Origin of the sequence: Sphingobium sp. CFD-1, assembly GCF_024611115.1 — a bacterium.
Taxonomy (GTDB): Bacteria; Pseudomonadota; Alphaproteobacteria; order Sphingomonadales; family Sphingomonadaceae; genus Sphingobium; species Sphingobium baderi_A.
This window is the reverse complement of record NZ_CP084398.1, coordinates 2,685,132-2,741,948: the sequence shown is the minus strand read 5'-3', so window position 1 is coordinate 2,741,948 and position 56,817 is coordinate 2,685,132. Positions and strand designations below refer to the sequence as shown.

At 61.1% G+C, this 56,817-nt stretch carries 54 protein-coding genes and 1 tRNA gene (2 of these 55 running past the window's edge); 33 read left to right on the top strand and 22 right to left on the bottom strand.

Features of this window, described 5'->3' with window-relative positions; genetic code table 11:
- A protein-coding gene (locus LDB26_RS13810; RefSeq protein ID WP_062067879.1) for an ABC transporter substrate-binding protein crosses the window boundary here: on the bottom strand, positions 1 to 253 show its start. The gene continues 1,253 nt to the left of window position 1, outside the view; the window shows 253 of its 1,506 coding nt (coding positions 1–253); its start codon is at positions 251 to 253; the stop codon falls past the left edge of the window.
- 161 nt (positions 254 to 414) lie between these two features.
- Between LDB26_RS13810 and LDB26_RS13805 the strand changes: the two genes are divergently transcribed.
- Both LDB26_RS13805 and LDB26_RS13800 read left to right on the top strand, forming a co-directional pair.
- Positions 415 to 1,833 carry an OprO/OprP family phosphate-selective porin gene (locus LDB26_RS13805; protein ID WP_257538817.1) on the top strand — a complete coding sequence of 473 codons (1,419 nt, stop codon included), beginning with the start codon at positions 415 to 417 and terminating at the stop codon, positions 1,831 to 1,833.
- A gap of 101 nt (positions 1,834 to 1,934) precedes the next feature.
- Entirely contained in the window at positions 1,935 to 2,177 is a 243-nt protein-coding gene (locus LDB26_RS13800; protein ID WP_257538816.1) for a hypothetical protein, read from the top strand.
- A 419-nt stretch (positions 2,178 to 2,596) separates the two neighbouring features.
- Here the strand turns inward: LDB26_RS13800 and LDB26_RS13795 are convergent, their stop codons facing one another.
- From LDB26_RS13795 to LDB26_RS13780, 4 genes are all read right to left on the bottom strand, one after another.
- Complete coding sequence (locus LDB26_RS13795; protein WP_062067870.1) at positions 2,597 to 3,124, bottom strand: CarD family transcriptional regulator; 528 nt, start codon at positions 3,122 to 3,124, stop codon at positions 2,597 to 2,599.
- Positions 3,125 to 3,358: 234 nt separating this feature from the next.
- Complete coding sequence (gene fdxA / locus LDB26_RS13790; protein ID WP_062067867.1) at positions 3,359 to 3,697, bottom strand: ferredoxin FdxA; 339 nt, start codon at positions 3,695 to 3,697, stop codon at positions 3,359 to 3,361.
- A gap of 83 nt (positions 3,698 to 3,780) precedes the next feature.
- Positions 3,781 to 4,077: an RNA-binding S4 domain-containing protein gene (locus LDB26_RS13785; RefSeq protein WP_257538815.1), complete on the bottom strand. Its 297-nt coding sequence runs from the start codon at positions 4,075 to 4,077 to the stop codon at positions 3,781 to 3,783.
- Positions 4,070 to 6,754 carry a helicase-related protein gene (locus LDB26_RS13780; protein ID WP_257538814.1) on the bottom strand — a complete coding sequence of 895 codons (2,685 nt, stop codon included), beginning with the start codon at positions 6,752 to 6,754 and terminating at the stop codon, positions 4,070 to 4,072. Before LDB26_RS13780 ends, LDB26_RS13785 begins: the two co-directional genes overlap by 8 nt.
- Positions 6,755 to 6,992: 238 nt before the next feature.
- Here LDB26_RS13780 and LDB26_RS13775 point away from each other — a divergent pair, with 238 nt between their 5' ends.
- Together LDB26_RS13775 and LDB26_RS13770 are read left to right on the top strand one after the other, a co-directional pair.
- Complete coding sequence (locus tag LDB26_RS13775; RefSeq protein ID WP_257538813.1) at positions 6,993 to 8,528, top strand: M23 family metallopeptidase; 1,536 nt, start codon at positions 6,993 to 6,995, stop codon at positions 8,526 to 8,528.
- Between the two features lie 41 nt (positions 8,529 to 8,569).
- Positions 8,570 to 9,367 carry a nucleotidyltransferase family protein gene (locus tag LDB26_RS13770; protein ID WP_257538812.1) on the top strand — a complete coding sequence of 266 codons (798 nt, stop codon included), beginning with the start codon at positions 8,570 to 8,572 and terminating at the stop codon, positions 9,365 to 9,367.
- 5 nt (positions 9,368 to 9,372) lie between these two features.
- Here LDB26_RS13770 and LDB26_RS13765 read toward each other — a convergent pair whose 3' ends face one another.
- Together LDB26_RS13765 and LDB26_RS13760 are read right to left on the bottom strand one after the other, a co-directional pair.
- Positions 9,373 to 10,713 carry a lipopolysaccharide biosynthesis protein gene (locus LDB26_RS13765; RefSeq protein WP_373886207.1) on the bottom strand — a complete coding sequence of 447 codons (1,341 nt, stop codon included), beginning with the start codon at positions 10,711 to 10,713 and terminating at the stop codon, positions 9,373 to 9,375.
- A gap of 126 nt (positions 10,714 to 10,839) precedes the next feature.
- Positions 10,840 to 11,235 carry a helix-turn-helix domain-containing protein gene (locus LDB26_RS13760; RefSeq protein ID WP_062067851.1) on the bottom strand — a complete coding sequence of 132 codons (396 nt, stop codon included), beginning with the start codon at positions 11,233 to 11,235 and terminating at the stop codon, positions 10,840 to 10,842.
- Positions 11,236 to 11,315: 80 nt separating this feature from the next.
- On the opposite strand from LDB26_RS13760, the gene LDB26_RS13755 reads away from it, so the two are divergent.
- Positions 11,316 to 12,464, top strand: a complete 1,149-nt coding sequence (locus LDB26_RS13755) for a 12-oxophytodienoate reductase (protein ID WP_257538811.1) — start codon at positions 11,316 to 11,318, stop codon at positions 12,462 to 12,464.
- A 138-nt stretch (positions 12,465 to 12,602) separates the two neighbouring features.
- Positions 12,603 to 13,367 carry a sugar phosphate nucleotidyltransferase gene (locus tag LDB26_RS13750; protein ID WP_062067845.1) on the top strand — a complete coding sequence of 255 codons (765 nt, stop codon included), beginning with the start codon at positions 12,603 to 12,605 and terminating at the stop codon, positions 13,365 to 13,367.
- Positions 13,368 to 13,544: 177 nt separating this feature from the next.
- Here LDB26_RS13750 and LDB26_RS13745 read toward each other — a convergent pair whose 3' ends face one another.
- Both LDB26_RS13745 and LDB26_RS13740 read right to left on the bottom strand, forming a co-directional pair.
- Positions 13,545 to 13,973, bottom strand: coding sequence for an HIT family protein (locus tag LDB26_RS13745; protein WP_257538810.1), 429 nt, complete (start codon positions 13,971 to 13,973; stop codon positions 13,545 to 13,547).
- Positions 13,970 to 15,085, bottom strand: a complete 1,116-nt coding sequence (locus LDB26_RS13740) for a CDP-alcohol phosphatidyltransferase family protein (protein WP_257538809.1) — start codon at positions 15,083 to 15,085, stop codon at positions 13,970 to 13,972. The genes LDB26_RS13745 and LDB26_RS13740 overlap by 4 nt, the downstream gene beginning before the upstream one ends.
- Positions 15,086 to 15,201: 116 nt before the next feature.
- Here LDB26_RS13740 and LDB26_RS13735 point away from each other — a divergent pair, with 116 nt between their 5' ends.
- The 9 genes from LDB26_RS13735 to lpdA all read left to right on the top strand — a co-directional run bounded on the left by LDB26_RS13735 (position 15,202) and on the right by lpdA (position 26,562).
- Complete coding sequence (locus tag LDB26_RS13735; RefSeq protein ID WP_257538808.1) at positions 15,202 to 16,329, top strand: glycosyltransferase; 1,128 nt, start codon at positions 15,202 to 15,204, stop codon at positions 16,327 to 16,329.
- Between the two features lie 82 nt (positions 16,330 to 16,411).
- Positions 16,412 to 17,200: a succinate dehydrogenase iron-sulfur subunit gene (locus tag LDB26_RS13730; protein ID WP_257538806.1), complete on the top strand. Its 789-nt coding sequence runs from the start codon at positions 16,412 to 16,414 to the stop codon at positions 17,198 to 17,200.
- A gap of 4 nt (positions 17,201 to 17,204) precedes the next feature.
- Positions 17,205 to 17,669: a PaaI family thioesterase gene (locus tag LDB26_RS13725; protein ID WP_062067831.1), complete on the top strand. Its 465-nt coding sequence runs from the start codon at positions 17,205 to 17,207 to the stop codon at positions 17,667 to 17,669.
- On the top strand, positions 17,666 to 18,778 hold the full coding sequence (zapE, locus tag LDB26_RS13720; RefSeq protein WP_257538804.1) for a cell division protein ZapE: 1,113 nt from the start codon (positions 17,666 to 17,668) through the stop codon (positions 18,776 to 18,778). Before LDB26_RS13725 ends, zapE begins: the two co-directional genes overlap by 4 nt.
- A 276-nt stretch (positions 18,779 to 19,054) precedes the next feature.
- Positions 19,055 to 20,017, top strand: coding sequence for a malate dehydrogenase (mdh, locus tag LDB26_RS13715; RefSeq protein WP_021244329.1), 963 nt, complete (start codon positions 19,055 to 19,057; stop codon positions 20,015 to 20,017).
- Between the two features lie 99 nt (positions 20,018 to 20,116).
- Positions 20,117 to 21,001, top strand: a complete 885-nt coding sequence (sucD, locus tag LDB26_RS13710) for a succinate--CoA ligase subunit alpha (protein ID WP_062067822.1) — start codon at positions 20,117 to 20,119, stop codon at positions 20,999 to 21,001.
- Between the two features lie 79 nt (positions 21,002 to 21,080).
- Positions 21,081 to 23,876: a 2-oxoglutarate dehydrogenase E1 component gene (locus LDB26_RS13705; protein ID WP_257538802.1), complete on the top strand. Its 2,796-nt coding sequence runs from the start codon at positions 21,081 to 21,083 to the stop codon at positions 23,874 to 23,876.
- Positions 23,877 to 23,884: 8 nt separating this feature from the next.
- Positions 23,885 to 25,135, top strand: coding sequence for a 2-oxoglutarate dehydrogenase complex dihydrolipoyllysine-residue succinyltransferase (gene odhB, locus LDB26_RS13700; protein WP_062067816.1), 1,251 nt, complete (start codon positions 23,885 to 23,887; stop codon positions 25,133 to 25,135).
- A gap of 26 nt (positions 25,136 to 25,161) precedes the next feature.
- Positions 25,162 to 26,562 (top strand): dihydrolipoyl dehydrogenase, encoded by a 1,401-nt coding sequence (lpdA, locus tag LDB26_RS13695; RefSeq protein ID WP_257538800.1) that lies wholly within the window; start codon positions 25,162 to 25,164, stop codon positions 26,560 to 26,562.
- Positions 26,563 to 26,646: 84 nt separating this feature from the next.
- On the opposite strand, the gene LDB26_RS13690 is transcribed toward lpdA, so the two are convergent.
- Entirely contained in the window at positions 26,647 to 27,315 is a 669-nt protein-coding gene (locus LDB26_RS13690) for an HAD family hydrolase (RefSeq protein ID WP_257538798.1), read from the bottom strand.
- Between the two features lie 149 nt (positions 27,316 to 27,464).
- Here LDB26_RS13690 and glmU point away from each other — a divergent pair, with 149 nt between their 5' ends.
- Positions 27,465 to 28,772 (top strand): bifunctional UDP-N-acetylglucosamine diphosphorylase/glucosamine-1-phosphate N-acetyltransferase GlmU, encoded by a 1,308-nt coding sequence (gene glmU, locus LDB26_RS13685; protein WP_257542119.1) that lies wholly within the window; start codon positions 27,465 to 27,467, stop codon positions 28,770 to 28,772.
- A gap of 286 nt (positions 28,773 to 29,058) precedes the next feature.
- Here glmU and LDB26_RS13680 read toward each other — a convergent pair whose 3' ends face one another.
- Complete coding sequence (locus tag LDB26_RS13680) at positions 29,059 to 29,955, bottom strand: diacylglycerol kinase family protein (RefSeq protein WP_062067804.1); 897 nt, start codon at positions 29,953 to 29,955, stop codon at positions 29,059 to 29,061.
- Positions 29,956 to 30,025: 70 nt separating this feature from the next.
- Between LDB26_RS13680 and LDB26_RS13675 the strand changes: the two genes are divergently transcribed.
- Positions 30,026 to 30,904, top strand: a complete 879-nt coding sequence (locus LDB26_RS13675; RefSeq protein WP_062067801.1) for a metallophosphoesterase — start codon at positions 30,026 to 30,028, stop codon at positions 30,902 to 30,904.
- 7 nt (positions 30,905 to 30,911) lie between these two features.
- On the opposite strand, the gene LDB26_RS13670 is transcribed toward LDB26_RS13675, so the two are convergent.
- Entirely contained in the window at positions 30,912 to 31,763 is an 852-nt protein-coding gene (locus LDB26_RS13670) for a class I SAM-dependent methyltransferase (RefSeq protein WP_257538797.1), read from the bottom strand.
- 41 nt (positions 31,764 to 31,804) lie between these two features.
- On the opposite strand from LDB26_RS13670, the gene LDB26_RS13665 reads away from it, so the two are divergent.
- The 6 genes from LDB26_RS13665 (at position 31,805) to LDB26_RS13640 (ending at position 34,716) form a co-directional block, all read left to right on the top strand.
- Positions 31,805 to 32,551, top strand: a complete 747-nt coding sequence (locus LDB26_RS13665; protein WP_062067796.1) for a ComF family protein — start codon at positions 31,805 to 31,807, stop codon at positions 32,549 to 32,551.
- Between the two features lie 52 nt (positions 32,552 to 32,603).
- Positions 32,604 to 32,861 (top strand): glutaredoxin 3, encoded by a 258-nt coding sequence (gene grxC / locus LDB26_RS13660; protein ID WP_062067793.1) that lies wholly within the window; start codon positions 32,604 to 32,606, stop codon positions 32,859 to 32,861.
- Between the two features lie 5 nt (positions 32,862 to 32,866).
- Positions 32,867 to 33,697, top strand: a complete 831-nt coding sequence (locus tag LDB26_RS13655) for a carbon-nitrogen hydrolase family protein (RefSeq protein WP_257538796.1) — start codon at positions 32,867 to 32,869, stop codon at positions 33,695 to 33,697.
- Positions 33,694 to 34,170 (top strand): DUF1178 family protein, encoded by a 477-nt coding sequence (locus tag LDB26_RS13650; RefSeq protein WP_257538795.1) that lies wholly within the window; start codon positions 33,694 to 33,696, stop codon positions 34,168 to 34,170. Before LDB26_RS13655 ends, LDB26_RS13650 begins: the two co-directional genes overlap by 4 nt.
- 169 nt (positions 34,171 to 34,339) lie before the next feature.
- Positions 34,340 to 34,416: transfer RNA gene (locus LDB26_RS13645), tRNA-Arg, on the top strand.
- 162 nt (positions 34,417 to 34,578) lie between these two features.
- On the top strand, positions 34,579 to 34,716 hold the full coding sequence (locus tag LDB26_RS13640; protein ID WP_257538794.1) for a hypothetical protein: 138 nt from the start codon (positions 34,579 to 34,581) through the stop codon (positions 34,714 to 34,716).
- Positions 34,717 to 34,796: 80 nt separating this feature from the next.
- Here the strand turns inward: LDB26_RS13640 and LDB26_RS13635 are convergent, their stop codons facing one another.
- The 4 genes from LDB26_RS13635 to LDB26_RS13620 form a co-directional block, all read right to left on the bottom strand.
- A complete protein-coding gene (locus tag LDB26_RS13635) occupies positions 34,797 to 35,228 on the bottom strand; it encodes a hypothetical protein (protein WP_257538793.1) in 432 nt (143 codons plus the stop codon).
- Between the two features lie 58 nt (positions 35,229 to 35,286).
- Positions 35,287 to 37,662, bottom strand: coding sequence for a TonB-dependent receptor (locus LDB26_RS13630; protein WP_257538792.1), 2,376 nt, complete (start codon positions 37,660 to 37,662; stop codon positions 35,287 to 35,289).
- 570 nt (positions 37,663 to 38,232) lie between these two features.
- Positions 38,233 to 39,003 (bottom strand): enoyl-CoA hydratase-related protein, encoded by a 771-nt coding sequence (locus LDB26_RS13625; RefSeq protein ID WP_062067725.1) that lies wholly within the window; start codon positions 39,001 to 39,003, stop codon positions 38,233 to 38,235.
- A gap of 21 nt (positions 39,004 to 39,024) precedes the next feature.
- Positions 39,025 to 39,771, bottom strand: coding sequence for an SDR family NAD(P)-dependent oxidoreductase (locus LDB26_RS13620; protein ID WP_062067722.1), 747 nt, complete (start codon positions 39,769 to 39,771; stop codon positions 39,025 to 39,027).
- A 335-nt stretch (positions 39,772 to 40,106) separates the two neighbouring features.
- Between LDB26_RS13620 and LDB26_RS13615 the strand changes: the two genes are divergently transcribed.
- From LDB26_RS13615 to LDB26_RS13605, 3 genes are read left to right on the top strand one after another with little or no spacing between them, the layout of a single operon-like run.
- Positions 40,107 to 41,189, top strand: a complete 1,083-nt coding sequence (locus LDB26_RS13615; protein ID WP_062067719.1) for a zinc-binding dehydrogenase — start codon at positions 40,107 to 40,109, stop codon at positions 41,187 to 41,189.
- A 14-nt stretch (positions 41,190 to 41,203) separates the two neighbouring features.
- Positions 41,204 to 42,457 carry a cytochrome P450 gene (locus LDB26_RS13610; protein WP_257538791.1) on the top strand — a complete coding sequence of 418 codons (1,254 nt, stop codon included), beginning with the start codon at positions 41,204 to 41,206 and terminating at the stop codon, positions 42,455 to 42,457.
- A 7-nt stretch (positions 42,458 to 42,464) separates the two neighbouring features.
- The gene (locus LDB26_RS13605) at positions 42,465 to 42,956 is read left to right on the top strand and encodes a flavin reductase family protein (protein WP_062067713.1); all 492 of its coding nucleotides are present in this window, start codon (positions 42,465 to 42,467) and stop codon (positions 42,954 to 42,956) included.
- A gap of 44 nt (positions 42,957 to 43,000) precedes the next feature.
- Here LDB26_RS13605 and ribB read toward each other — a convergent pair whose 3' ends face one another.
- Positions 43,001 to 44,137, bottom strand: coding sequence for a 3,4-dihydroxy-2-butanone-4-phosphate synthase (gene ribB, locus LDB26_RS13600; RefSeq protein ID WP_062069008.1), 1,137 nt, complete (start codon positions 44,135 to 44,137; stop codon positions 43,001 to 43,003).
- 35 nt (positions 44,138 to 44,172) lie between these two features.
- Entirely contained in the window at positions 44,173 to 45,858 is a 1,686-nt protein-coding gene (locus LDB26_RS13595; protein WP_082635262.1) for a class I adenylate-forming enzyme family protein, read from the bottom strand.
- Positions 45,859 to 46,150: 292 nt separating this feature from the next.
- Between LDB26_RS13595 and LDB26_RS13590 the strand changes: the two genes are divergently transcribed.
- From LDB26_RS13590 to LDB26_RS13575, 4 genes are read left to right on the top strand one after another with little or no spacing between them, the layout of a single operon-like run.
- Positions 46,151 to 47,260, top strand: a complete 1,110-nt coding sequence (locus LDB26_RS13590; protein WP_062067707.1) for an LLM class flavin-dependent oxidoreductase — start codon at positions 46,151 to 46,153, stop codon at positions 47,258 to 47,260.
- 59 nt (positions 47,261 to 47,319) lie between these two features.
- A complete protein-coding gene (locus LDB26_RS13585) occupies positions 47,320 to 48,162 on the top strand; it encodes a crotonase/enoyl-CoA hydratase family protein (protein WP_257538790.1) in 843 nt (280 codons plus the stop codon).
- Between the two features lie 25 nt (positions 48,163 to 48,187).
- Positions 48,188 to 49,123 (top strand): SMP-30/gluconolactonase/LRE family protein, encoded by a 936-nt coding sequence (locus LDB26_RS13580; protein WP_062067701.1) that lies wholly within the window; start codon positions 48,188 to 48,190, stop codon positions 49,121 to 49,123.
- Between the two features lie 53 nt (positions 49,124 to 49,176).
- Positions 49,177 to 49,770 (top strand): TetR/AcrR family transcriptional regulator, encoded by a 594-nt coding sequence (locus LDB26_RS13575; RefSeq protein WP_062067698.1) that lies wholly within the window; start codon positions 49,177 to 49,179, stop codon positions 49,768 to 49,770.
- Between the two features lie 82 nt (positions 49,771 to 49,852).
- On the opposite strand, the gene LDB26_RS13570 is transcribed toward LDB26_RS13575, so the two are convergent.
- Positions 49,853 to 50,992: an LLM class flavin-dependent oxidoreductase gene (locus LDB26_RS13570; RefSeq protein WP_062067695.1), complete on the bottom strand. Its 1,140-nt coding sequence runs from the start codon at positions 50,990 to 50,992 to the stop codon at positions 49,853 to 49,855.
- A 322-nt stretch (positions 50,993 to 51,314) separates the two neighbouring features.
- Between LDB26_RS13570 and LDB26_RS13565 the strand changes: the two genes are divergently transcribed.
- A complete protein-coding gene (locus LDB26_RS13565) occupies positions 51,315 to 52,001 on the top strand; it encodes a TetR/AcrR family transcriptional regulator (protein WP_257538788.1) in 687 nt (228 codons plus the stop codon).
- A 119-nt stretch (positions 52,002 to 52,120) separates the two neighbouring features.
- On the opposite strand, the gene LDB26_RS13560 is transcribed toward LDB26_RS13565, so the two are convergent.
- Positions 52,121 to 52,378 (bottom strand): hypothetical protein, encoded by a 258-nt coding sequence (locus LDB26_RS13560; RefSeq protein WP_156415311.1) that lies wholly within the window; start codon positions 52,376 to 52,378, stop codon positions 52,121 to 52,123.
- 368 nt (positions 52,379 to 52,746) lie between these two features.
- Between LDB26_RS13560 and LDB26_RS13555 the strand changes: the two genes are divergently transcribed.
- Complete coding sequence (locus tag LDB26_RS13555) at positions 52,747 to 53,607, top strand: TonB-dependent receptor domain-containing protein (RefSeq protein ID WP_257538786.1); 861 nt, start codon at positions 52,747 to 52,749, stop codon at positions 53,605 to 53,607.
- Between the two features lie 4 nt (positions 53,608 to 53,611).
- Entirely contained in the window at positions 53,612 to 54,949 is a 1,338-nt protein-coding gene (locus LDB26_RS13550; protein WP_257538784.1) for a phosphotransferase, read from the top strand.
- Between the two features lie 22 nt (positions 54,950 to 54,971).
- Here the strand turns inward: LDB26_RS13550 and LDB26_RS13545 are convergent, their stop codons facing one another.
- Together LDB26_RS13545 and LDB26_RS13540 are read right to left on the bottom strand one after the other, a co-directional pair.
- Positions 54,972 to 55,196, bottom strand: coding sequence for a hypothetical protein (locus tag LDB26_RS13545; RefSeq protein ID WP_257538783.1), 225 nt, complete (start codon positions 55,194 to 55,196; stop codon positions 54,972 to 54,974).
- 456 nt (positions 55,197 to 55,652) lie between these two features.
- A protein-coding gene (locus LDB26_RS13540) for an efflux RND transporter permease subunit (protein WP_257538782.1) crosses the window boundary here: on the bottom strand, positions 55,653 to 56,817 show its end. 1,925 nt of this gene lie beyond the right edge of the window; 1,165 of the gene's 3,090 nt are visible here — the last part of the coding sequence; its start codon lies beyond the right edge, outside the window — the gene reads right to left on this strand; it ends in the stop codon at positions 55,653 to 55,655.

Here is a 56,817-nt window from a genome sequence, read left to right as displayed (position 1 = left end):
GTATCTCTCCCCCCCCATCGAAGGCCACCAACCCTTGCGCGGTCGCTTCCAGCATCAGTTTCGCGCCCGGATCGGGCAATCGCTCCAGCGGTTTCGCGAAATCGTCCCGAACGCCGATTACGCTCACCGCCACAGGGCCGCTGCTATGGTCCGAACAGCTGGTGACCAGAATGGCCGCGCAAATGGTCGCGCACAGGACGCTAGCGATCCGGGCGGATCGGGCATGGCGGGAAAGAGGCGGAAGGAAATGCATGAGCGGAGAAACTGTAGCCGCCCCTCGTGCAGGCGCAACCATGATGGTGAGGAGAAATGCAAAAGCATTCCAGCCGCAATCGTCACATAACTGACACATATAGTGCACGAAGATGAAACAAAAACTTCATATCCGCATCGGCGATCCACAAAGGGACTGAGATGAACGGCAGGATTTCACTTCGCATCGGGACGGCTTTGGCATTGGTCGCCGCGCCATATCCACTGGCGGCGCAGACCATCAGCGCGACAGAGGCGCAGGAATTGCGGGCGCAGATCGCTGCGCTCAAGGCGCAGGTGCAGCAACTGGAATCGCGGCTCGACAGCGCCGTGCCCGCCGCGGCGCAGCAAGGGCAGGCCGCGCCGACGCCGGCGGGGCAGACCCCCGCGCAAATGGCGCAGGCCGCGCCCGCCCAAACCGATTCCGATACGACGGTCGGCTGGAAAGGCAGCCCGGTTTTCAGCAAAGGCGGCGCCAGTTTCAAGGTCAAGGGCCGCATTCAATATGATGCCGGTCTGCTCCGCGCGCCCGACAGCGTCATGGACCGGGCGACAGGCTATTCCAACGAGCTGCGCCGCCTGCGTCTGGGCGGGGAAGGGCAGTTGGGTGGCGGTTTCGGCTACAAGCTGGAGGTGGAGCTTTCCGATAACAAGGTCGATGCCGTCGACACCTATATCAGCTATGAGCGTGGCAAATGGCTGGTCACGCTGGGCAATCAGAACCAGTTCCAGTCGCTTGACGAACTGGTGGGCGACACCACCGGATCGGTCATGGAGCGCGCCGCCTTCACCGATGCTTTCGGGTTTGAACGGCGGCTGGGCCTCGCCGTCCAATATCGCTCCGGCATCGTCCTGGCGCAGGCCGGCATTTTCTCCGACAATATCGACGCGCTTGCCAATTCGTCCGACGGGCCCAATGGCGGGGATGAAAATAACAGCTATGGGATTGACGGGCGCATCGTGCTCGCGCCCAAATTCGGCGATACTCAGCTGCATTTCGGTCTGTCGGGCCACTGGCGCGACCTGCAGCGCCTCGCCGAAAATCCGCAGCGATACCGCCAGCGACCCTTCCTCCACGCGGTTAACAGCTATTTCCTCAATAGCGGGGACATCGCCGCGACGGGCGAGAATCACTATGGTGTGGAACTGGCGGGAAGCCACGGTCCGCTCTGGTGGGCGGGCGAAGGGCATTGGCTGCGCGTCCGGCGGCCGGGTCTTGCCGACCCGACTTTCTTCGGCGGCTATGGGGAAATCGGCTATGTTCTGACCGGCGAAACCCGCAGCTATAAGAACGGCATATTCGGCGGCGTGAAGCCCGCCAATCCGGTCGGGAACGGCAATGGCGGGTTGGGCGCGTGGCAGGTGACGCTGCGTTACGATTATCTCGACATGAATGATCGCGACATCGTGGGCGGGACGCAAAAAGCCTATATCGCCGCGCTGGTATGGACCCCCATCGAATATCTGCGCTTCAACCTCAACTACGCGCATATCAATTATACCGACGCCGCGATCCTGGCGGGCAGCCGGTCGAACTATGGCGTCAATGTTCTGGGCTGGCGTGCGGAACTGGATTTCTAGAGCGAACCGCGGCCATTGAGGCCGCGGACCGACACGAATAGAGGAACAAGTCTCCTTCTTCGCGCATTGATCGGCGAATATCGGAAGAAGGAGGATGACCGATGGCCGAAGGACAGGAAGAAGCGCCCCGCGTGACGATAGTGGAAAAGCGGGGCGGTGGCACAGCAATGTTGGCCGTTCTGCTTCTCGTCGTGGTGGTCGTGGTCGCCGCCTTGTTCCTCATGAACGGTGAAGCGCGCAAGGACAGCGCGGTCGAGGATGCCGCGCAGAAAGTCGGACAGGCCGCGTCCGATGTCGGCGCCGCCGCCAAGGACGCGGCGCAATCCGTGCAGGATCAGCATTGAGGCGGAATATGGGGCGCCGACCTGCTCCGCCCGCCACAGTGACGGAATAAAATACGGTTTTATCTAAACAGCCCGCACCTCATGGCGGGTTACGGCCGGTGGCAGATATTTGCCGCAACATAGATATTCGTTCGCCCTGAGCAGGGCTAAGTGAAGCCGAAGGCCCGGATCGAAGGGGGGGCAGGTGCACTCTGTCTTTCGATACGCCCTTTCGACAGGCTCAGGGGCTACTCGGGACGGATGGGGATGAAGAAAGCGGGCCGTTCGCCCCCCACCCAAATCGGCTATCCCGTCGGAGCATTTGCAACCGATATGATCGCCACAAAAATGCAAAGGATATGATCGCCAAAAAAAAGGGCGTCCCGCGGGACGCCCTTTCCTGAATCCGGCCTGCCGTTGTCGGCTCGGCCGAAAATTCGTCAGCCTTCGGCTTTTACATGCCGCGGCGCTGCTTCGTTGAGGATTCGCAGGATCTTCTTGAGCGCGCTCGGCTCGTCGGTTTCCTCCATCGCCGCCAGTTCGCGGGCGAGGCGGCTGGAAGCGGCCTCGAAGATCTGGCGCTCGGAATAGCTTTGTTCGGGCTGGTCGTCGGCGCGGAACAGGTCGCGGGTCACTTCGGCGATCGACACCAGGTCGCCCGAATTGATCTTGGCTTCATATTCCTGCGCGCGGCGCGACCACATGGTGCGCTTCACCTTGGGCTTGCCCTTCAGCGTTTCCATCGCTTCCTCCAGCGTCTTGTTGGAGGAAAGCTTACGCATTCCGACGCCTTCGGCCTTGTTGGTGGGCACGCGGAGCGTCATGCGCTCCTTTTCGAAACGCAGCACATAGAGTTCCAGCTCCATGCCGGCGATCTGCTCTTTTTGCAGTTCGACCACACGGCCAACGCCATGCTTGGGGTAGACGACATAATCACCGACGTCAAAGGACAGCGCCTTGGCAGCCATTTGAAACCTTTCCAATTCAACCGGGGGAGACGGGCCGTCGCGAAGCACATGCAAGTCGAAACATGCCGGGAAGACCGCGGCGCCGCCATTAGAACATGAGACTATTTCTCCTGAACGGGCGCGACCAAGCCCGCCGTCAGAAAGCTATTTAGCAGATTCGTAATAAAATTGCCACCCCCGGACACAATATCCGGTAGCCATGGCACAAATCGCTTGCCGGACGGCGCTGTGCGATCAGTCGCCCGAGCCGGGTTCGGGCGAGAAAAACTGCTCCAGCTTGTTTTCCACGCCGCGCATGTCGTCCGCATCGGCGGGCGCTTCGCCCTTTACCGTGATGTTGGGCCATTCGGCGGAGAATTTCGTGTTCAGCTCCAGCCATTTTTCAAGGCCGTTTTCCGTATCCGGCAGGATCGCTTCGGCCGGGCATTCCGGTTCGCACACGCCGCAGTCGATGCACTCATTGGGATTGATGACCAGCATGTTCTCCCCCTCGTAGAAACAGTCCACGGGGCAGACCTCGACGCAATCCATATATTTGCAGCGGATGCAGTTGTCGGTCACGACATAGGTCATTGGCAGGGCACTCTTGAGTGGCGGAAATCGTGCCCCTGCTATGCGCGGCTTTCGCGAAGGTCAATGAGGATATTGTTGTGGCGTCAATGCCCCAGCTTCAGTTCTTCATAGCAGCACTGCGCTTCGGACGCGGGACCGCGCCGTCCGGGAAGCTGGATCACCCGCACCACGCGCACGCCGCCGGGATGCGGAAAGGTGATGAGGTCGCCCGGCCGCACCGGCGTATGGGACCGTTCGATGCGCCGGCCATTGACGCGGATATGCCCGTCCTCAGCGACTTTTTGCGCGATAGAGCGGCTCTTGGCGAGTCGGGTGAACCACAGGAACTTGTCGATTCGCAGGGCAGGGCCATGCGCCAGGCCATGTCCGGCGTCAGCCATTGCGCCCCAACAGTTCGGCCAGCCCGGCAAAGGCGTTGGCGGCGGCGGGTTTCGGCCCGGCGCTGGCGGTCGATCCTTCGCGCCGCTGGGGCGCATCCCGCTTGCCTCGGCCGCGACCATCGCCATCGCGACTGGTCCGTTGCTGCGGCGGGCGCGTCTTCTGCCGTCCCCGGAATGCCCAGTTCGGGCCGCCTTCCTCCGGCGCTTCCACCGCGCGGAAGCCCGCCAGCTTCATTAGTTGCAGGAAGGATGCTTCTGCCAGCCCCAGCGACACGATCTGTGGGCTTTGCGCGGTAAAGGCTTCGCCCTTGGCGATGGCTTCATGGGCGGCGCGGGCCATGCGCTCGGCCATGTCGATCCGCAGCATCTGTTCGCCAAAACCCCGGAATCCCGCGATCCGCGCGCCCATCTGCGCGTCCCGCTCCCCCGCCGGGATCAGCGTCAGGCCCGGCTGCGGCAGGGGCAGGCAGGGCTTGCCCAATCGCGCCGCCAGCAGGGCCGCACGCCAGCGCGCCCCGCCCGGCTTCAGCAAGCCGGGATGATAAATGTCGAGCACGCCGATATCGATCCCCGCCTTCCGCAGAAGATGGCGCTGTTCCTTGTCCAGATGCGCGAGCGCCGAATCGAGTTCGGTCCGCGCGATCACGCCGCCCGCATCGGCAAGCTGGGCGAACACGGCGCGCACCACGGCGGGGATTTCGGCTTCGGATGCGCTCGCCGTCATCTTCACGAGCGGCAACAGATGCTTTTCCTTCTGACCTTCGAACCATGTGGCAAGGCGGGCTGCGATCTGCTTCTGCACATCCTGCCCCAGGGCGGAAAGCGCGCGATCCAGCCGTATTTCAGGTGTCAGCAGCGTCGGCCCGGCCAGCAGTGCCGCGACCGGATTGCCCTGCCAGCTTATGCCGGGCATGTCCCCTGCCGCGTCCATGAGCGCGAAATCCGTATCCACCGCGCCCAACAATTCTTCAGCCTTCACTCGCAATATCCTCCCAAGGCGGCGCTCGGCGGCCGCCAGCAGCATCTTCCTGTCCTGATGACGCGTAGCGGGATCGACCGAGAAACGAAATCCGTCAAGTCGCCCGATCGTCTCGCCATCGACGCAGACCGTCCCATCCTGCTCCACGGTGACGGGCAGGCTGTCCACATTCTGCCCGATGTCGCGCAGCAGGACGGCGGTGCGCCGGTCCACGAAACGCTGCGTCAGGGCCGCGTGCAGCGCGTCGGACAGCTTCTCCTCCAGCGCGCGCGTGCGCTCGGCCATTTCGGCGGGATGCGCCAGCCAGTCGGGCCGGTGCGCGATATAGGACCATGTCCGCGCCGCCGCGATCCGCCCCGAAAGCGTGTCGATATCGCCTTGCACCGAATCGAGTCGCGCCACGGCTTGGGCGAACCAGTCGCGGGGGATGTGCCCCTGACCTTCGGACAGGAAGCGCCAGATGCGGTTCACCGTGCGGGCGTGATGTTCCGCGCCCAGCTTCTGGAAATCGGGCAGGCCGCAGGCATCCCACAGCCGCGCCACGGCGCGCTTGCCCTTCACTCGTTCGATAACCAATGGGTCATCGGCCAGTTTTTTCAGCACCGCCAGATCCACCGCTTCGGGCGCGGCGCGCAGCTCGGGCCGGTCGGGCCGTTCCTCCAGATCGGCGATCAGCGTTGCCAGACTGTCCAGCCGGGGCGTGCCGTCGCGCCAGAAAAGCTGCTCCACGCGGGGAAAGCGGTGCGCCTCTATCGCCTCGATCTCCTCCGGCGTGAAGGCGGCGTCGCCATCCTCGCTGCCCAGGCTGCCGAAGGTGCCGTCCTGGTGATGCCGCCCCGCGCGCCCGGCGATCTGCGCCATTTCGCTGACGGTCAGCCGCCGTGTCCGCCGCCCGTCGAACTTGCGGAGCGAGGCGAAGGCGACATGCGCCACGTCCAGATTGAGGCCCATGCCGATGGCGTCGGTCGCGACCAGATAATCGACCTCGCCGTTCAGGAACATCTGCACCTGCGCGTTGCGGGTGCGGGGCGAAAGCGCGCCCATCACCACCGCCGCGCCGCCGCGAAAACGCCGCAGCATTTCCGCCACGGCATAGACCTCCTCGGCGGAAAAGGCGACGATGGCGGACCGTTTGGGCAGGCGGGACAGCTTTTTCGCGCCCGCATAGCTGAGCGTCGAAAAGCGCGGCCGCCCGATGATCTCCACATCGGGCACCAGCGCCTTGACCACCCGGGCGATGCTGGCGGAGCCGAGGATCATCGTCTCCTCCCGCCCCCGAGCGCGCAGCAGCCGATCGGTGAAGACATGCCCGCGCTCCGGGTCCGCGCCCAGTTGCGCCTCGTCCAGCGCGACGAAGGCATAATCGTCCAGTCCGTCGCCGGGGCTTCCGGCCTGCCGGCCTGCGGTCTTGTCTGTGCCTCCGGCCTGCCGGCCTGCGCCGATCGGCATGGATTCCGCCGTGCAGAGGAAATAGCGCGCGCCCGGCGGCACGATCTTTTCCTCGCCGGTGATGAGAGCGACCTGCGGCGCGCCCTTGATCGCGACTACCCGGTCGTAGACTTCGCGCGCCAGCAGGCGCAGCGGAAAGCCCATCATGCCGCTGGAATGGCCGCACATGCGTTCGACGGCCAGATGCGTCTTGCCGGTATTGGTGGGCCCAAGCACGGCAGTTATGGGCGATCGGGCGAATTGGGCCATGGGGGTTATGTCGGGCATGAAAGGGGACAGGGCAAGGGACTTTGCTTCCGCCGCTAAAACTTCGGCCCTGTTTCCAATCGCCTGTCTGGCCTGACGCACGGCTCACCGCATGCGGGACCGTCATTTCGGCGTCTTAAATTGACTTTAACCCTATGCGTTCACAACAGTGCGGCCTCGGCGCGGCGCGGGGGTCGTTGCCTTGTGGCGATGCGATGAACTGTCCCGGGGGGGACGCGGCTTGTTTCAGGAAAACCAGTTCGGAACGCAGCAGGGGGGAGCGACCGCTTCCCTATGGCTCGCCGATTCCCTGAAACATCCGTCACGCACCGTGGACCGCCCGCTCGACTGGCGCGCCCGGCTCAAGGACTGGGCCGAGGATGTGGATCTTGTCCCCGACCTTGGCCAGCGCGTCGGCAGCCTCACATGGTTCCGCGGCCTTGCCACCTGTTTCGGCCTGTGCGCCACCGCGCTCTATCTCTCTCCCGGTTTTCAGCCCGTGCCCGGCGCGCCCGAACCGCTGCTGGAACAGGCGCAGTTCGACGAAGTGCGTAGCCAGATGATAACGCCGCTCGCGATGGGCGCGGACAGCGGGCATCGCATGGGATCGACCGATGCGGTCCAGCCGCTGCGCCAGACGCCCGAACGTCCCCAGATTGAACTCAACGCCCAGATCGGCAGCAGCGACACGCTGCCCCGCGCCTTGTCCCGCGCGGGCGTCAGCGCGGGCGACGTGGCGATCGTCAATGCGCTGGTCGGCGGTGACATGAGCGGCGGCGCGAAGGCGGGCACGCGGCTCGACATCGTGCTGGGCCGCCGCGCCAGCCGCGACCGGCCCCGTCCGCTCGACCATCTCGCTTTCCGCGCGCGTCTCGACCTTGGGGTGGAGATCAACCGCGTCGGCGGTGCGCTTCAGGTGAAGCGCATCCCGATCCGTGTCGACGACACGCCGCTCCGCATCCAGGGGGTGGTGGGCGACAGCGTGTACAACAGCGCCCGCGCGGCAGGCGCGCCGCCCAAGGCGGCGCAGGCGTTCCTGCGCGTCATCGCGCAGCAGGTGGACCTCGGCTCGATCCGTCCGGGGGACCGCTACGACATCGTCACCGAATATCGCCGCGCCGAAACCGGCGATGTGGAAGTAGGCGATCTGCTCTATGCGGGATTGCGCCGGTCGCGGGGCAAACCCATCGACATGCTCAAATGGACGACAGGCGGCCGCACCGAATGGTTCGAAGCGTCGGGCGTGGGAGAACGTCGCGGCGTGCTCACGCAGCCGGTGGCTGGTCGCATCTCCTCCGGCTACGGCCAGCGCCGCCATCCGATCCTGGGCTATACGCGGATGCATGCGGGCGTGGATTTCGCCGCGCGTTACGGTTCGCCCATCTATGCGGTGACGGACGGCCGGGTATCCTTTGCCGGGCGGCATGGCGGGCATGGCAATTATGTGCGGCTGGAGCATGGCGGCGGTCTTGCCACCGGCTATGGGCATATGAGCCGCATCGCTGCCGTGGCGGGCCAGCGCGTGCGGCGCGGGCAAGTGATCGGCTATGTCGGATCGACGGGCCTGTCGACCGGGCCGCATTTGCACTATGAACTCTACCGCAATGGCCGCACGGTCAATCCGCTGTCCGTCACCTTCACCACCACATCCCAGCTGGCGGGCCGCGATCTCGCCAATTTCCGCGCCCGCCTGGCGCAATTGAAGGCGCTGCACCCCGGCCTGCGCGAAAGTATCGCGCAAAAAGCGCCTTTGGCTCCCGCCGCTACCGGGAAATAAGCCACTTGGCGCGCCCGCCGCGTCTGCGCTAACGCTCCGGCATGACCGATCCGGCTGCCTCGACCGTCACCGCCATCCTGCTCGCCGGATCGCGCCCCGTTCCCGATCCGCTGGCGCAGGCGGCAGGCGTCGCCGCCAAGCCCCTCGTCCCCGTCGCGGGCATCGCGATGATCGACTATCCCGCCCGCGCGCTGGTGGCGCATCCGGCCATCGGCCGCGTCCTCATCCTGACCCAGTCGCCCGGCCTCTATACCGGCGCCCCCGCCACCGCCTGGCTCGCCGATCATCCCAAGGTCGCGTTTGAGACGAGCGGCGCGGGCATAGCCTCCTCGCTGCTGGCGCTGATGGACCGGGCGGACCTGCCGTTCCCGCTGCTGCTGACCACCGCCGATCATGTGCTGCTGGACAGCGCCATGCTCGACCAGTTCATCGCGCAGGCGACCGGCGCGGACATCGCCGTCGCCATGGTGGAGCGCGCCACGCTGCTCGCCCGCTATCCTGCCTCGCGCCGCACATGGCTCAAGTTCCGGGACGGCTGGTGGTCGGGCGCGAATATCTTCTGGTTCGGCAGCGCGAAGGCGCGCCCTATCATCGCGCTGTGGCAGGATGTGGAGCAGGACCGGAAAAAGGGCTGGAAGATCCTTGCCGCCTTCGGTCCCTTCGCCCTGATCGGCGCGGCGCTCCGCCTGCTGACCCTGCGCGGCGGCATGGCGCGCATAGGCCGCCGCTTCGGCCTCGTCGCGCGCCTCGTCGCCATGGACAAGGCCGAGGCCTGCATCGACGCGGACAAGGCGGAGGATGTGGCGCTGATCGAATCCATCCTCGCCAGCCCGGCCTGAAAGGGTCAGCCGCCGCCTTCGCGCATCTGTTCGGCGGCGGCATGCACCTCCACCGCCCGGCGGCTCGCCAGCCCCATCATCAGGAATCCGGCGCTGGCGGCGACGATATTCGCGGCGGCCGCGCCGATGGTGCCATAGATCGGCAGCAGCGCCGCCTGCAGCCCCAGCAGCAAGGCCGTCGCGATGAAGGTGATCCGCAGCGACAGGCTGGCCCGGTCCGTCGCCATCAGCAGCGGACGATAGCTCACCCCCACTAGGTCGATGCAGGCCGCCACGCCCAGCAGCAGCAGCAGCGGATAGGCAGGCAGAAATGCCTTGCCCGCGATCAGGCCCAGCAGCGGATGGCCGATCGTCAGGATCAGCGCGATGATGACCGCCCCCGCGATCAGCGCCAGCCGATTGGTCCGCCGGAACAGGGTCCGCAGCGCATCCGCGCCATGGCTGCTATGCGTGCGCGTCAGCTCCACGAAGATGCTGCGCGACAACAGGCTGGAAATCTTCGTCAGTGAATTGGCAAGCTGGTTGGCGAGGCGATAGAGGCCCGCGCCGGTCGGCCCCACGAACAGGCCGACGATCAGCACCGCCACCTGCTGCCCTACCGACGACAGCGTGGTTTGCAGGTTGGTTGCGGTCAGGAATCCGACGATGCCGGGATTTTCATGCCGCGCGTCCAGCGCCCGGCCCGCGCGCCAGCGTCCGATCCGCTCCCCCCCCTCGCGCAGCGCCAATATCCAATAGGCCGCCGCGCATAGCAGCTCCGCCGCCGCCCAGGCGATCAGGAAACCCGTAATGCCCGGCATCAGCGCCAGCGCAACGCCTGCCCCGATCATCCGCCCGACCGGGATCATGGTTTCCGCGAAAGCCGCCGAATCGAAACGGTCGAACAGGCGCAATATGCCAGTCGGGCTGGAACGGATAGTGATCATCATCATCATGCAGAACAGCCAGGCCTGCCATCCCATCTGCGCCGACAGGTCCATCAGATGGCCGAACAGGATGATGATGGCGCCCGCGACCACCCCTCCGGCCAGCGCGGAAGCAAGGTCGATCAGGATGCAGAAGCGCAGCACGCGATTGAGCGCGTCGCCATTTCCCGCCGCCAGATGCGGCTGGCCGTAACGCACGACGATTTGCCAGCTATCGAAACTGACCAGTGTCTTGATGACGTTGGCGGCGCTCAGCACCAGTGCGAAGCGCCCGAAATCGGCAACCCCCAATGTGCGCGTGACGATGGCGAGATAGGCCAGGCTTAGCACCGCGCCCACGCCCTTGCCGCCCAGCAGCCAGCCGGTATTCGCCAGGATGCGCGCAAAGCCGTCGCCGGCCCCGCCCGATCCGCTTTTCATCTTCACCCGTGCCCGGCCTTTCGCTGGAGCGTCGCTATCTGACGCGCGCCTATCTAGGGACTCTGGCGGCAATCGGCAAATGGGGATGGCGTGGCGTTCGCGAAGCGGTGGAAGGCATATTTCCGCTTATAAATTTGCATTCTCGCTTTTGCCCGTGTCGTAACGACGGCGAGCCTGATCGATCTTGTCGATATGTGCATGGCTCCATCGCCGCAAGCCAACGACAGCATCAACCAAGCTGTGTCCGAGCGGTGTAAGCGCATATTCCACAGTAACGGGAACCGTAGGATAAGCGGCGCGATCCACCATTCCATCGCGTTCCAGCCCGCGAAGGGTCTGGGTCAACATCTTTTGACTCACGCCTTCCACTTTTGCTTTAAGACGCCCGAAACGCAGCGGACCTGTTGCCAGCGCGAGAATGACCAGCACCGTCCACTTGTCTGCGATCCTGTCCAGGATCTGCCGTGCGGGACAGTCCGCTCGCATAACGTCATATCGTTCGGTTGGATTCTTAGTATCCATTGGGTGCCTATACTACATTCTCGTGCCTTCTTTCCATGGGGAACCTGACTGCCATACAGTCGGTCAGGAAGGAGCATCATATGCAGGACATTCTTTTCAGCCCATTTTCGGTCGGCAAGGTTCGGCTGGACAATCGAATCGTGATGGCGCCGATGACCCGGAACCGTTCTCCCGGCGGCGTGCCGAACGACGCGGTCATCGCCTATTACCGACGCCGTGCGGAAGCCGGCGTAGGGCTGATCGTGACCGAAGGCGTCGGCATCCAGCACGGCTCCGCGCTGGGTGGCGGCAGCATGAAGGAAAGGGACGTTCCCTTCCTATATGGCGACGCCGCGCTCGCGGGCTGGCGGGCGGTGGTCGACGCGGTGCATGGCGCGGGAGGCAGGATATTCCCGCAACTCTGGCACATGGGGCCGATCCGCGAGGACGGCACCGGGCCTTATCCGCAGGTGTCTTCGAGCAGGCCGTCGGGCCTTTGGGGACCGGCGGGACGCAGGTCGACCGTCCCTGACGATTATGTCGCCCGCGTTCTCCCGGAGCGAAAGGCGATGACGGATGGGGAGATCGCCGACGTGATTGCCGCATTTGCGGATGCCGCGCGCAATGCGGTCCTTACGGGGTTCGACGGCATCGCCATTCATGGCGCGCATGGCTATCTGATCGACTCATTTTTGTGGGCGGAAACCAATCGCCGTAATGACCGCTGGGGCGGCGATCTGGCCGGGCGCAGCGCCTTCGCGGCGGCGGTGGTGTCCGCCATCCGCGGCGCGGTGGGCGGCGATGTCCCGATCATGTTTCGTTTCTCGCAATGGAAACAGCAGGATTATCAGGCGCTGCTTGCCCGGACGCCGGGAGAATTGGAGACGATGCTGCGCCCTCTGGTCGATGCGGGTGTCGACATCTTCGACGCGAGCACGCGCAAATTTGATATGCCGGCCTTCGATGGAAGCGACCTGACGCTCGCGGGATGGGCCAGGCAGCTTACGGGGCTGCCTGCCATGGCCGTCGGCGGTGTCGGTCTGGATCGCGACCTCTATGGTTCCTATGCTGCGGGGGGCAGCGCGGGCATCGACAATCTGGCCGGGGTGCGGCGGCGCATGACCGCCGGCGAATTTGATCTGATCGGCGTGGGGCGCGCGCTCATCGCCGATCCGCAATGGGCGCGGAAGGCCGAGCGCGGAGAGAGTTTCCTGCCGTTCGATCCGGCAACCGTCAGGAATCTGGTCTGAATCCGGCCTTTGCCGATCGCAGCGGCCAGAGCGCTCGCTTGCGGCGGGCGGGGTCATAAGGTGCCCGGCCGATTTCCCATCGGTTCTTCAAAAAAACCCGTTCCCACATCCCCGCCCGATGTTCTACAGCAGCGCCCCATGAGCATCACCAAAGCCATCATCCTGTCGGCGGGGCAGGGTTCGCGTCTCCTTCCGTTGACCCGCGACATTCCCAAATGCATGATCGACTTCAATGGCCGCACCCTCATCAGCTGGCAGGTGGCGGCGCTGGTGGCGAACGGGGTCAGCGATATTGTGGTCGTCACGGGCTTCCGCACGGAACGGGTGGAGGATCACGCGCTTCAACTTTACCGGGACACCGGCGCGCGGGTGCGGACGCTGTTCAATCCCTTTTTCCAGGTCGCGGACAATCTGGGCACCTGCTGGATCGCGCGGGAGGAAATGGACCGCGACTTCATCATCCTCAACGGCGACACCATCATATCGGATGAGATTGTGGGCCGGCTGGTCGGCGGCGCGCAGGACGCGATCACCGTCACCGTCGACGTGAAGTCCGACTATGACGATGACGACATGAAGGTGAACCGCGACGAAAGCGGCCAGCTTCACGCCATCGGTAAGCGGTTGCTGCCGCCTGACACCAACGCCGAATCCATCGGGATGCTGGCCTTTACCGGCGAAGGCCCGGCGATCTTCCGCAATCAGATCGACCAGATGATGCGGACGCCCGAAGGCGTGGAACGCTGGTATCTGCGCGCCATCGACATCATCGCGAAGGGCAACCGCGTCGGCACCGTTTCGATCGAGGGGCTGGACTGGCAGGAAGTCGACTTTCCGCAGGATGTGGAAGCCGCCAATGCCCTGACCGCCCGCTGGGTGGCGGAAGGGCGTTACGCGAAATAAGCCTGTGTCGGCTTCAGGACGGATCGGCTTTCGGTTCTGGTGGGCTGCAAATGGCGTCTTTCCCCGCTTCCGGTGTTCATGACCCTGCGGGTCGCTGCGCGCCGGTTCATGGAAATCCACCCCTTTAGCTTCGCTGGCCTTCGGCTCGCTCCACCATCTTCTGAATGTCGATTCGTTTCAGTCGAAATGGCCTTTCAGCCATTGCGCCAGCGCATCCCGCTGCTCCGCCGTCAATTTGACCGCGCTGCCCAGATCCGGCTGCCCCGGCCACCCGGCGTCGGGGACATCGACGCCCGCATGGCCGCGCGCGCCCTCATAGCGGGGGATGACGTGGAAATGCACATGCGGGTCCACCATCATCAGCATGAGGTAATTGATCTTGGCATAGCCCACGGCCTGGCGGAGCGCGCTTTCGATCGCCTTCGTCACCTCGGCCAGTTCGGCATGGGCTTCCGCGGGCAGATCGCCAAAGGCGGTCGCCTCGCTCTTCGCCGCCAGCACCAGCGATCCCAGCGTGGGCTGCGCGGGCCGGAGCAGCACGACCCAATGTTGGAAATCTCCTACAAGCGTCTGCGGAAAACCGAATCCCTTGATGGTTTCATTCATGATTTCGCTTCCATCCAGCTCACAATCGCCCGCCCCGACCGCTTCACACCATAAGCCTGCGCCAGCCGCGCCGCATGCACAACCAGCGAAATCACCGTCCACCACGCCAGCGCGATCAGCCCGACATCCGGCCGCCCGAACAGCAGCGCCACGAACAGGATCACCATGTTCGGATTGCGCCGCGCGGTAATCAGCCGGAACCAAGTATCGAACGGTCGCCAGACATGAATGTGCATGCCGTTGAATGCACGCATGAACGTCCCTTCGATCAGGCGCTGAAGAACATAGCCTCCCAGGATCACTGCCATGATCGTCCAGAATGTCCGGTCGGGGAGATCGAGGCCCCAGCGCGCCAGCCCCACGCCCCAAGCATACCACCAGAAGGGGGGATGAATCAGGTCTATGCCATGGTCAAATATATTGCCCCATTTGGATGAGGTAACTGTGCAACGCGCCAGCTTGCCGTCAACAGTATCCAGCACCATGAAGGCGAAGCCGATCGCGAAACCGGCCCAATATTGCCCTTGTGCAAAAAGCAGCGTCGCCATGACGCAGCAAAGGGCGCCAATGCCCGTTACCATATTGGGCGACATGCCCAGCGATGCGGCAAGCCGCGTCAAGTGAAAGGCGAGTTTTGGCCACAAATATTTGGTCAGCAGGTCCGTAACGCCCTTATAGGACGCTTGATAACTGGCACGTTCGATGGTCGCGACATTGGCGTCGGTAAGGGCCAGCAGAAATGGCCACTCGTTCTTGCGTAGGCTTTTGTTGTAAAAATCGCGATGATCCTCGGCCGCGACAGGATGGAGACCTTGCGGTATCACACCGTCAGATATGGCCTGCGCGGCGCCGTCGATATTTCCTGTTACATGGGCTATGGCTGGCGCGCCGCCAATGGTGAGTACGCTATCGGGTCGCTTCTCCATGAAAGCCAGCCATTGCGGATCAAATGCAAAGGCGCTGTTGACAAGCAGCGCGGGGCCTTCCCCGTTTTCTGTCATGGCAAATCCCGCTGCCCGGGCAATGCGGCGCACCCGTTCGGCGCAGGATATGTTCCATATGCGGATCGGATTGTCCCCAATCAGGCGAACGGTAAAATTGGCTGGCGACATGAATTGCTCATCGTGATGGTTGGCACCTCCTTGGCAGAGCCTGCCTGTAACGCCAAGGGCGTTTCGCAGGGGCTGGATGGTTGCTTGTTCCCATACCTCCCCGTAAAGCACATGCTATGATGGTTTTTGCGAATGGGCCTCAGCAAGGCGCCTCTGAACGGGGGGTGGTGATTTTGTTGGGCCGATTCGGTTCCGGCGGCGTGGAGCGTGTCAGTTGCCTGCTTGCCAACGGATTTTCCAAGCACGGCTGGAATAGTCAGATATGGGTTGCTGATAATTCCGGGCCGACCCAATCGTTGGTGCACGAGGGAGTGGAAATCAGGGCATTGCTGCCTGGCAGCAATGGCGGTCGGAAATTGCGGTTACTGCTGTCGATTCCATGGCTTGCCTGGCAAATTCGGCGTTCGCGTCCTGCAGTCTTGCTGTCGCCCGGCAACCATACTCATTTGGCGGCGGGACTGGCGCATGCATTGGCGGGACGAAAGGATGTTCGACTTGTCGTCAAGCAGACCAATCCGGTTCTTAAGGACTGGCATCAGGGCGCACGCCGCAAATTGAAGCACCACTTCTATCGCTGGCTCTATCGACGCGCCGATCAGATTTTGGTTCTCTCGCGCGATAGCATTGCGGACGTACATGCTCAGGCAGGGCGCTATGTCGAGACGAAATTCGTTCACAATCCCTACATCCAGACAATCAGGACCGCCGCTGCGCCGGCAAAGGATGGGCCGCCGACCATCTTGGCTGTGGGCCGCTTTTCGCGTCAGAAGAATTTCGGACTATTGCTGGATGCGCTCGCGAAACTGCTTAATCAGGAGTGGCGCCTGATCCTTCTTGGCGAAGGTCCTGAAGGAGCTATGCTGCGCGAGAAGGTGAATGCCCTGGGTATAGCGGATCGCGTTGAATTTGCGGGCTATGTAGTCGACCCTATCCCTTATTATGACCGTGCACATTGTTTGGTACTGTCCTCTCTATGGGAGGATTTGCCCGCTGTAGCGCTTGAGGCGATGGGCGTCGGCTGTCCTGTGGTCGCGACCGATTGTTCTCCAGCGCTGAGCGATATCATACTTGCCACCGGATTCGGGGCGATCGTTCCCATTGATGTGGGGGCGCTAAGCCAGGCGATCGTCCAAATGCTCGAATTTCCCGCAAATCGAACGGTCCCTTTGGAGATTGCAGCATATAGCGTGGAGAATGGCGTCGATGAGCATGTGCAGGCGCTCGCGCCGCTTGTTAAATCCTGAGCTACTGCAATAAGAGGCAAAAGGGGCTTTCCCCACGGCCTCTGTTTGGCTATCGCGCGCCTAACAGAAGGGAATGCGATAAATGGCCGAATTTGCTCTGCCCAAAAACAGCAAGATCAGCGCTAAGGGCGTTGCCCACAAAGCGCCGGACGGCGCGACCAACGTCAAGAGCTTCAAAGTCTATCGCTACGATCCGGATTCGGGCGAGAACCCGCATTATGACACGTTTGAGATCGATCTCGACAACTGTGGCCCGATGGTTCTGGACGCGCTGCTCAAGATCAAGAACGAATATGATTCGTCGCTGACCTTCCGCCGTTCGTGCCGCGAAGGCATTTGCGGTTCCTGTTCGATGAACATGAACGGCAGGAACGGCCTGGCCTGCACCACCGCTATCGATGAATGCGCGGGCAAGGAAGTGCGGATCACGCCGCTGCCGCACATGGATGTCATCAAGGATCTCGTCCCTGACTTCACCCATTTCTATGCCCAGTACAACTCGATCAAGCCGTGGCTGCAAACCGTCAGCCCCGCGCCCAGCGGCAAGGAACGGCTCCAGTCGCCCGCCGACCGCGAGAAGCTGGACGGCCTTTACGAGTGCATCCTGTGCGCCTGCTGCTCGACCAGCTGCCCCAGCTACTGGTGGAACAGCGACAAGTTCCTTGGCCCGGCGATCCTGCTTCAGGCCTATCGCTGGCTGGCGGACAGCCGCGACGAATATACTGGCGAGCGTCTGGACGAACTGGAAGATCCCTTCCGCCTTTATCGCTGCCATACCATTATGAACTGCGCGAACGTCTGCCCCAAAGGTCTCAGTCCGGCCAAGGCGATTGCCGAAACCAAGAAAATGATGGTCGAACGGCAGCTTTGATCGGGTGACGGACGAACGGGAAATCGCCTTCGATTATCTGCCCGATCCGAACAATGCGGGGTGGATGATCTGGGGGCCGCGGCAGAACGGGCGTTTCAACACGCTCTACAATCCAGTCCGCGTGCGTGAGGAGGAGCCGGGGCGCGTTGCCCGTGTCCGTGTGCTGCCGGATGAGATACTGACGAGCGTCACCGGCAAAATGCATGGCGGTGCGACGGCGGGCTTCATCGACATTGCCATCTTCGCCGGCGCGCGCGGATGCGGCATCAACGAATCTGGCTTTGCCGTCACGATCGACCTGTCGATCCAGTTCCTCGCGCCGGGCGAGGCGGGGCGCAACATGGACGCCGTGGTCGAACTGGTGCGCGAAACCGGCCGCATGGCCTTTTTGCGCGGCACGGTGGAGCAGGATTTCGGCGTTATCGCAACCTTCATGGCCACGATCCGAAAGGTCGGCCAGAACCGGTGACCGAGGTAATCGCCCGGTACGACGCCCTGATCGCCGCGGGCGAATTGCGGCCGGATTCCGATCAGCGCGCTGCGGCCGAACGGTTGACCCGGTTGCAGGCCGAATTGGAAGCGACGCCGCCGCGCGGGTCGACGCTCTGGAAATTGTTGCGTAAGCCGCCGGAACCGCCGCGCGGTCTCTATATGTGGGGTGGGGTCGGGCGCGGCAAGTCGATGCTGATGGACCTGTTCTTCGATGCCGCGCATGTGCAGCGCAAGAAGCGCGCCCATTTCCACGAATTCATGCTGGATGTCCATGCGCGGCTCGCCGAAGCGCGCAAGTCCGAAACGGGTGATCCGATCCCGCCGGTCGTCGATTCGCTGGCGGAGGAAGCGCGGCTGCTTTGTTTCGATGAGATGGTCGTGAACAATATGGCTGACGCCGCGATCATGTCGCGGCTGTTTACCGGATTGCTCGACAGGCGCGTCACGATCGTCACCACATCCAACCGCGCGCCGGACGATCTCTACAAGAATGGCCTTAACCGTCAGCTTTTCCTGCCCTTCATCGATCTGATCAAGGAACGGCTGGACGTCATGACGCTGAACGGGCCGACCGACTATCGGCTCGACCGTCTGGGCGATGCGACATTGTGGCATTCCCCCAATGGGCCGGAGGCGACGGCGGCGCTCAGCCAAGCGTTTTTCCGCTTGACCGATTATCCGCCGGAGGATCGGGACCATGTGCCGTCCGAAGATATTCCGGTGCAGGGCGGTCGCACGCTCCATGTGCCCAAAAGCCTGAAAGGGGTCGCGGTTTTCTCCTTCAAGCGACTCTGTGCAGAGGCGCGCGGCGCGCCCGATTATCTGGCCATCGCTCGCAAATATCACACGGTCATCATCGTCGGCATCCCCGTTCTCGGCCCGGAAAATCGCAACGAAGCCGCGCGCTTTGTGACGCTGATCGACTCGCTTTACGAATATAAGGCGAAGCTGCTTGCCTCGGCAGACGCTGAACCTGCGTGCCTCTATCCTGAAGGGGATGGCGCCTTTGAGTTCGAGCGAACCGTCTCCCGCCTTATGGAAATGCAGTCGGATGATTATCTGGCGCTGGGCCACGGTTCCAAATAACCGAAGCTGCGTTGCGTGGCTTTTTTGCCTGTTGTCATGAAAATAGCCCGGATGCCTCCCAAAATGGAGAGGCATCCGGCAGGCAGCCTTTGTGGGAAGGGATCAGGCACCAGGGTAGGAGCGCGTGAGCGACAAAGGCGGGCGGACCTATAATGCAATTGCGAATGAATTGCAAAGATAAATTACGCGGCCATCTTTTGGCAGGTTGAAACCTTTGTCATATCGGCCTAAGCGGGCGAGCAATTCCAATATTTCGAGCTTGGAGGATGATTGCATATGGCCCGTAAGAAGATCGCGCTCATCGGCGCTGGCAATATCGGCGGCACGCTCGCGCATCTGGCGGCCCTCAAAGGGCTGGGCGACATCGTCCTGTTCGACGTGGTCGAAGGCGTGCCGCAGGGCAAGGCGCTGGATCTGTCGCAATGCGGTCCCGTCGAAGGCTTCGATGCTAAGATCACCGGCACCAACGATTATGCCGACATCAAGGACGCCGACGTCATCATCGTCACCGCCGGCGTCGCTCGCAAGCCGGGCATGAGCCGCGACGACCTGCTGGGCATCAACCTCAAGGTCATGAAGGCTGTGGGCGAGGGCATCAAAAACAACGCGCCGAACGCCTTCGTCATCTGCATCACCAACCCGCTCGACGCGATGGTCTGGGCGCTGCGCGAATTTTCCGGCCTGCCGCATAACAAGGTTGTCGGCATGGCGGGCGTCCTCGACTCCGCGCGCTTCAGCCACTTCCTGGCCGAAGAGTTCCAGGTGTCGGTGAAGGAAGTGAACAGCTTCGTCCTGGGCGGCCATGGCGACACCATGGTCCCGGTCGTCGAATATTCGACCGTCGCGGGCATTCCGATCCCCGACCTCATCAAGATGGGTCGCTCCACCAAGGAGCGTATCGACGCCATCGTCCAGCGCACCCGTTCGGGCGGCGGCGAAATTGTCGGCCTGCTCAAGACCGGCTCCGCCTTCTATGCACCCGCGACCAGCGGCATCGCGATGGCCGAAGCCTATCTGTTCGACCAGAAGCGCCTGTTGCCCTGCGCGGCGAACCTGACCGGCCAATATGGCGTCGACAATCTCTATGTCGGCGTGCCCGTCATCATCGGCAAGGATGGTGTCGAGCAGGTCATCGAGATCGATCTGGACGCGGAGGCCAAGGCCAACCTTCAGGTGTCGGTCGACGCCGTCAAGGAACTGCTGGAAGCCTGCAAGGGTATTGACTCCTCGCTGGCCTGATAGCCCAACAACTGCACCGGTTCGTTTCAGGCAAGTCGGCATCCTGAAGCGGGCCGCCAACCCCAAATGCCACGCCATTGAGACGATGAAGGGGCTTTCATGTCCATTCTGGTGAACAAGAACACCAAGGTCATTACCCAGGGTATGACCGGTGCCACCGGCACCTTCCACACCGAACAGGCGCTGGCCTATGGTACGCAGATGGTTGCGGGCGTTACGCCGGGCAAGGGCGGCACGACCCATATCGGCCTGCCCATGTTTGACACCGTCGCCGAAGCGAAGGCCAGGACCGGCGCGGACGCATCGGTCATCTACGTGCCGCCGCCATTCGCGGCCGATTCGATCCTGGAGGCGATCGACGCGGAAATCCCGCTGATCGTCTGCATCACCGAGGGTATTCCCGTGCTGGACATGGTGCGCGTGAAGCGCGCTTTGTCGGGCAGCAAGTCGCGCCTGATCGGGCCGAACTGCCCCGGCGTGCTGACCCCCAATGAATGCAAGATCGGTATCATGCCGGGCAGCATCTTTAAGCAGGGCAGCGTTGGCGTCGTCTCGCGCTCCGGCACGCTGACCTATGAGGCGGTGTTCCAGACCTCGAACGCGGGCCTTGGCCAGACGACTGCTGTCGGCATTGGTGGCGATCCGGTCAATGGCACCAACTTCATCGACGTGCTGGAGCTGTTCCTAGCCGACGACGCGACCGAATCGATTATCATGATCGGCGAAATCGGCGGAGACGCGGAGGAGCAGGCTGCCCAGTTCCTGATCGACGAAGCGAAGAAGGGTCGCAAGAAGCCGATGGCCGGCTTCATCGCGGGCCGCACGGCGCCTCCGGGCCGCCGCATGGGCCATGCCGGCGCGATCGTGTCGGGCGGCAAGGGCGATGCGGAAAGCAAGATTGCGGCGATGGAAGCCGCTGGCATCAAGGTTGCTGCCAGCCCCTCCGAACTCGGCACGACTCTGCTGGACGTGCTGAAGGGCTGACCGGAAGACAGGCGGCCGGGCTGCACCCCGGCTGCCTTTCCCGTTCCGCGATGCGCGCGGTCAGGATGGGACGAAGACGATGGGTTACGAGAATCAGGATTTCGAGGTAGAGCGCGGGCCGAGCTGGGCACGCACCAACTGGCCGCCGATCGATACCGACGATCTGACCGGGGCGCTGGACCCCACGCAGATGCAGGTGGCGATCAAAGCCGCCGCGAAGTCCGTGGGCAAGGTAGCGGGCGAGGCCGAAGTCGCTGAGGCGGCGGAAGATGCGATCCGCGCCCAGATGCTGATCCGCACCTATCGCGTGCGCGGGCATCTGGCGGCCAATCTCGATCCCCTGGGGCTTTCCCAGCGTCAGATTCCAGCGGATTTGACGCCGGAATATCATGGGCTGAACGATCTCAAGAAGAAGATATTCCTCGGTGGCACGCTGGGCCTCGACTATGCCACGGTCGAGGAGATCGTGGCCATCCTGCGGCAGAATTACTGCGGCAATGTCGGCCTGGAATATATGCACATCGCCGATGTGGAGGAACGCGTGTTCCTTCAGGAACGCATGGAGGGCAAGGACAAGGAAATCCACTTCACCCCGGAGGGTAAGCGAGCGATTCTGTCCAAGGTCATCCAGGCCGAGCAATATGAGAAATTCCTGGGCCGCAAATATGTCGGCACCAAGCGTTTCGGCCTGGACGGCGGCGAATCCATGATTCCGGCGCTGGAAGCCATCATCAAATATGGCGGCGCTTCCAGCGTGCGCGAGATCGTGTTCGGCATGGCGCATCGCGGCCGCCTGAACGTGCTGGCCAATGTGATGGCCAAGGGCTTTCGCGTCATTTTTCACGAATTTTCGGGTGGCACCGCGAACCCCGAGGATGTCGGCGGTTCGGGGGATGTGAAATATCACCTCGGCACGTCCACCGACCGTGAGTTCGACGGCATCAAGGTGCATATGAGCCTGGTGCCCAACCCATCACACCTGGAAACGGTCGATCCGATCGTGTTGGGCAAGGTGCGCGCGCAGCAGGTGTTCCGCGACGATCTGGAAAAGCATGAGCAGGTTCTGCCGGTGCTGATTCACGGAGATGCGGCTTTCGCAGGTCAGGGCATCGTCTGGGAATGTTTCGGCTTTTCAGGCATCCGCGGGTATAATACCGGCGGATGCATCCATTTCGTCGTGAACAATCAGGTCGGCTTCACCACCTCACCCCAGTTCGCGCGCTCCTCACCTTATCCGAGCGACGTTGCGAAGGGGGTTCAGGCGCCGATCCTGCACGTCAATGGCGACGATCCCGAAGCCGTCACCTTCGCGTGCAAGCTGGCCATCGAATATCGTCAGACCTTCCACCGCGATATCGTGATCGACATGTGGTGCTATCGCCGCTTCGGTCATAATGAAGGCGACGAGCCGAGCTTCACGCAGCCGCTGATGTACGCGAAGATCCGCCAGCATCCGCCAGTGAGCGACGTCTATTCGGCGCGCCTCAAGGCTGAAGGCGTTGTCGATGACGACTTCGTCAACAAGGCGACGGGCGATTTCGTCAATCATCTGGAAGAAGAGTTCGAGGCGGCCAAGAGCTACAAGCCCAACAAGGCCGACTGGTTCACCGGACGCTGGTCGGGCCTGCACAAACCCGCCGATGCCGAAACCACTCGGCAGAATGTGGAAAGCGCGATCAGCCAGAAGCTGTTCGACAGCCTTGGCAAGACGCTGACCACCATTCCCGCCGACGTCAACGTCCACAAGACGCTGCGCCGCGTGATCGATGCCAAGGCTGAAATGTTCAAGACTGGCGCGAATTTCGACTGGGCGACCGGCGAGGCACTGGCTTTCGGTTCGCTGCTGTCGGAAGGCTATGGCGTGCGTCTGTCGGGGCAGGATTCGGGCCGCGGCACTTTCAGCCAGCGTCACTCGGTCTGGGTCGATCAGGACACGGAAGACAAGTATATCCCGCTGTCGACCGTGCCCCACGGCCGCTTCGAGGTATTGGACAGCCCGCTTTCAGAATATGGCGTGCTGGGCTTCGAATATGGCTATGCGCTCGCGGACCCGAAGAGCCTGGTTATGTGGGAAGCGCAGTTCGGCGACTTCGCCAATGGCGCGCAGATCATCTTCGACCAGTATATCGCTTCGTCGGAAAGCAAGTGGTTGCGCGCGAACGGTCTCGTCTGCCTGTTGCCGCACGGCTATGAAGGTCAGGGGCCAGAGCATAGCTCGGCGCGGTTGGAGCGTTATCTCCAGCTTTGCGCGGAGGGGAATATTCAGGTCGCCAACTGCACCACCCCGGCGAACTATTTCCACATCCTGCGCCGCCAGATGCTGCGTCCTTTCCGCAAGCCTCTCATCCTGATGACGCCCAAGTCGCTGCTGCGGCACAAGTTGGCGGTGAGCAAGGCAGAGGATTTCCAGGGTGAAACGCATTTCATGCGTATCCTCTCGGACACTAATCCGGCGGCTGACAAGGACACCAAGCGTCTGGTGCTCTGTTCGGGCAAGGTCGCCTATGACCTGATCGAGGCGCGCGACGCGGCGGGGGACAAGAACACCCAGATCGTCCGCATCGAGCAACTCTATCCCTTCCCGACCGAAGCGCTTGCCACGCGCGTCAAGCGCATGCCGAACCTGGAGGAAGTGATCTGGTGTCAGGAAGAACCGCGCAACAATGGCGGCTGGTTCTTCGTCGAACCCTATATTGAGGAAGCGCTTGCCAATGCTGGCAGGGCGCCGATGCGCGCTCGCTATGCCGGTCGCAAGGCATCGGCATCGCCCGCCACAGGCCTTGCCAAGCGTCACGTCGCCGAACAGGGCGCGCTCGTCGCTGATGCGCTGGGCCACAGCGTTCGTGAAGAAATCCGCCGCCAGAAGAAAGGCTGAAGAAGCTCATGGCAACCGAAGTCAAAGTCCCGACCCTGGGCGAATCCGTTACCGAAGCCACTGTAGGCCAGTGGCTTAAGAAGCCCGGTGAAGCCGTGAAGGCGGATGAGCCGATCGTCAGCCTGGAAACCGACAAGGTCGCGGTCGACGTGCCCGCGCCGGTTGGCGGAACGCTGGGCGACATCATCGCCAAGGAAGGCGACACAGTTGAGGTTGGCGCGCTGCTCGCTACTATCAATGAGGGCGCGACGGCTGCCGCTGCACCTGCACCCTCTGCCCCGGAGCCTGCCGCCAAGGCGCAAGCCGCCGCTCCCGCATCGGTTGCTTCAGCGCCGGCGGATGAGGAAGGCGATGGCGGCAATCTGACGCTTTCGCCTGCCGTGCGCCGTCTGGTGCTGGAACATGGGCTTGACCCCAGCAAGATCAAGGGCACCGGCAAGGATGGTCGCCTGACCAAGGATGATGTTTTGGCCGCGGTCACGGCAGGAACCGCCAAGGCTGGGGCGTTCACGCCTGCCGCCTCCGCGCCTGCCACCGATGCGCCCGCAGCCGGTCCCAGCCGCAAACAAGAGCGGGTGAAGATGACCCGCCTGCGCCAGACGGTCGCCAAGCGCCTCAAGGAAGCGCAGAACAACGCCGCGTTGCTCACCACATTCAACGATGTCGACATGTCCGCCGTCATCGAGGCGCGCGGTAAGTATAAGGATCTATTCGAAAAGAAGCATGGCGTCCGTCTTGGCTTCATGGGCTTCTTCACCAAGGCGGTCTGCATGGCGCTCAAGGACGTGCCGGGCGTCAACGGGCAGATCGAAGGCGACGAGATCGTTTATAACGATTTCGCCGACATCTCGGTCGCCGTGTCCGCGCCCAATGGTCTCGTCGTGCCGGTCATCCGCAACGCCGAAAGCATGAGCGTGGCGCAGATCGAAAAGACCATCGGCGACTTCGGCAAGCGCGCCAAGGAAGGCGCGCTGACCATGGAAGATATGAAGGGCGGCACCTTCACCATCTCCAATGGCGGCGTGTTCGGTTCGCTGATGTCGACTCCGATCATCAACCCGCCACAGTCGGCGGTGCTGGGCCTCCACCGGATCGAGGACCGCCCCGTCGTTCGCAATGGTCAGGTCGTCGTGCGTCCGATGATGTATCTGGCGCTCAGCTACGACCATCGCTTGATCGATGGCCGTGAGGCGGTCACTTTCCTCGTTGCGGTGAAGAACGCGATCGAGGACCCGACCCGCCTGCTGATCGACCTGTAAGACATCACGCCAGAGGACCAAAGACGATGGCTGAATTCGATTATGACGTTCTGGTGATCGGCGCGGGGCCGGGCGGCTATGTCGCGGCGATTCGCGCGGCGCAGCTTGGGCTCAAGACCGCCTGCGCCGAAAGCCGGGAGACGCTGGGCGGCACCTGCCTCAATGTCGGCTGCATCCCGTCCAAGGCGTTGCTGCACGCTTCGGAATTGTATGAGGAAGCGGCCGGCGGCGCGCTTGCGAAGCTAGGCGTCAAGATCGATAAGATGAGCCTGGACCTGGATACCATGCAGGGCCAACGCAAGGATGCGGTCAAGGGCCTGACTGGCGGCATCGAATTCCTGTTCAAGAAGAACAAGGTCGATTGGCTCAAGGGCCTTGCCAGCTTCACCGGGGCGAACACGGTCGAGGTTGTGGGCAAGAAAGTGACGGCGAAGAATATCATCATCGCCACCGGATCATCGGTGACGCCGCTTCCGGGCGTCGAGGTCGACAACAAGAAGGGCCTGATCGTCGATTCCACCGGCGCGCTGGAACTGGAGAAGGTGCCCGATCACCTCGTCGTCATTGGCGGCGGCGTCATCGGCCTTGAACTGGGCAGCGTGTGGCGGCGTCTGGGCGCGAAGGTCACGGTGGTCGAATTTCTCGATCAGATACTGCCCGGCATGGACGGCGAAGTTCGCAAGGAAGCCAGCAAGATCTTCAAGAAGCAGGGTTTCGACTATAAGCTCGGCACCAAGGTCACCGGCGCCAAGGTCAAGGGCAAGAAGGTCGAACTGACCGTCGAACCAGCCGCTGGCGGCGAAGCGGAAACGATCGAGGCGGATTGCGTGCTGGTGTCGATCGGCCGTCGTCCGAACACAGAAGGACTGGGGCTCGACAAGATCGGGTTGGAGCTGAATGGCCGGAACCAGATCGAAACCGATCATGATTTCGCGACCAAGGTTCCTGGCGTCTGGGCCATTGGCGATGTGATCCCCGGCCCGATGTTAGCGCACAAGGCCGAGGACGAAGGCATCGCCGTCGCGGAGAATATCGCGGGCCTGACCGGCATTGTGAACCATGACGTGATCCCGTCGGTCGTCTACACCAGCCCGGAAATCGCGGGCGTGGGCCTGACCGAGGAAGCGGCCAAGGAACGCGGCGCGGTGAAGGTCGGCAAATTCCCCATGTTGGCGAATAGCCGGGCCAAGACCAATCATGAGCCGGACGGTTTCGTGAAGGTCATTGCCGACGCGGAAACCGACAAGGTGCTGGGTGTGTGGATCATCGCCAGCGTCGCGGGCACCATGATCGCGCAGGCCGCGCAGGCCATGGAGTTCGGCGCATCGAGCGAAGACATCGCCTATACCTGCCACGCGCATCCGACGCATAGCGAGGCGATCAAGGAAGCGGCGATGGCTGTGACGGGTAAGCCGATACATATGTGAGGCTTTGGTCTCGGAAGAATGAAAAAAGGCCGCTCCGTTGGGGGCGGCCTTTTCCATGTCCGAATGATGCTGAATTCCGGCTGCTCAGTTCGGCCATTGCTCCAGCATGGGCGCCAGTTCGTCGAAATGGTGGATCACCGCATCGGCCTCCAGATTTTCCACCGGGCCGTCGAGGAAACCGAAGCTGACGGCGATGGATGGGATGCCCGCATTGCGCGCGCCTGCAATGTCATTGATCGTGTCGCCCAGAAAGATGGCGCGCCCGCCACCCGCCCGCGCGATCATCTCGCGGATCGGGGCAGGATCAGGCTTGGCGACGCCCACCGTGTCGCCGCCGACGATGCTGGCGAAGCGATCGGACAGCCCAAGCTGATGCATCAGCGGGATGGTGAAGCGCTCCGCCTTATTGGTGCAGATGGCGAGCTTTACGTTCATCTCCGCCAGTCGATCCAGCGCCGCGATCAGGCCGGGATAGGGCACGGAATGGATCGCCAGATTCTGCTCATAATAATCGAGCAATATGGGCAGGCTTTCGCTTAGTTCGGCTTCCTCATAACCGCCCGACGCAGCCAAGGCGCGTTCCAGCATGACTTTCGCGCCCTTGCCTACGAACGGGCGGATCGCTTCCACTGGAAAGGGCACGCGGCCCAGCAGCCCGATGGCGTAGTTGACTGCGGCGGCCAGATCCCCACTGGTATCGATCAATGTGCCGTCCAGGTCGAAGCCGACGATGTCGAAAGCTATGCGTGTCATGACGCGCCCATGCCTTCGCAGCGGTGGCAAAGGCAAGCCAAACATGGCAGAGGGACGCCAGCCAACCGTCCGATAACAGGAGTCGCCTCACCGTGACCGCCAGCCGCCCCCTTGCCGTCATCATCCTTGCCGCGGGGCAGGGCACGCGCATGAAGTCATCGCTGCATAAGGTGCTGCATCCCGTGGCGGGCCGTCCGATGCTGCTGCACCTGCTGGCAAGCGTGGCGGAATTGCAGCCGGAACGGCAGGTCGTGGTTGTAGGCGCTGGACGCGATCAGGTGGAGAAAGCGGTCGAGGGCAAAGGCGTCGTCATCGCCGTGCAGGACCGGCAGCTTGGCACCGGCCACGCCGTCGCGCAGGCGCATGAGGCGCTCACGGGTTTCGCGGGCGATGTGCTGATCCTTTACGGCGATGTGCCGTTGGTGCGGGCCGAAACCATGCGCGCGATGCTGGACCGGCTGACGCGCGGGGATGAGCCGCGCGCGGTGGTGCTGGGTTTCCGGCCCGATGATACCGCCGCTTATGGCCGGATCATTGCCGATGGGCAGGGCATCATCGAAAAGATGGTCGAATATAAGGACGCCAGCGCGGACGAGCGCGCCGTGACCCTGTGCAACAGTGGGTTGATGGCGGTGCGGTCCACCGACCTGTTCGTGCTGCTTGACCGGATCGGCAATGACAATGCGGCCGGCGAATATTATCTGCCAGACATCGTCATGTTGCCCGGAGCGCAGAGCGCCGTGATCGAGACGGAGGCCTGGGAAGTCGCGGGCGTCAACAGCCGGATCGAACTCGCCGGAGTGGAGGTCATCTGGCAGGCGCGCCGCCGAACTGAGGCGATGCGCGAAGGCGTCACGATGATTGCGCCGGACACGGTGTTCTTCGCGCATGACACCGTGCTGGGCCGGGACGTGGTGGTGGAGCCTAATGTCGTCTTTGGCCCTGGCGTGCGGGTGGCGGACAATGTGGTCATCCACGCCTTTTCCCATCTGGAAGGCGCGCAGGTGGAAAGCGGCGCGGAGATCGGCCCCTATGCCCGTCTGCGTCCCGGCGCGAAGATCGGATCGAAGGCCAAGGTCGGCAATTTCGTCGAGATCAAGAAGGCGGAACTGGGCGAGGGCGCGAAGGCCAATCATCTGTCCTATATCGGCGATGCCAGCGTGGGGGCGGGCGCCAACATCGGGGCGGGCACCATCACCTGCAATTATGACGGCTTCTTCAAATATCGGACGGAAATCGGCGCGGGCGCGTTCATCGGCTCCAACAGCGCGCTGGTCGCGCCGGTGAAGATCGGGGAGGGTGCAATCGTGGGCGCGGGTAGCACGGTCACGCGCGACGTGGATGCCGACGCGCTCTGCCTCGTTCGCCCCGCGCAGGATGGCAAGCCCGGATGGGCCACTCGCTTCCGCAAGAAGATGCAGGAACGCAAGGCGGCCAAGGCGAAGGGGACGGCTTAGTTTGTGTTGTGAAGGGAGGCTGACCGCTATCGGCCAATTGCGGACTTCTCCACTCCGTTAGCCCTGAGTAGGGGTTGAGCCCTTCGACTGACTGCTTGCAGCAGTCGCTCAGGATAAACTTGGCCTCTTGGTCAAGTCGAAGACCCGTATCGAAGGGCTTCTCGCGCGGCGCTGTCCTTCGATACGCCACTTTGACAAGCTCAGGGGCTACTCAGGACGAAAGGATTTGTGTGTCCGCAGCCAGACAACGCGGTCCGCTGTCTTCCTATCGCGCCTTGCTCTTGCATCAGTCCTCTGCGGGAACCGCGACCTCTATCGCGCCGCCTGCGATCTTCGCCGTGGCGGGTGTTCGGGCCAGCACTTCTCCGTCGATGGAGATGCGTTGCGGCGGCTGTGTCGACAGGCGGAAGGATTGGCCGCGAAACTCTTCCGTATGGACGTTGCGGTCGCGAAGGCGGAAGAATTTCGCATACCAGTCCCACGCAAGGCGCATATGGCTGCGCCCGACAATCGCCTGAACCACGATTTCGCCGGTATCCACGGCAGCTTCGTCGGACAGTTCGACTCCGCCATGAAAAGGACCGTTCAGGATGCGGACCTCAGTCGACCACATGCGCCGTTCCCTGACGCCATCGTCGATCACGAGCCGGAACGCCCGGAAGCCGAAAGAGCATTTGACCGCCCAGAGGAGATAACCGACGCGGCCCAGATAACGCTTCAGCTTATGCGGCACAGTGTCCCCGATCATGGGGGATAGCCCCATGGAGGCCGCGTTGACGAAATAATCGCTGTCGATCATGCCCAGGTCGATCCGCCGCCGCCGCCCATGGGCGATGGCGTCGACTGCGCCTTTCAGCTCCAGCGGCAGGCCCAGCGTGCGCGCGAAGCTGTTCGCGGTGCCCAGCGGGAGGACGGCGAACACGCAATCCTTGCCGACCAGTTCATCCACCGTGCCCGACAGCGACCCGTCGCCGCCGCCCACGATCACCATCGGCGCGCCGGATGCCACCGCGGCGCGCACGGCTTGGGCTATATGATTCGGGTTCTTCACGGCATGGGCGGCGGTGAGACGGACGCCGCTTTGCTCCAGCCTTTCCTTTGCCTCCTTGAAATGCGCTTCGCCCCGGCGGGACTGGGCATTGACGATAAGCACGGCGTCGTGCGGGAGGGGTTTCGTTTCCATGCCATAAAAACTCGCCAGTCCCGGATCGGCTCCCGGCGCAACTCCTTGTCTTTCGGCTCGTTAAAGAAGAATGGCCCGTATCGCCCATCTTTCCGACCTGCATTTCGGCGCGCATGACGACACAATTGCGACGGCTGCCGAAGCCTGGCTGCTGGAAAGGCGGCCCGATCTGGTCGTTATCAGCGGTGACTTCACCCAAAGGGCGAAGATCGCGCAATTCCGGCAGGCGTCAAAATGGATTAACCGGCTGCGCGCCGCGGGTTTGCCGTTGCTCCTTATTCCGGGCAATCATGACGTTCCGCTCTATGATGCGGTGCGTCGGTTCCTGTGGCCCCTGCATCGCTACAAACGCTATATTTCGAATGATCTTTGTCCCTTCTATGAGGATGAAGCGGTGGCGATCCTCGGCCTTAACACGGCGCGGTCGCTGACCATCAAGGACGGGCGGCTCAATCATGAGCAGATGGCATTGCTGCGCGCTCGCTTTGCCTCTGTGCCGCCTGAAAAGACCCGTATTCTCGTCACGCATCATCCGCTGTTCGCCATGCCCATCGGCAAGGGCGGGGAATGGAGCGAGGCTGTCGGGCGCCATGAGCATGCCGTGCAGGCCGCGCGCGAGGCAGGCATTCATATCGCGCTCGCCGGGCATTTTCACCGCACTTACGCGCGGGCAGCGCAAAAAATGGTGGAGGACGCGGGCAGTGCCCTCATCATTCAGGCGGGAACGGCGACTTCCACCCGCCTTCGCAATGCGGAGCCGCAGAGCTTCAATTGGCTGCACGTCCATCGTCATGACCGGATCGAATTGCAAGTTGTGGTTTGGGACGGAGCGGCCTTTCGCCGGGCCAGCCATGTCGAATATGCCTGTCGGTTTGGCGGCTGGCAGTCATGGGATGTGGCCGATCCGCCTGTAGTGGGCGCCCAGACCGCGCGCGATGATGGGATTTGACGGGCAGTCAGCTCTTCCGTTTCAATGCTTCGGTGAGGGAAATCGTGGCGCTGCCCCGCCGGGCAGGCTTCGCCTGGCTGGCATCGGGCTTCCAGCCGCTGAGGTAGATCACGCCGATCTGTTCGGCAGTTCTGCCATCTGGATCGGCAGCCTCGGCGAAATGCGCCATCGCTGCCGCCAGCACATCTCGCCGCAAGGCCGGAGGGTGCGATCCTAGCGCATTGCCCGCGCCCATGCCCCGCAAGTCATGCATCAACCGGAGCATATCGCCATAGCGCACGGTCAGCATGTCGCCATCCGCCACCGGCATGGCGAATCCGGCTCTTCCCAGAAGGTCGCCCGCTGACCGGACATCGACCTGTGGATGAATATGCTGGCCGGGCCGATCACCTTCCCCGGTCATCAGCGCTGCGCGCAGCCGGGGAAGGGTGCCCGCGCCCGCAAAGGCGGCCAGCAAAAGTCCATCCGGCCGTAATATGCGGCGCATAAGAATCAGCGCGCCAGGAAGATCGTTGACGCTATCGAGCGTTCCGCAGGCAAGGATCAGGTCGAAACTGTCGTCGGCAAAGGGGAGAGCGTCCTCATCCCCCTGCACACCGCCGCCGGCTTGCCGCGCCGCCAGGAAGCCGGGATCGATGCAGGCAACCCGTTTGCCCATCCTTTCCAGCGCTGCTTTCGCGCTGTCATCTGGACAGCCCACGACCAGCGCTTCGGGCAAATCGCGCCGCACGTCGGCCAGTCGGTCCAGCAATTCCTCCAGCATTGCACCATAGAGGAAATCATGGTCCGCAAAACCGCCCATCATCCGGTCACGCCGCAAGGCGCGCAGGCGCCGGTCGAAGATGTCGGGATTGGTCATGGTGGGTCTTGTGCATCGGACGCGGAGCGGGAACAAGGTAGATCATGTCGCTTCTCCCGCATCTCAAGATCATGACTGCTTCGGCACTGGACTATGCGTTGCCGCCGCGCTGTCCCGGATGCGGTGTGGTCGTGGAGCGCGATCAGTCCTTCTGCCTCGCCTGCTGGAGCGGCATGCATTTTCTGGGCGATCCCTGCTGCGCGCGCTGCGGCGTGCCTTTCGAGCATGAGATAGGGGAGGGTGGAGAATGCGCCTCCTGTCTGTCTGAGCCGCCGCCCTTCGACAGCGCGCGGGCGGTGCTGGCTTATGGCGATGTGGCGCGAGCGGTGGCGCTGCGGCTCAAATATGGGCGGCGGATCGGCCTTGCCCGGCTGATCGCGGGACATATGGCGCGACACGTCCGGACCGAGGAGCAGCCGCTGATCGTGCCGGTTCCGCTGCACCGCTGGCGGCTGTGGTGGCGGGGTTTCAATCAGGCGGCCCTGATCGCCGATCATCTGGGCAGGGCGACGGGACTGACCGTCGAAAAACATGCGCTGCTACGCGCAAAGCGAACCCAGCCCCTGCGTGGCATGAATCCCCGCCATCGCGCCAAGGCGGTGCGCGGCGCTTTCGCGCTGGCTCCGGGCCATGACCTATCGGGGCGAACGGTCCTGCTGATCGACGATGTGCATACGAGCGGGGCGACGGCAGCGGCCTGTGCGCGGGCGCTGAGGCGCGGGGGTGTGGCGGCCGTGCATTTGCTGTGCTGGGCGCGGGTGTTGCCGGACGCGGAACCGTTCGATTGACAAAGGCGCCCTGGAGTCCCCATCTCCTCCAGCCAAGGAGTATCGAGAACCAATGGCGAAAGTTGAAATCTACACCAAGGCATTTTGCGGTTATTGCGCGCGCGCCAAGGCTTTGCTGGAAGGCAAGGGCGTGGCGTTCGAGGAATATGACATCACCATGGGCGGCCCGAAGCGGCAGGAGATGCTGGAGCGCTCCAACGGCGGCATGACCGTGCCGCAGATATTCATCGATGGCAGGCATATCGGGGGCAGCGACGACATGGCCGCGCTCAACCGGCAGGGCAAGCTTGACCCGTTGCTGGGCCTGTAATCGCCATGCGCGCCGCGCTCTTCCAGATGACCAGCGGGATTGATCCCACCGCCAACGCCGCCGCGATCACCGATATGGCCGCGCGCGCGAAGGGCGAGGGCGCAGACATGGTCTTCACGCCGGAAATGGCGGGCTATCTTGACCGGAACAGGCAGCGGGCGGCCGAAACCTTGCGGACCCAAGCGGATGATCCGGTTCTGGCTGCCATTCGCGACGCGGCGGCGAAGTGGGGACTTTGGGTGCATGTTGGCTCGCTCGCCTTCAAGGGTGAACGGGAGGACGGGCGCTGGGCCAATCGCAGCTTCGTGATCGACGACCGGGGCGAAATCCGGGCGCGCTATGACAAGATCCATCTGTTTGATGTGGATTTGGCGACTGGGGAAAGCTGGCGGGAATCCTCCGTCTACGGACCTGGCGAGCAGGTTGTGGCCGTGGATACGCCATGGGCGCGCATGGGCCTTTCCATCTGCTATGACATGCGCTTTCCCGATCTCTATCGGGCGCTGACCAATGCAGGGGCGACCATCTTGCTGATGCCTGCCGCCTTCACCGTGCCGACCGGACAGGCCCACTGGCATATATTGCTACGCGCCCGCGCGATCGAGGCAGGATGCTTCGTCATCGCGCCCGCCCAGACCGGACGCCACACCGATGGCCGCGAAACCTATGGGCACAGTCTGATCGTGGACCCGTGGGGCGAAGTCCTGCTGGACATGGGTGAAAAGGCCGGTCTCGCTCTTGCCGACATCGACATGGCTCGCATAGAGGAGGTGCGCGGGCGGGTGCCCGCCATCGCCAATCGCCGTGAGATATCCAGGGACGTAGTAATCGCGTGATCGTGTTCGACCTTAAATGCGAAGGCCAGGGCCATATATTCGAGGCCTGGTTCGGCTCCAGCACGGACTATGAGGACCAGAAGGCGCGAGGACTGCTTGCCTGTCCCATGTGTGGCGACGCGCGCGTTACCAAGGCGTTGATGGCGCCAGCCGTTGCATCCAAGGGAAACCGCCGCCCGGCCGCACCGGCTACCACAGCCGAAGGGCCGTCCATTCCCATGGGAAATGCCGATGAAGGTCGGATGCGCGTGCTGATGCAGGCGATGGCAGACGCGCAGGCCAAGGCGCTCGAAGGATCGACCTGGGTCGGACGCACCTTCGCCGAGCAGGCGCGCGCCATGCATTATGGTGAACGGGACCACGCAAATATTCATGGCGAAGTTGCGCCCGAGGAAGCCCGCGCCCTGATTTCCGAAGGCGTGGAAGTCGCACCCCTGCCATTTCCGATAGTTCCTCCCAAAGCGCAGAATTGATCGCCGCTATGTTTGAGGCAGGACTAATGGTCTTATAGGACAAGAGCACGGGTGCTCGCCGGTGTGTGGCGCAGAATGTGCCGCAGTTTCCGTATCTCCCTGACCTTGTTGACGAGCAGGATCGGCGCAGGTATCGCCGGAGCGCGAAAACTTCAGGTTTTCGCTCGGTGCATCCGTAGCTCAGCAGGATAGAGCATCAGATTCCTAATCTGAGGGCCGTGGGTTCGAATCCCGCCGGGTGCACCATTCTCGAACAAAAGAGAGAACTGCAGGCGTGGTTTTGGCCACGCCCCCTGCAGCACTTCGGGCCAACTCGGCTTTCGAGCCGTTTATACGGATTTGCCGGTCGTCGACGCGGACCCCGTTGAGCAGCAGTTGCGCGTATGCTTGGCGTAGATCGGGCGAACCATGATACAGCTTGTCGCGGAGAAGCACTGCCAGTTTCTCGATCTTGGCAGGGGTGATCATCGGCTCGGCCATCGCGAGGCGGCGGGTAAGATAGACAATCTGCTCGGCAAGTTCGTCTCGTCGGAAAACGCAGGTTGACCCACCGCTCGCGCATCGAAGCGTCCTCGGCGTCCATCAGGCCCTTCTCGACCAGTTCCAGCAACCGAGCGATACCTGCCTCAGCTTCCTTGTGATCCTGATGCATCTGGCGCAGGCAGCCGATGCCATTCAAGCTCTTCGTCGGTGAGTTTGACCTGGGGCGTGTCCAGCAAATTCGGAAAGTCCTTCATCGACGCTTCTGCCAAAATCGTGGACTGTACGAACACGAGCGTCTTGAGATCGCTGGACGCTGCCGCAGCGGCGATCTCAAGACGCTCGTGTGGTTGCTTAGATACCAGGCGCCGCCCTTCGACGGCCGGTCGAAAGATGGTGCGCTTCGTCGAGAAGAGGTTGCAGCGTGTAGTCGCTTCGATCCTTTGCTGGCCTAGGTTTGCAAGAGGCTGAAAAACCCGAAGGGTTGGGCAACCAATTCGCATTTCACCGCAGCGCCAATCCAGCCATGCTTTCAGGCTCTTGCATGCCTCGGGCGTGGAACAATCGTGGAGAGACACTGCTTGCTAGAGACAGTCATGCCGGTCGGTATCCGAGAATATCGACCGGCATCATCGATCAGAACTTCATCGTAAGTTCTGCGCCGAACGTCTGCGGTTCGCCAGGGATGACCGTGTTGAAACCGCCTGCCGCTCCTTCGACATAACCGGCCTGATAATATTTTTCCTTGAACAGGTTCTTGGCATAAACGCCCAGCGATACGTCGCTGCCCATGATTTCATTCCAGCTCAGCCGAGCCGCGACCGTCGTGTAACCCTTGATCCGGGTTCCGGGCGTGATCGAGAATTCGTTGTTCGAAAAATAGGAATAGGTCTGGGAATAGCTGTCCATCCGGAAATGCACGTCGCCCACATTCGATGGCACCGGTAGCGTCAGGTCGAAATAAAGCGATCCGGACCATTTCGGCGCATCGGGGTAGGAATCGAACGGCACGATGAAACCGGGCGTACCGGTCTGGACCGACAGATCGACGAGGTTCTTGGTATATTTCGCGTCGGTATAAGCGCCCGAAAAGCCCAGCTTGAGCCAATCCGTCGGCATGATGTCACCGTCTACCTCCACGCCTTTGACCGTGGCCTGGGGCACATTGACGGTGAAGGCTGATGGCGCGCCTGCGACCACCGCATAAAGCGAGTGCTGGGCCTTCTTCACAATCTGCTTATAGGCCGCGATATTGAAATGCGTGCGCCGACCCATGACGATGCCGTTGAACTTATAACCCAGTTCGAAATCGTGGGTATATTCGTTCCCGAAGAAATTGGTATCGTTATAGGGCACGACCGCGCCATTGAAGTTACCGGCACGGAAGCTGCCGCGCTGGGTGAAATAGATCTGGTTCTGTGGATTGAACTGCCATTGAAGGCTGGCATTCCAGCTGGGCGCTTTGAGCGTGCGCTTCTGGCGCGTGAAGCCGACTGCGAAGGCATGGTCATCATAAGCCGTCATGCCGACCGTTTCCCAAGTATAGCGCGCCCCAGCGGTGATTTTTAGCCCCTGGGTGACGGCATCGGACAGATCATAGGTTGCCTGTCCATAGACGGCGCGCGATCGGGTCGTGCCCCGGGTATGATAGAGGACTTCGCCCGCCGGCGTCGCCAGTTCGCCGCCGACGATGACGGGGATAGCCTCTTCCTTGGTGGCATAGTTATAAAAGCCGCCGACGATGAATTCGAGCTTTCCATCCGCAGTCGTGCCTTGCACCTGGGCTTCTTCCGAAATGCTCTTGTTCCGGAAAACTTCGCCACCTGGAGGGCCGCTGAATGCACCCGTTGAGTTATAGAGATCGAGCGAGGCAAAGGGTGAGCCGCTGAGGATGCCCGGCGTGCGGGCGAAGGTCTTTTGATAGCCGAAGATATTCTTGAAGGTCAGGCTGTCGCTCAGGTCGATCGTGGTCGTATTCGACAGGAAATAGCTGTGCGCTTTATGGGGAAGATCATAGCTGAGATAGGTCTGGTAGGGATGCGCTTTCTGCCAGGCGAGATAGCCGGCAACCCCGCCCGGGAACGTGCCCGGTCCCGGAGGACCGTCGCCCACGCCCGGGAACAGCCCAAGGCCGTATAAAGTATCCAGCGTCGTCGTCAGGTCATAGGTGATGCCCGTTTGCGTGGATGTATTGGTCGATCCGAAGGGATAGTAGGAATAGAGCTGACCGTTGGCTTCCGTGCCGCCGAACTTGCTGTAGGAAAATACGGTAGTGTTCTCAATTCCCTCTGTTGGGCGCAGCACGACGGTGAGGCGCCCGGATTTCGTATCGACATCGCCCATGGTATTGCCGGTCAGCATATTGCGGACATAACCGTCCTGTTTTTGCAGATCACCCGCGATGCGTATGAGAATCTTGTCGGGAACGAGGGGAATATCGATGGCGGCCTGCGCCTGGATCAGGTCGCGCTCGCCGACCCGGATTGTCGCATATCCTCCAAAATCCTCACCCGGCTTGGTCGATGCATACAGGACGGCGCCCCCGGTGGCATTGCGGCCGAAGAGCGTGCCTTGTGGTCCCTTGAGAACCTGAACCGATGAGAAGTCGTAGAAGGCGGAGGCCGAATTGCCGCCGGTAAACGGCACCTCGTTGAGATAAGTGAGAACGGCGGGACTGGCGCCTGAGAAGGGGTCCAGCGTCTGGCCGCGCATGGTGAAGCTGAGCTGGTTCTGGTTCTGACCGTTCTTGACCACGAGGCCCGGCACCAGTGATGCAAGATCCTGTTCCTTGGTCACGACGCGCGTTTGCAGCGTATCCGCGCTGAGCGCCGCGACAGACAGCGGAACCTTGGACAGCGACTCCTCGCGCCTTTGCGCGGTCACGACGATGTCCGCATTGTCGACGGCCTGAAGGGGGGCCGTGTTTGCCTGTTCTGTGCTCGGTGCGGTCTGCGCGAAAGCGCCCGCGGCGAGCAGGACTGGCATAGCGATCGCTGCGGTTGCAGATGACATCCGTAACGCAAGTCGGAACTTGGGGCCGAACATCGGCCTAGAGATCGCTTGCTCGCTAATGTTTGGAAAAAACTCGCCGTTCGACATTATCCACTCCTCACCTGTGTTGTGATTGATTCCCGGCAGAGGACCCTCGCGCCTCACCGGCCACTATGGGAAGGTCCGGAATGCGCGTGCTGATATCGGGATATGACATGCCTGCATGAATGCGCTTTTTCATTCATTCCCTCCTCAACGCCTCATGACATTGTTACGACCCTGTCAGAATCGCGCGCCCATTCCTTGGACGTCTCTATTTTTAAGCCTAACTATAATTAGGTTTCAGTGCAAGAGGAATTGCAAGCCAACCATCAATATGCCCTGGAGGTCGGCGATGCTGAGGGAGTGTCTTTTAAAAAGAAGATTATTTTATGGGTAAAATATTGATATAAAATGGTAAAAATTTTAGATCGAATTTCATTTCGTCGGATGCGTCATGCGCGTCATCGTCGGCTAACGACACAGATGAGCGCGTAATCCTACGGCAAGACATAAAATCATTGTTAGGCTACAATCATTTCACATGAGCCATTAGCGACCGTCCCAGCGCGGCGCACGTTTCTCATCCCATGCCTGGACGGCCTCGTTCCTGTCGCGTGTTTGCGCGTAGGATTCGATAAGCGGATATCTTCGCGTCAATGCCGTAGGCAGGCTGTGCTCCAGTCCATCGAGGGCGGCCTGCTTTCCCGCCTGGGATACCAATGGCGAACAGGCAAGAACCTTATTTTCCCACTCCGAAAGGGCATGGGATAAATCCGCGCGCGCAACACATTGATTGACCAGCCCATAACGCGCCGCGGCGATGGCATCGAGCGGTTCGCTGGCGATAATCATGGCCAGGGCGATATGATGGGGCAATTGCCGAATAGCACGGTGAACCACCCCGCAATGGTCGATTACGCCCACATGCGCCTCCGGCAGGCAAAAATGGGCATCATCGCTCGCGATCAGTATGTCCGCGCACAGGGCCAATTCGAAACCCAGTCCAAGGACATAACCATGCACCCCGCAGATCAGCGGCTTTCGAAGAGGTTTCAGGCGTCCGCCTATGCCTGTCATCCCTCCCCCGAAGGAGAGGCCATTGTGCCCGGTGGGCGGGTCAGACATGTCACCGCCCGCGCAAAATGCTTTTTCGCCAGCACCGGTCAGAATGGCGACCCGGATATCAGGGTCGCCATCGATCCGTTCCCAGGCATCGGCAAGAGCGAGATCCATCTCGTCATTGATGGCATTGAGTGACGACGGCCTGTTAAGCCTGACTTCGGCCGTATGGCCGCGGCGGCGATATTCGATCAATGCCATGGCGCCGGGAAGCCTCTGAAATCAATGGGCCAGCATGCCCGCGTCGACCAGATGCTCCGATCCGGTGATGTAGGATGATTCATCGGATGCAAGGAACAGGACCAGATTGGACACCTCGACAGGATCGGCGATACGTCCCAATGGGATCTGGGCGAGAGCCTCACCGCCGACTTCGTCGGTTGCCTCCACCATCATGGGGGTTTGGATGAAGCCGGGATGGACCGAATTGACCCGAATATTATATTTTCCATATTCCATGGCGGTGGCCTTGGTCATGCCGCGAACCGCGAATTTGCTGGCCACATAGGCAAGGCTGGGAAAGCCGTAATTCGCCGCCATGCCCGCAATGGAAGAGATGTTCACGATGGAGCCATTCGCAGCTTTGACCATCGTTGGAAGAACGGCCTTCATGCCGTAGAATACCGAATGTTGGTTGATCGCGCAGACCAGATCATAACCTTCTTCGGTTAGTTCGACGGTCGGCGCCATAGGCCCCAGGATGCCAGCGTTATTTATGAGGATGTCGATGGTTCCGAATGCATCCAGCGCTTTGGCGACCACATGATCCCAGGCATCGGGCTTGGTCACATCATGTTCCACAAATATCGCCGCTTCACCCAGTTCCCTGGCAAGCGCCTCGCCACCTTCGGCATTCAGATCGGTGAGAACCATCCTGGCCCCCTCGCGCGCGAAAATGCGGGCGTGAGAAGCCCCCATGCCGCGGGCGGCGCCCGTGATAATGGCGACCTTTCCATTGAGGCGTCCCATATGCTCTCCTTTCAAATCGGCTCTTAACCTAATGGTGGTTATACAATAGATAGTCAGATGCAAAGTCAACCACTGCCTTGTCCATGGCCTGCTTACCGTGGTATGACGGACTGCTATAACAATATAATATCTTATAATATTAGTATGTTATGTTACATATGCCTGATGCGGCAGTGCTATGGCCGTGCAAGATGGTCAAATTCGCGGTTGCAAGACAAGGCTAATTTCAGTTAGATTAAATAAATGGTGGGCAAGCGTCAGCGGCGCCCGATGTAAAAAATGGCATAAGATAATCACACGGAGCTGCTTACGCAGCCAGCATGAGAGGATAGGCAATGCACGGTAAAGCCGCAGTGCTCGTCGAAAAAAACCGTCTCGAAACATGGGATGTGGAGGTACGCGCGCCGGAACCGGGCGGGGCGCTCGTTCGTACCATTTTGGGCGGCGTTTGCGGCAGCGACGTGCATATCCTGACAGGCGAAGCGGGAGAAATGCCATTCCCCATCATCCTGGGCCATGAGGGGGTCGGCGAAATCACCCAATTGGGGGCGGGCGTCAGCACGGATTATGCGGGCGTTCCCGTCAAGCCGGGCGATCTGGTCATTTGGTCGCCCATCGCCTTATGCCATCGTTGCTATTCCTGCACTATCCTCGAACAAACACCATGCGAAAACAGCCAGTATTTCGAAGATGCCTCCAAACCCAATTGGGGCAGCTATTCGGATTATGCCTGGCTGCCCAACAACATGCCTTTTTATCGCCTGCCCGATCATGCAAAGCCGGAAGCTATCGCGGCTCTGGGCTGCGCCCTGCCGACCGTGCTGCGCGGGTTCGACCGCTGCGGTCCCGTCCGGTTCGGCGATTCGGTGGTTGTCCAGGGGGCCGGGCCGGTAGGGCTGTCGGCCGTGCTTGTCGCCGCTCAGGCTGGTGCACGCGAAGTCATCGTCATCGATGGAGCGCCAGCCCGTCTCGAAGCGGCGGTCAAGCTGGGCGCAACCGCCACGGTTTCACTCGACCTGTCCCCGGAAGAACGCAAGCGGATGATCTATGATCGTATCGGCAGGCAAGGCCCGGATATCGTCATAGAAGCCGCCGGGGCACTGTCCGCATTTCCGGAAGGCGTGGATATCAGCGGCATACACAGCCGCTACATCATCCTGGGATTGTGGGGCGCGATCGGCACCCAGCCGATTTCGCCGCGTGATCTGACACTCAAGAATCTCACCGTGGGCGGCGCATCCTTTCCCGCGCCTAAAAACTATTATCAGGCGATGCAGTTCGCGGCGCGCGTGCAGGGCGATGTGCCGCTGGCGCAGCTTGTCAGCCACCGCTTCGGCATTAGCCAGGCCGCCGAGGCGCTTCAGGTTACGAAGACCGGGGTCGCGACCAAGGCGGTCATCGATCCTACCATCAGTTAAGCAAGGACATTGGGATGAATACGGATAGCTTGTCTCCGCCATCTGCCAAACATCGCGTCCCTGTTCCGGATCATGTTCCGGCGGCTTTGGTGCGCGAGGTGGATGCTTATGCGCTGGATGGCATCGAGGAAGGCTTCCACGAAGCCTGGAAGCGCGTGCAGCAACCCGACACGCCGCCGCTGATCTGGACGCCGTTCACCGGCGGGCATTGGATCGCCACGCGCGGCGCTCTGATCGATGAAATCTATCGCAGCCCGGATCGCTTCTCCAGCCGGGTCATCTGGGTGCCCCGCGAAGCTGGTGAAGCTTATGAGATGGTCCCGACCAAGATGGACCCGCCCGAACATACGCCCTATCGCAAGGCCATCGACAAGGGGCTGAACCTGGCCCAGATTCGCAAGGTGGAAAGCGATATCCGTGCCGTGGCGGTCGAACTGATCGAAGGTTTCGCCGAGAAGGGACATTGCGATTTCGCCAAGGATTTTGCGGGCGTCTTCCCCGTGAAAGTGTTCCTGGCGCTTGCCGGTCTTCCCATGGAAGATGCCTCCAAACTCAACCTGCTTGCGAACGAGATGACCCGGCCGTCTGGCAACACGCCTGAAGAACAGGGCAAATCGCTGGAAGCCGCCAACAAAGGCTTTTTCGCCTATGTCGCTCCAATTATCGAGGCGCGGCGCGGTAGCGCCGGAGCCGATCTCATCACCCAGATGGTGAACAGTGAGATCAACGGTCAGCCCATGGCGCAGGACAAGGCGCTGGGCCTCGTCTCCCTGTTGCTGCTGGGCGGGCTGGACACTGTCGTCAATTTCCTCAGCTTCATGATGATCTATCTCGCGCGGCATCCCGAGACGGTCGAGGAATTGCGTTCCGACCCTATGAAGCTCCAGCGCGGCGTCGAGGAGATGTTCCGCCGCTTCGGTGTTGTATCGGACGCCCGCTATGTCGCCAGAGACATGGAATTTCAGGGCACCAAGCTCAAGGCCGGGGATCTGGTCCTGCTACCGACGGTTCTCCATGGTCTGGACGATACGCAGCATGAAGACGCCATGACGGTCGATCTGTCGCGTCGCAATGTCGCTCATTCGACTTTCGCGCAGGGGCCGCATCGCTGCGCTGGAATGCATCTGGCCCGGATGGAGGTGCTCGTCACCTTGCAGGAATGGCTGGCCCGCATCCCGCGCTTCACCCTGGCAGAGGGCGCTTCGCCCATCTACCATGCCGGCATTGTTGCGGCCGTGGAAAATGTCCCCTTGGTCTGGGAGGTCTGACGACATCATGACGGTAGAGGCGGACCCTGAGACCTTCCGACGGATACTGGGTCATTATCCAACAGGTGTATGCGCCATAACAGCCATGCAGGCTGACGGAACAGCTGCCGCCATGATCGTCGGTTCCTTCACATCGGTTTCGCTGGCTCCCCCGCTGGTCGCCTTCTTTCCGGACAAGGCGTCATCGAGCTGGCCGAAGATCGAGGCGTGCGGCGGCTTCTGCGTCAATGTGCTGGCGGATGATCAGGAATCGCTGTGCAGGACGCTCGCCTCCAAGGACCCCGCCAAATTCGACAGCGTGCCGCATCATCTTTCCTCCCGCGGCGCGCCCGTTCTGGATGGAGCGCTGGCATGGATCGACTGTTCGTTGCATGCGGTCCATGAAGCGGGGGATCATTATATCGCCATCGGAGAGGTCCATGGCCTCGACATCCATCATCCGGGCGCGCCTCTGCTCTTTCACAAGGGCAGCTATGGGAAGGTCGCCTCTATGCTCTGAAACCATTAACGGGCGGGTAGGACGGCGATTGGTGCCGTCCTTTTTCATGCAGCCGAAGGTGTTCCCGCCGCAGCCTGCGTATCCCGCAGAGGCATGCGATTGACAACTGCCAGGCCGAAACCTTCCAGCGCGGCCAGTTTCGCCTTGCTGGACGTCAGCAAGGTCATCTTGCGGACGCCGAGATCGAGCAGGATTTGCGCTCCGATGCCGTAGTCCCGCGTCGCGTTGGTGTCGTGATAGGTTTTACGGCCGCCCAGTATCCGCTTTGAAATGGAATCCGGGCTTGGATCTCGCACGAACACGGCGACGGCCTGACCGTCATGTGCGGCGATCGCCTGAAGCGCCTGGGGAACATATTCGGGATGGGCCTGCGACCAGCCCAGCATGTCGGCGGTCAGATCAACCTGATGCACGCGGACCAGTGTTTCGCGATCCGGGCGCACCTCGCCCTTGACCAGTGCGACATGCTCGCCGCCGTCCACCAGATTACGGTAGACATGAATGGTGAGGTCGCCGCCATAGAAGCTGTGGAAGGGCGCGCTCGCGACCCTCTCGATCAGCTTCTCCGACCGGCGGCGATAGGCGATGAGGTCGGCTATCGTCCCCACCTTCAATCCATGCTCCTTCGCAAAAACGAGCAGTTCGGGCAGCCTGGCCATCGTCCCGTCATCATTCATCACTTCGCAGATGACCCCGGCGGGCGTCAGGCCAGCGAGCCGGGAAATGTCCACCGCCGCTTCCGTATGGCCCGCGCGCACCAGCACGCCGCCATCCCGCGCCGTCAAGGGGAACACATGACCCGGCGACACGATGTCCGTGGCGGTTTTTGTCGGGTCTACGGCGACCGCGATCGTGTGGGCGCGATCCTGCGCGGAAATGCCGGTCGTGACCCCTTCGCGCGCTTCGATCGAAACCGTGAAGGCGGTGCCATGGCCGGATTGGTTGTTGACCGTCATCGGCGGGAGCTTCAACTGTTCCGCCCGCGCCTGCGTCATCGCGAGGCAAATCAGCCCGCGCGCATGTTTGGCCATGAAGTTTATCTGACGCGGTGTGGCGAACTGCGCCGGAATGATGACATCGCCTTCATTTTCACGGTCATCCGCATCAACCAATATATAGGGGATGCCGTCGATCGCGTCCTGGATGATGTCCTCTATGGAGGAGATGCCTTCGCTGCCCATGTTCATGTCTTTCCATTGTCAATCCGGCCGCAATGTCAGCGCGCGCCCTGCAACGCGGCCAAGCGGGCCAATGCCATTTCCTTCAGAATATTTTTCTGAACCTTGCCCGTGCCGGTCTTGGGCAATTCGGTTTCGGCTATAAACCAGATGTCGCGGGGCAGCTTGTATCCGGCCACCTGCGGCGCAAGCCATGCCAGCATATCTTCCGCCGAAAGATCCGATCCTTCGGCCAGCACGACCCATGCACAGCCGCATTCCCCCCATCGATCGTCGGGCATGCCGATAAAAAAAGCCTGTGCGATTGCAGAATGGGTGGTGACAAGCTGCTCCAGTTCTTTTGGCGAAACCAACTCGCCCCGGCTTTTATAGAGTTCCTTGGAGCGGCCCGTAAGGAACAGATTGCCATCGGGGCGAAACTGCCCGAGATCGCCCGTCCTTAGCCATCCGCCTGGAAGGAAAATCTTCGCGGTTTCGTCGGGACGGCGGAAATAGCCCAGACTGTTCATCGGTCCCCGGGTGCAAAGCTCGCCAGCGGCGCCAGATGGCAGATCGGCGCCGGTGACCGGGTCGATCGTCTTGAATTCGCAAATCCGACCATCCTGTTCCGGGATGCCCGCGACGCCCGCCTGGACAATGCAGCCCTGCGTCTCGGCAACGACATCGATCGGGTCGCCCGGTTGCGTGCAGACGATGGTGGCCGTCGCCTCGGTCTGGCCATAGCTGGTGAAGATCTCCTCACACCCGAATGTCTTCTGAATATCCCGCCATACCCAACTGGGCGTAGGCGCGGCTGCACTATGCACGGCTGTCAGGGACGAGAGGTCGTAGCTTTTAATCTTCGCCTGCTCCATCATGGCGATGGTCATGGTCGGGACACCCATCAGATAGGTGGCGCGATGGCGCTCCGTAGCCGTCAGCAGAGCGTCAGCGTTGAACCGCAGCAATGGAATGATCGCGCCACCGACGATCATGCCGGAGAGCAGGCCCACGACCAGCCCGAACCCATGATAGAGCGGAAGCGAGAATACGGCGCGGCGGCCTTCATCAAAAGCCTGATGATAGGCCCCGGCATAGGCAGCGCGAAGCAGATTGTCATGGGTTTGCATCACCCCTTTTGGCGCGCCCGTCGTACCGGACGTGAACATGATAACCGCGGGATCATGGGCCGCCGCCATCCGCAAGGGCGGTTCGCCAGCCGGCAAGGCTGCGAGGAAATCCTCGGGAAGGTTCGCGTCATATACAAGCCCGCCGCGTAATTCTGGCAAGGCGAGGCAGCGGCCGGTTCGCCATCCGGGTATCTGGGCGTCGAGTTCGAGGTCGTATCTGCGCGACCCGAAGCCCGCCATGCTGACAATCAGGTTACATCCCGCCTCACGCACAACATATTCCAGCTCTTTGGGGCCATAGAGCGTGTTGATCGCGACAGCGACAGCGCCCGCTCGCCAGATCGCGAAGAGGAGGGGGACCGTAATCGGATAGTTGGCCATGAGCAGGCCGACGCGTTCCCCCTGTTGTATGCCCATCGCGCACAGACCCGCGGCAATGCGCCGTGATTGCGCGTCGACGGTCGCATAATCGAGCGTTTCGGCGTCCGTGATGACAAGCGGCCGATCGGCGAAATGATCCAGCGATCGCGTCAGATAGGCATCAAGGGTCATTTCCTGCCAGGCAGGGTGTCGATCAGCCATGGCCTGCCGGCGCGCTGCAACGGACTCACTCACCGCTATGTGTCTCCTATACCTAATTGACATTAAACTGAGCGCTTCCTTGATTTTCGTCAAGACGGTTCGAATATTGTCCTCCATGCTTGCCGCGCGAGTTACTCAGTCCATGCAAAATTCATATTTAAATAATATATTATAAAAAAAGGATAATATTGTAAATATTGACGATCTTCCGCTTTCCGGGACGGCTTCCAGAGCTCGATGGAAAAGATAAAAATATGAGAGAGGGTTGCCAAAGCAACCTAATTTCAATTAGTCTAATTTTCAAGAAGCGGATTTGGAGGTATATATGGAAGTGGGCTTGGGGCTGACGTTCCAGAATTTGAAGGACAGCGTCAGCGATATCGAAGTGTTTCGCCACGAGCTGTCGCTCGCGGCCCGCGCGGAGGGCCAGGGGTTCGATTCCGTCTGGACGCCCGAGCATCACTTCACCGGCTATATGATGACGCCCAATGTTCCCCAGTTCCTGTCATGGGTTGCCGGACAGACGAAAAGCATCAAGCTGGGCACGACGGTAACGGTGCTGCCCTGGCAAAATCCCGTCCGGATCGCTGAAAGCTTCCTGCTGCTCGATCAGCTTTCGGAAGGCCGTGCGATTCTGGGCATTGGTCGGGGTCTGGGAAAGGAAGAGTTCGACGGTTTCGGTGTGCCCATGGGCGAGGCCCGAAAGCGCTTTCGCGAATATGCGGAAGCGTTGCTGGATGCCCTTGAAACCGGCGTCATGGAATATGACGGCGATTATCTGAAGCAGCCGCGTGTGGAACTGCGCCCTCGCCCCTATGCTAGCTACCGTGGACGCGTGTTCGCCTCTGCCGTATCCCCGGAATCGGTGAAGCTGATGGCCAATCTTGACGTCGGCTTGATGATCATCGCGCAAAAGCCCTGGGACAGGGTCGAGGAAGATATTGCGAGTTATCGCGAACGCTTCTTCGCGATGCAGGGCCGTCCAGCGCCCAAGCCGGTCGTCGTCGCATTCGTGGCGGTCAACGAAGATGCGGCCAAGGCACAGGAGATGCGCGACAAATATCTTCTCGAATATGCGCGATCGACCTCATCCTTCTATCAGTTCGGGAACAAGGAATTCGCATCGATCGAAGGCTATGAATATTATGGCGCGCTTGCGAACAGCGTCGAGAAGCACGGTATCGAAAAATTCAATAACTTCCTGGCCGATCTCCAAATCTGGGGCCGCCCGGAAGAAGTTGTGGAAAAGCTTAAGTCCATGGTCGAACGTTTCGGCGTCGGCAGTTTCATCATCTACACCCAGTTTGGCGACATGCCGTTCGAAGTCGGGCGGGAGAATTACGAGCTGTTCGCCCGCAAGGTTTTGCCGCATCTCAAGGATATCGATGTTTCGACCCCGCCGACGGCCCCTTCGGGATTGCAGCCGGTCGCCTGAGCAGATCATTAGGCGGAACGCTGCGATAGACCGGCGCGCAGGAAGGATGAGGAATGAGCATGGCGGAATTGCTTCTCTACGAGGTGCGGGATGGCACTGCCTGGATCACGCTCAATCGCCCGGAAAAGCGCAATGCGCTGAGTGAACCCTTGCAGGAGCAACTCAACGCGTTGCTGTGGGAGGCCGATGAAGACAATCATGTCCATGCGGTTGTTCTTAAAGCTGCCGGGCCGGATTTCTGCTCGGGCTATGACCTCCAGAAATATGATCAGCCTATTCCAGGGCAGGTTGATCATCGCAGAGGTCGAGCGAAGTTTGACGACGATAGCTGGCATCAAGAACGAGCGCAGCGGCTCCGCATGGCGTTGTTCGATATGCACAAGCCGGTCATCGCACAGGTCCATGGCCGCTGCCTTGCGGGAGGAACTGATCTGGCGCTGCTATGCGACATGGTGATCTGCGCGGAAGATGCGCTGTTCGGCTTTCCCCCAGCCCGGTCGCAAGGATCGCTGCCCAGCCATATGTGGCTGTATCTGGTCGGCCCGCAATGGGCAAAGCGCCTGCTCCTCACAGGGGATTCGATCCGTGGTGACGATGCGGCGCGGATCGGACTGGCGCTGAAGGCGGTGCCCGCCGATCAACTGGACGCGGAGGTAGCCGCCCTTGCGGCGCGGCTGGCGATGATCGATGCCGATCTGCTCAGTGCCAACAAGCGGATCGTCAATATCGGCCTTGAGATGATGGGCGCCCGCACCTTGCAGCGCATGGCGGCGGAAATGGATGCCCGCGGGCATCTGGCCGCGAGCCGGATCCGCTTCAACGAAACGGTTCGAACCGAAGGACTCAAGGAAGCGGTGCGCCAACGCGACGAACCTTTCGGCGATCCGGTGGTGAAGCTTTGAACCAGCTGAAAATGAGGATGAGGATATGATGGCAGGTGAAGGCTGGCGTTGCCTTTGGAATGCAAAGGCGATCCTGGGGGAAAGCACCATCTGGGACGACCGCGATGGCTGCATCTATTGGGTGGATATCGAGGCGCCCAGCATCCATTGGTATCATCTGGCCAGCGGGGAAAAAGGAACTTGGAAAACGCCGGTCTGGATTAGCGCCATTGCACCGCGCGCCAGCGGAGGTTTCGTGGCCTCCTGCGCCGATGGTTTCGCCCATGTCGATCCCAAACGGCAAATCTATAATCCGTTCATTCAGCCGATCCCCGACCCGAAGATCGCGCGATTGAACGATGGCGTGACGGACCGGAAAGGGCGCTATTGGTCGGGATCATGCGATTCCAGTCAGTGGGATGAGAGCACAACGGCGGAAGACAAGGAAAGCACACTCGGCAATCTCGATGTCCGCAATACGGGCGAGCTTTACCGTCTGGACGCGAACGGGACCGTCAGCACCCAGGAACGCAATATCGTCACCGCTAACGGTCCCGCTTTCAGCCCTGACGGCAAGACGGCTTATGTGAATGATTCCATGCCGCTGGTCAGTTGGGCCTATGATCTCGCGGACGACGGCACCCTCTCCAATCGGCGCGATTTTCTGACCTTCAAACCGGAAGACGGTTACCCCGACGGCATGGCCGTCGATGTGGAAGGATGCATATGGATGGCTTTCTATGAAAGCTGGATGCTGCGGCGGTTTGCGCCGGATGGCGCGCTGCTGGAGGAGCGCCGCTTGCCAGTGCGGCGCGGCCTGCGCCCGGCTTTTGGCGGAACGGACTATTCCCGTCTATTCCTCATCACTGGCTCACAAGGCTTCACACCCGACGTGTTCGCGCGGCAACCTCTTGCCGGCGGTTTGTTCGAAATTCTCGATCCGCCTGCTGCCGGCGTGCCTAATACGCCTTTCGCCGGATAGGGATTGTATCGACCAAGGGCTGTCTTTTAGCCAGAATCCGGTTATGGGGACTCATGGTACAAGTAGAAAGTGGCCGAACCCGCATTTTGGATTCGGCAGCCGCGATACTCCGGCACAAGGGGCTGGCTGGCGCCAAGTTAAGTGATATTGCCAGGGGAGCGGGGATGCTTGCCCCGAGCATCTATCATCATTTTCCATCCAAGGATCATCTGGTTGAGGAAGTGATGATGGAGGGCATCTATCACAACAACCGGCACATCATGGCGCGGGTCGAAGGGCTGGGGTCTGGGGCTTCCCCCTTGGTGCGTCTACGCGCGGCGATCGTCGCCCATGTCGACTTCCTGCTGGCTGGCGACGATTATTCATCGGCGGTTGCACGTGTATTCGATGATCTGCCTGATGAAATGCGTAAGCGCGTGCTGGCAGCCTACTCCAGCTTTGACAATTATTGGCGCGATCTCATCGTGGCAGCTCAGAAGGATGGCAGCGCCAGCAAAGCCCTGGATGCCACGGTCGTCCGCAAATTTCTGATCGCGATGCTCGATTCCTGCTCATCCTGGTATCGTCCCGGCAAGTTGGGACCGGCCCAGATATCGGAGCAGGCGGCAGACTTGCTGTTATATGGTTTCGCGACGGAGCGTCCCTGACATTCCCTCGGCATTTTGGGAAAGGAGAATGGCGGGAGATCGATGATCTTCCGCCATTCTCATTCTCCAGCGCCTCCCGAAATCAGGCGACGGCAGCCTTGCTTACGGCTTCCCGCGCGCCAGGCAGCTTGACCCGTGGCGCCACTTCCTTGGCGATCAGTTCCAGCGAGTTCCACCAGGGCGAAGGATCGTCATAATAATCATGCGATTCCACCTGTAGTGTTCCCCAGCCGCCACATGCTTCAAACAGGGTGTTGAGCTTGTCGACGACGGTATCGGGCGAACCGACGACAAAGACATTGTTGACGAGAAATTCCAGATCCACATCGGCCGGATCGACGCCACCATCCTTGGCGAAGCCATCCATCATGCCGAACCGCTGCCAGATCGGGATCAGGTAGCGATTGAAGCAATAGCCGATCGGGCCATCCATCACCAAGCGCTTGGCTTCCGCATCGGTGTCGGCGCAAAACACCGTTTGCGACACGGCATGGCGCTGGCGGTCGGGCGTAAAGCCTGCCTTGATGTTGGCTTCGGAATAGATTTCCCAATGGCGTTTGAGCGCATCGAGGCCGGAGAAGATCGATACCGGCTTGAAATTGCGCTCGCCCGCCAGCTTCATCGACGGGGAATTGCTACTGAAGCCGGTGACCGCGATCTCCGGGAAAGCGCCGTTCCAAGGCGAGAAATCGGCGAGCATGTGCTGCTCATCTTCTTCCGTTTCGGCGGGGGCTTCCTCGGGGAAGCCGGCATTCCAGAACTTGCCTTCATGGAAGAAGGGTTCGCGCTTCCAGATCTTTTCCATGATCATGAAGGATTCGCGAACCATCTCATTTAACATCTGCGGTTCAGCGTCTCTGATGCCATGCATGTAGGACGCTTGAGGATAAGCGCCCGCGCCGATCCCCAGGAAATAACGTCCCTCCAGAATTTGCGACAACCAGCCGACCATGATCGCCAGCTTTGTGGGATGCTGGTGCGGCAGGATATGCGCCATCGGGGCGAAACGGATCTGAGTGGTTTGCAGAGCAGCGGCCGCCATGATCAGTTCGGGATTGGGGATATTCTCCCAAATCTGCGATGCATGTTCGGAGATCATCATCGAGGTGAAGCCCGCCTTGTCGCAGGCTATTGAATTTTGCACACCCCATTCGAATGTTTGCCGGGCCGTGCGCCCCGGTCGCATATAGGGGTGGAAGATGAGGCCGGTTTCCATCGCCATGAATTCTCTCCTTTATCAATGCAAGCGTGGCTGCCGTCTTGATGCGGCGTTCAGACCAGAGATCGGCTAACGACGATTAGGGAATAGGCGAATGGCAGAATTTAAGTCAAGTGTAAAACGTGCTTCACAGCAAACTGATTTGGATTGACACCCCCTGTCGTGCAGGATCAAAATATGTTCCCCTTGAATTATGTAGAATATCTTGCAATTTGTCGGCATGCTACAGGTGTCGGGAGGGTGGCCTGTGTACCGCCTGCATCATTTTTGCGGCTGCGAGACGAAGAATCTAAAACGATTGTAATAATCAGGATATGCGGCATCGATGGACGATACACTGACCGACGAAGAGCTCTTCGATAATCTTGACGGAAAAACGCGCCTCATACTGGCTGGCGAAAGATTGTTCGCGAAGGGCGGTATTCAAGGCGTTTCGATGCGCGAGATTGCAGCGCAGGCAGGACAGGGCAATCATGCGGCGGTGCAATATCATTTCGGGTCGCGCGAAGGACTTGTCCGCGCCATTTTCGATTATCGCATGGAACAGATGGAGGACACACGCCGCGCGATGTTACGGAATGCGGAAGCGGACGGGCGGCTGAAGGATGCCCGCACTATTCTGGAGATCATCCTGTTGCCGCAGCTCGATCTGCACGACGACGATGGCAATCATTCCTATGCCAGCTTTCTCAGTCAATATCTGTTGCAGAGCAGATCGCCGGAATTTGGCGATTTTAGCGGATCAGAGCCGCCCTATTTGACCAGGGCTTTGCAATTGCTGCGGGAACGGGTCGATTATCTGCCGCCGTATGTAGCGCAACGTCGCCTGATCAGTATCAGTCTCATGTTCCTTAATATTTTGGTGCGGCATCATGGCGCGGATGAGATGGCGTTTGGCGAGACGTTTGAGGATGCGTTGGAAGACACGATGGAGCAGATAGTCACCGTCATGTGCATGCCGTTGCGATTGTGCCAGCGGTCATCATTGCATGCTATTCACAAGCTTTCCTGAATGGCGGTCTGCCTCCATTCGTCGGCGCAAAGCTGCCGGTTAATGACTGACTCCTCCCCCGACGCCTAAGCGAAACGCTGGGTAAATGGATGGCGGAAAATGGGAAAGAGAAATCCGTCTCAAAACGGCGACAAAGGGTCCAGACTGTGTGAAAATGAAGCGACCCATATGATCCCCAAGCCGATGGCAGCCTGGTCGTCCCGCAAGAGGTAGTCGGCAGCAAGGGAGCTCAGCATCACGCGGCCCTTGGCCTGTCCCTCGCGAACAACGAGGATAGTGGTTCCGATGATGCCGACTTCATTCGGGCCCTCGACTGCGATAGGCGGCAAGAGGTCGCTCCCTCGATCCAGCGTGCACAGCGCTTCGTAATAGTCCACGGCGACGGTGCCGGAACATCGGCAAGATCTTGCTCAGGCGTTCGACGAGAGGTGCAACAACATCCGTTATGCGCTGGCTGACCTCCTCATGGCCGAAATCCAGGCAGAGGATGCTATAGCCGAAGGACTGGTCTGTATGAGGCACGTCCTGCGGCGCCGAAATCGATTTTCTCGCGTCGGTAGTGTCGATTGGACGGGACGGTAGGGCGTCGCTCACCGCCGTTCTAATGACATCCCCAAAATACACCATTGTGCGCGTGCCGATGAAATCTACGAGGGCCGCAATGTCGGAGTATCGGAGGGCAAGGAAAACTGTCCTCGCCTCAGCGGCCTTGTGCAGGTGCAGTTACACCCACGATAAGCGCGCCGTGAACACACATAACCTGGCCGGAGGCGTCTGCGCCACCAACCCCGCGCTCGTAACGAACACGGCGACTTGCGAGGCGGATCGCGAGAAATCCCATAATTACTTCTCGTACACGTTGAGCGCCGACTATCGCTTTACCCCATCGCTGTTCGGCTATGCCCGCACCAGCATGGCGCACAAGTCCGGCGGCTTCAATAAGACGACTGCCGATCTGGAAAGCTTCGAGCCAGAGAAGGTGACCGATTATGAGATCGGCGTGAAAGCCGATCTGCTGGATCGGCGGCTTCGCATCAATGCCGCCGCGTTTATCGCCTATTACCGCAATATGCAGCGCCCGATCACATCGGATGCCGCCGGTACGCCTGTCGCGCTCACCCAATCAATTGGCAAGTCGCGTATTCCCGGCGCTGAATTGGAGATTGTCGCGCTGCCCGCGGCCGGCCTCGAACTGTCCGGCACGATTGGTGTGATCGATCCGAAATATGTCGATTTCACGGATGCTACCGGCGACCGTACCGGTGAGCCGTTCACTCAGGTTTCCAACGTTACTTGGAGCATTGCGGGAACCTATTCGCTTCCGACCTCCTACGGGAAATACAGCGTGCACGCCGATTACGGGCATCAGTCGCGCAAATATTTCTTCCCGAACGAGCGGTCGCGCGAGCCCGGATATGGCTTGCTCAACGCCACAATCGGGCTGACGCTCGACGATCCGGGGATCGAACTCATGCTGTGGGGACGCAATCTCACCGGGAAGAAGTATAATTCCTACATCCTTGATTTCTATGCCGCGGCAGGCGTGACTACCGGCTTCCCCGGTCAGGCTCGCACCTATGGCGCATCCGCAACCTACCGGTTCTAAGCCCATGACCGACACATCCGAAGACACGATCCGCGCCGGCATCGCCCGCTGGGTGGAGAAAAGGCTGAGCGGGACCGTCCGCGACATCGTCCGTCTCGAACGCTGGCGCCCTTCATGGAACGTGGCGGCGGAGACGCCCGTAGGAGAGATCAAGCTCCACTTCCGATCGGATCGCGGCACGGGGCTTGAGACTCGACCGCTACGCGCGGAATATGAAGTCTTGCGCCTCCTTGATGAGGAAGGCGTCCCTGTTCCCAAAATCTATGGCTGGTGCGAGGATCCCGAGGCGATCGTGATGGCCGCGCTCGACGATCATCCGTTCCATGGCGGGGCCGATATCGATCCCGCGCTGCACGCAATGATCGAAGCGTATATGGCGATCCTCGCGCGGATTCATTGCATAGATACGGCTAAGGCCGCGGCGGCCGGCTTGGCGATCCCTAAGACGGCCGAGGATATTGCCCTTGCCTATTTTCGTCTGGCGGATGCCGCCTATCTGAAAGGCAAGGCTGGGCCGGAGCCGATGATCGAGTTTTTCCGCAGCTGGATTACACGCAATGTCCCGATGCATCGCACGCGAGCCGTGCTGCTGGTGGCTGATGCGCCGCAATTCTTCCATGACGGGACGGCGATCACGGCGATCTATGATCTGGAAATGGCGCATGTCGGCGATCCGATGATGGATCTTGCTTCGATCCGCGTCCGCGATATCAACGAGCCGATTGGCGGTATAGCTACCTTGATCGAGGCCTATCGCATCGCATCGGGCGAGCCCATCGACTGGTCGGTGCTCCAATTCCACACCATCGTTTCGTTCATGGCGGTACCGATGATGACCGGCGCGACATTGCGCGGCATGCATCCGCATCCCGCCTTCGTGGAATATCTTTCCTGGGATCTGGGTGCGTCGCGCGCCGCGATCGAAACGCTGGCGGAAGTCCAGGGGATCGCGTTGGATCCGGTCGCGTCACTCACGCCGCAGCTGACACGTCATGGCGAGGCGCTCGCTGATCTGGTTGCCGTCGCAGAAAAGCAGCGTCCGCCAGACGGACTCCTGCGCGAAGACAGGGTGCTATCGCTCGCGCGCTATGCAAAGCGCGCTGACGAGATCGGCCCTGCGATCGATCGTCTGGAGATCGCGGAGATCGCGTCACTGATAGGCCATACCCCCGGATCGATCGAAGAGGCACACGCCGCGCTGGAAGCGTTTGTGCTGGCACAGGGGGAACGGCACGAAGCCGCGCTCATCCGTCTGTTCCATGCTTCCACAATGCGTCGCCTGCAATTGCTGGAGGGCTATCCCGGCCCGATCGTGACACGGGGGCTTGGCAAGGCACGGTGACAAGATAGCGGTTGGAACAGGATCAGGATTCGGCGAACCCAGCCGAGCCAGCCTCGATCCGAAAGCCGTCGGCCATTTTGGCCGGGCCAGCAGATCGGATTCTCGGTTTCGACGACGAGATGCGGGAAGAGCGCATTGAAGAAGTCGCCTGCCGAGCATCGAAATGGAGGTGGAAACGGCTTCCTGCCGCGCAGCTGACCAGACGGGTAACGGAGCTGCCGGCCTGGCTGGCGGTCTCTTCGGTCATATCCGTCGTCGGCCGCATACCCATCCCGCACGATCGTGAGAAATACCGTTGGTGTAATCTCGTCGGCGGGTCGCAACCCGCTACCACAAAACCAAGGAATCATACCTCGGCTTCGTCACTCTCGCTTCAATCAAACTATGGATACCCTTCGTCCACGACGCCTAGTTTGAACATCGCGGTGGCGGAGCGATCGCTTTTGGTCGTTGCTGTTTGCGAATGGTAGGAACTGGGCGTAAATCTGCCCTTATCGTTCAATTTCCGATCATCACACGATGATCAACCAGTTCTCATCTTCATCATCTTGGGTGCACCATTCTCGAACAAGCGAGAGCACTGCTCCACGGTCGCATAGGCACCCGGCGGTTCTTCCATCGCGACGACATTTCGCGCCAAAGAAGATTCGCCTTGTTCCTGGTCGCCGGGATATGCAGCGACGCGCCGGTCCAAAAGGCCGGGTCAGCTTTCGGGGATCGGCGCGTCGTCACCCGGAGCCTTGGGCGTCAGTAATCTGGCTAGGCGGGGCCGCAGGCGCATTTCGATATCATCGAGGATTTCGTAGACGGTCGGCACCAGCAGCAGCGACAGGATGGTCGAACTGATAAGGCCGCCGATTACCGCCACGGCCATGGGCTGGCGGAAATCCGATCCTTCGCCAATGCCGAGCGCCGTCGGCAACATGCCAGCGGCCATGGCGACCGTGGTCATGACGATGGGACGCATGCGTTCCCGGCAGGCTTCCACGATCGCGTCACGCTGGGACTGGCCGGCGCGTTCAGCCTCGATTGCGAACTCGACCAGCAGGATCGAATTTTTGGCGGCAAGGCCTAGTAGCATCAGCATGCCGATCAGCACCGGCAGGGTGATGGCGAGCCCCGCGATCTTGAGCGCCAGAAACGCGCCCAGCATCGTCAGCGGAAGCGCGGAAAGAATCGTCACGGGCTTGAAGAAACTGCGGAACAGCAGGACCATCACCGCATAGATGAGCGCGATGCCCGATGCCATGGCGACGATGATGCCGGTGAAAAGCTCGCCCAACGCCTCGGTATCGCCGGTCGGGGTTTCATGCACGCCGGCCGGTATATTCTTGAAGAAGGGCAAGGTGTGAATATCCCGCAGCGCGGTGCCCAGGGTTACGCCGTTCATGTCGGCCTGCACCGAAACTCGCCGTTCGCGGTCGTAGCGGCGGATTTCGCCCGGGCCAGCTTCGAATGACAGGTCGGCGACGTTCGACAGCGCGGTGACGCCGCCGTTTATCGTGGGAACGCGCAGGTTGGCGAGCGTTTCAAGATCGGCACGCGCATCTTCCGGCAAGCGGACGCGGATCGGCAGGCGCTGGCGACCGGCCGAAAATTTGGGGACATTGGCGTCGATGTCACCGATCGTTGCGACCCGCACGGTTTCCGCGATCGCGGCGGAAGAGACGTTCAGCAGGGCGGCGGCGTCGGCCTTGGGACGGATGACCAGTTCGGGTGAAGCCGGCGGCGGCGAGGGGCGCGGCTCGATCAAGGTCGGCAGGGTACGCATTTCGCGCCACAGGCGAAGCTGCGCTGCTTCGAGTGCGACCGAATCGTCGCCGGTCAGCACGACTTCGATGCCCGCCCGCCCGAATTCGGACTGGGCG

Coding starts and splice junctions, on each gene's coding strand:
- LDB26_RS13805 (WP_257538817.1), top strand. CDS start 415: ATGAACGGCAGGATTTCACTTCGCATCGGGACGGCTTTGGCATTGGTC.
- LDB26_RS13800 (WP_257538816.1), top strand. CDS start 1,935: ATGGCCGAAGGACAGGAAGAAGCGCCCCGCGTGACGATAGTGGAAAAG.
- LDB26_RS13795 (WP_062067870.1), bottom strand. CDS start 3,124: ATGGCTGCCAAGGCGCTGTCCTTTGACGTCGGTGATTATGTCGTCTAC.
- fdxA (WP_062067867.1), bottom strand. CDS start 3,697: ATGACCTATGTCGTGACCGACAACTGCATCCGCTGCAAATATATGGAT.
- LDB26_RS13785 (WP_257538815.1), bottom strand. CDS start 4,077: ATGGCTGACGCCGGACATGGCCTGGCGCATGGCCCTGCCCTGCGAATC.
- LDB26_RS13780 (WP_257538814.1), bottom strand. CDS start 6,754: ATGGCCCAATTCGCCCGATCGCCCATAACTGCCGTGCTTGGGCCCACC.
- LDB26_RS13770 (WP_257538812.1), top strand. CDS start 8,570: ATGACCGATCCGGCTGCCTCGACCGTCACCGCCATCCTGCTCGCCGGA.
- LDB26_RS13765 (WP_373886207.1), bottom strand. CDS start 10,713: ATGAAAAGCGGATCGGGCGGGGCCGGCGACGGCTTTGCGCGCATCCTG.
- LDB26_RS13760 (WP_062067851.1), bottom strand. CDS start 11,235: ATGGATACTAAGAATCCAACCGAACGATATGACGTTATGCGAGCGGAC.
- LDB26_RS13755 (WP_257538811.1), top strand. CDS start 11,316: ATGCAGGACATTCTTTTCAGCCCATTTTCGGTCGGCAAGGTTCGGCTG.
- LDB26_RS13750 (WP_062067845.1), top strand. CDS start 12,603: ATGAGCATCACCAAAGCCATCATCCTGTCGGCGGGGCAGGGTTCGCGT.
- LDB26_RS13745 (WP_257538810.1), bottom strand. CDS start 13,973: ATGAATGAAACCATCAAGGGATTCGGTTTTCCGCAGACGCTTGTAGGA.
- LDB26_RS13740 (WP_257538809.1), bottom strand. CDS start 15,085: ATGTCGCCAGCCAATTTTACCGTTCGCCTGATTGGGGACAATCCGATC.
- LDB26_RS13735 (WP_257538808.1), top strand. CDS start 15,202: ATGATGGTTTTTGCGAATGGGCCTCAGCAAGGCGCCTCTGAACGGGGG.
- LDB26_RS13730 (WP_257538806.1), top strand. CDS start 16,412: ATGGCCGAATTTGCTCTGCCCAAAAACAGCAAGATCAGCGCTAAGGGC.
- mdh (WP_021244329.1), top strand. CDS start 19,055: ATGGCCCGTAAGAAGATCGCGCTCATCGGCGCTGGCAATATCGGCGGC.
- sucD (WP_062067822.1), top strand. CDS start 20,117: ATGTCCATTCTGGTGAACAAGAACACCAAGGTCATTACCCAGGGTATG.
- LDB26_RS13705 (WP_257538802.1), top strand. CDS start 21,081: ATGGGTTACGAGAATCAGGATTTCGAGGTAGAGCGCGGGCCGAGCTGG.
- odhB (WP_062067816.1), top strand. CDS start 23,885: ATGGCAACCGAAGTCAAAGTCCCGACCCTGGGCGAATCCGTTACCGAA.
- lpdA (WP_257538800.1), top strand. CDS start 25,162: ATGGCTGAATTCGATTATGACGTTCTGGTGATCGGCGCGGGGCCGGGC.
- LDB26_RS13690 (WP_257538798.1), bottom strand. CDS start 27,315: ATGACACGCATAGCTTTCGACATCGTCGGCTTCGACCTGGACGGCACA.
- glmU (WP_257542119.1), top strand. CDS start 27,465: ATGAAGTCATCGCTGCATAAGGTGCTGCATCCCGTGGCGGGCCGTCCG.
- LDB26_RS13680 (WP_062067804.1), bottom strand. CDS start 29,955: ATGGAAACGAAACCCCTCCCGCACGACGCCGTGCTTATCGTCAATGCC.
- LDB26_RS13675 (WP_062067801.1), top strand. CDS start 30,026: ATGGCCCGTATCGCCCATCTTTCCGACCTGCATTTCGGCGCGCATGAC.
- LDB26_RS13670 (WP_257538797.1), bottom strand. CDS start 31,763: ATGACCAATCCCGACATCTTCGACCGGCGCCTGCGCGCCTTGCGGCGT.
- grxC (WP_062067793.1), top strand. CDS start 32,604: ATGGCGAAAGTTGAAATCTACACCAAGGCATTTTGCGGTTATTGCGCG.
- LDB26_RS13655 (WP_257538796.1), top strand. CDS start 32,867: ATGCGCGCCGCGCTCTTCCAGATGACCAGCGGGATTGATCCCACCGCC.
- LDB26_RS13640 (WP_257538794.1), top strand. CDS start 34,579: ATGATACAGCTTGTCGCGGAGAAGCACTGCCAGTTTCTCGATCTTGGC.
- LDB26_RS13630 (WP_257538792.1), bottom strand. CDS start 37,662: ATGTCATCTGCAACCGCAGCGATCGCTATGCCAGTCCTGCTCGCCGCG.
- LDB26_RS13625 (WP_062067725.1), bottom strand. CDS start 39,003: ATGGCATTGATCGAATATCGCCGCCGCGGCCATACGGCCGAAGTCAGG.
- LDB26_RS13620 (WP_062067722.1), bottom strand. CDS start 39,771: ATGGGACGCCTCAATGGAAAGGTCGCCATTATCACGGGCGCCGCCCGC.
- LDB26_RS13615 (WP_062067719.1), top strand. CDS start 40,107: ATGCACGGTAAAGCCGCAGTGCTCGTCGAAAAAAACCGTCTCGAAACA.
- LDB26_RS13610 (WP_257538791.1), top strand. CDS start 41,204: ATGAATACGGATAGCTTGTCTCCGCCATCTGCCAAACATCGCGTCCCT.
- LDB26_RS13605 (WP_062067713.1), top strand. CDS start 42,465: ATGACGGTAGAGGCGGACCCTGAGACCTTCCGACGGATACTGGGTCAT.
- ribB (WP_062069008.1), bottom strand. CDS start 44,137: ATGGGCAGCGAAGGCATCTCCTCCATAGAGGACATCATCCAGGACGCG.
- LDB26_RS13590 (WP_062067707.1), top strand. CDS start 46,151: ATGGAAGTGGGCTTGGGGCTGACGTTCCAGAATTTGAAGGACAGCGTC.
- LDB26_RS13585 (WP_257538790.1), top strand. CDS start 47,320: ATGGCGGAATTGCTTCTCTACGAGGTGCGGGATGGCACTGCCTGGATC.
- LDB26_RS13580 (WP_062067701.1), top strand. CDS start 48,188: ATGATGGCAGGTGAAGGCTGGCGTTGCCTTTGGAATGCAAAGGCGATC.
- LDB26_RS13575 (WP_062067698.1), top strand. CDS start 49,177: ATGGTACAAGTAGAAAGTGGCCGAACCCGCATTTTGGATTCGGCAGCC.
- LDB26_RS13570 (WP_062067695.1), bottom strand. CDS start 50,992: ATGGCGATGGAAACCGGCCTCATCTTCCACCCCTATATGCGACCGGGG.
- LDB26_RS13565 (WP_257538788.1), top strand. CDS start 51,315: ATGGACGATACACTGACCGACGAAGAGCTCTTCGATAATCTTGACGGA.
- LDB26_RS13550 (WP_257538784.1), top strand. CDS start 53,612: ATGACCGACACATCCGAAGACACGATCCGCGCCGGCATCGCCCGCTGG.
- LDB26_RS13545 (WP_257538783.1), bottom strand. CDS start 55,196: ATGACCGAAGAGACCGCCAGCCAGGCCGGCAGCTCCGTTACCCGTCTG.